The organism is Ruegeria sp. AF2 (assembly GCF_056542025.1).
The window spans coordinates 913080-970750 of sequence record NZ_JBQFZC010000001.1 but is presented as its reverse complement, the minus strand read 5'-3'; the positions used below and the strand labels follow the sequence as shown (position 1 = coordinate 970750).

The following is a 57671-nucleotide window of genomic DNA, read 5'->3' as shown; positions in this document are numbered from 1 at the left end:
CAACGAATTGCGGATCGACCCAACCTCGACGGGCGCAATCATCTATGCGGCTGGCACAGCCATTCGACAGGGTGCATTCAACGCACAGCTCGCGCGCGTAAGATCTGAAGAACTCAGCAAAAATGGCGTTATGGAGTTCACCTTCCGCGTGGATTACCCGGACTACGCCACTGCGCAGGGCACCGAACGGTCGCGGATGGTTTCAGAGGCCGTCAATGTAAGCCGGAAAGAACTGGAAGGTATTCGTTTAGTTCGGGTCAAAGGCCAACAGAACGCGTTGGAATCCCGTCGCCGCTAAAGCGAGACAACCTGCACGGCCTGTCCCTTGGCGGCCAAAGCAATCTTGCCTTCGCAAAGCTTCAGCGCGTCCTCGCCAAAAACCTCGAACCGCCAACCGGACATGGCGGGAACTTCTCGTTCGCCTGCAGCGATCTGATCCAATTCCGCGCTGGAGGCGATCAATTTTGCGGCAACGCCTGCGCTTTCGGTCTTTGATTTCAAAAGAACGCGCAGCAAATCTGCAAGTGCCGGGTTGACCTTCAGCTTGTCGCGGCTGTTGTCAATTTTCGGCAATCGGTCTTGCGGGCAACCTACGCCCCGTTTTACCGCCTCCAGAATGCCTTCTGCGATCGCCCCTTTGCGCGCTTCGCGCAGCAACAAGCGCGACCCGCCCAGATCAGAGGGCGTCTTGGGCTTGGTCGAGGCCATCTCGATCAACGCATCGTCTTTGAACACACGGCTTCGTGGCACATTGTTCTCTTGCGCATAGGCCTCACGGAACTGCGCCAGCTCTCGAACCACGGCCAGAAACTTGGCAGAGTTGGTCCGCGTTTTGACCCGCCGCCACGCCTCTTCCGGGCGAATGTCATATGTCTCGGGTCGGGTCAGTATGCGAAGCTCTTCTGCAACCCAGTGATCCCGACGTGACTTCTTAAGTTCTGCAGCCAAATGCTCGTAGATTTTCCGAAGATGGGTTACATCTGCCAATGCGTATGTTTTCTGCGCTTCCGTCAGAGGGCGCCGTGACCAGTCGGTGAAGCGAGAAGTTTTATCGACCCCTTCCTTGCAAATCTTCCGGACCAGAGTCTCATAGCCAACCTGTTCACCAAAACCACAGACCATCGCAGCGACCTGAGTATCAAACAACGGAGTCGGAAAGACTCCCGCGTCGACCCAAAAAATTTCAAGATCCTGCCGCGCGGCGTGGAAAACCTTAACCACGCTTTCGTCGCTGAACAGCTGGTACAAAGGCTCCAGCGACATGCCGTCAGCCAGTGGATCAACCAGAACGGCGCTGTCTTCATCTTCAGATGGCACCGCAAGCTGCACTAGACAGAGTTTCGAATAATAGGTCCGTTCGCGCAGAAATTCGGTATCTACAGTGACATAAGGATATTGTGCAGCAGCCGAGCAGAATGCGGCCAGCTCTTGCGTCGTCGTCAGGGTTTTCATGCGCGGTGCTGTTCTTGCTTTTGGTTATTGTGACTGCCCGTGCCGTCCTCGTCCCGAGCGATATGCGACCATAAGACGAATAACCTTTGCGTGTAAATCACCCCGCCGCGTTAGGACAGAAGAACTGGGTCTTTGTTGCCCATACAATAACGGCGAAGCACGGCAGGGTAGAGTTTGTGCTCCCACGTCAACACGCGGGCGGCGAGCTCCTCGGGCGTGTCCCCTACCCGTACACCCACGCGCGCCTGACCCAGAATCGGCCCGTCATCCAACGCGGCAGTAACTTCGTGAACGGTGCAGCCATGTTCGGCGTCGCCTGCTTCAATCGCGCGGGCATGGGTATTCAAACCCTTGTACTTAGGCAAAAGCGATGGGTGGATGTTCAGCATCCGGCCCTGGAAACGCGATACAAATTCACCCGTCAATACACGCATGAAACCGGCCAGACAGACAACATCCGGCTGGGCTGCCATAAGCGGTTTAAGCAGTTCTGCCTCAAACGCAGCGCGATCTTTGCCAAAGGGCTTGTGGTCGACGGCTGCGGTCGGAATTCCGCGCTGTGCAGCTTTCTTCAGCCCTCCGGCATTTGCATCGTTCGACAATACCAGACATGGCCGACCGGGATGATCGCCATTCATGCTGTCGACCAGCGACAGCATGTTCGATCCGCCCCCGGAGATCAGGATCGCGACGCGCTTGTGGCTCACAGCAGTTTGCCTGAATAGGCAACACCCGGCGCTGCGGTGACCGTTCCGATGCGCGCAACGGATTCGCCTGCCTCTGCAAGCAGTGTTGTAAGATCATCCGCCTGATCTGCAGCGCAGACAACAATCATGCCGATGCCGCAGTTGAAGGTCTTCAACATCTCGGATTCGGCGATCCCACCGGTCTCGGCCATCCATTTGAACACAGGCGGCAAGTCCCAAGCATTCAAATCAATCTCGGCCCCGAGCCCTTCGGGCAATACTCGTGGCAGATTTTCGGTGAGGCCTCCACCGGTTATATGGGCAATCGCGTGAACGCCGCCGGCCCGGATCGCTTGCAGCGCTGGTTTCACATAAAGCCGCGTGGGGGTCAGCAGAGCCTCACCCAATGTTCCGCCACCGAAAGGCGATTCTGCCTCCCAGCCCAACCCCGAGATCTCGACCAGCTTGCGCACTAGCGAATAGCCGTTGGAATGCACCCCGTTCGAAGCCAGCCCCAGCAGGACATCACCCTGTTCAACGCCCTCGGGCAATGAGGTCCCGCGTTCCATGGCACCAACCGAGAAACCGGCCAGATCGAAATCGCCGTCAGGGTACATACCCGGCATTTCGGCGGTTTCACCACCAATCAGGGCGCAGCCAGATTGGACACACCCCTCGGCAATTCCTTCGATAATCCGCGCGGCAGTATCAGTGTCCAGCTTACCGGTGGCAAAATAATCCAGGAAAAACAGCGGCTCAGCACCTTGGCAGATCAGATCGTTGACGCACATCGCCACCAGATCGATTCCCACGCCATCGACAACGCCGGTATCAATTGCGATCCGCAGCTTGGTGCCCACACCATCGGTTGCACCCACCAGAATCGGGTCTTGATAGCCAGCCGCTTTCAGGTCGAACAGAGCGCCAAATCCGCCTAGCCCGCTCATCACGCCCGAACGGTTGGTGCGCTTGGCGGCAGGCTTGATCCGATCGACCAGAGCGTTGCCTGCGTCGATATCTACACCTGCGTCGGCATAGGTGATTCCGTTCTTGCCCGCTGTCATGGCCAATCCCTCATGAGTTCTTTGCGCGCGGGTTATTCGATTGTGGGCCATGTTGCAACGGTCAGGCTTGACGCGGGCTGCCATCGTGATAGGCAAAGCCCTCAGGCGGGCCTGTAGCTCAATTGGTTAGAGCAGAGCGCTCATAACGCTTTGGTTGGGGGTTCGAGTCCCTCCGGGCCTACCAAAACCGCCATTTTCCATATAAATCAACGCCAAATTGCCCCAAGAACTATTGATAGTACCCTCACGTGATTCCAATGGGACAAAAAAGACAGAGCTTCAACAAAAAAATTTCGCCAGCCAATACGCCGTCACACTTGTCAGCACAAACTATCATGCCCGGACTTGACCCGCATAGTTGGGTATGATTGAACCGAGCGAGGCAGTTAGCGTCATCCTCATTCCAATCAAAACAAAACAGGCTGACAGCGTGAATTCCAAGCGTCCCAAAATTTACTGCCAATTTCTTGATCGCCCTGTCATGGAGCCTTTGTCTGGGGATCGTATAAACGAAATGCGATTCTACCGAAGTCTCTCCAGCTTTGCAGATGTTTACTACAACGACGTCCTCGTTGACTGGGAACGCGGAATCATAGGTGATCCGGGAGGCTTGAGAACACCGACGCGCGACTATGATCTGTATTATGTTCGGGCGAACCCAGAGTTGTTCAAAAGCCTTCCCCACCCTAAGATAACGCTAGCATATCCTTACGACCCGGAAGCCTTTCGTGTAGCCGATGCTCTGGTGGTCACGACAGAGGCGTGGCAGAATTTGTTGTATGAGCATTCCACCAGTGCTGCAGTACGAAAAAAACTATCCAAATGGTATCCCGACAAGATCGTGCTGCCCGATATGATCCTAAACATCCAGCAAACTATCGATCCCCTTTTTCTTCAACCAATCTCTTCCAAGTCGAAATTCATTTGGCACGCAAAGATGACTGGTTCTAAGTCTTTTGGATTCTTTGGGCGTGTCACCAAAGAGACAATTCCAATTGAGTTGATCGACAACCTCAGCATTGTCCGAGAACGGCTTGGCTCTTCAACTAATCCGTTGGCCGCATTTGCTGGAAGCATCCGCACAACATTACCCATGCCAGCATTGTCCTTGGGTCACATTCCCTATGGAGAAGTACCCGGAGCGCTTGCAGCCTGCCGCGGGACACTTGGGCAAATGTGCGCAGACAGCGATTATTTGGGGTCTGGGAAACTGCTGGATGCAATGGCAACCAAAACCCCCATTGTCACCCGGCGAAATGCGGTTCGTGACGAACAACTTGGTTCTGCGTATCCTGGAACGTACGACCACAGTGAGGAGGCTTTGGACATTCTCTGGCGACTTTGTACCGAGGATACGTTTCACAGTGATTTGCAGAATTATCTTGCAGAGCGAACGGGGTATTTTTTGCCGACATCAACCGGACAGCGAATAAGTCAGAAGCTTGAGAGAGCTGGCTTTCTCTAGAAATAGCGCTGTTTGGTTTGGTCGTGTTGACAAGTGGCGCAACCAGAGACGGATCGATTTGATGTCGATAAGACTAGGTTGCATTCCACGGTATTGTCGACACGGTGGGCATTCTTTGGCTTGCTGAAGCAACGTTCTCCCAATTTACGAACGTAATATAGCGATCTGTCGACAGCAACACACTTCTTGCGTGATTTCCGAATGGGGATGACGGCAGAACTTCGCGGTTGTCCATTATTTTGTGAGTGTGAGCCTCCCCATGATTCGTCAAACGACACGGTTTTGTTTCGGTCAGTACACGATAAGGAACCTTGATCGTTGCCAGACAACACTTTTGTAATCACGCCCCACAAAAGCTACGACATCATTGTTGGCAACGTCGTTTAAATCCTGTGGATCGCTTGTTACCTCGTCCGTATCCGGCACGAGCATGTTAAATGAGACGTCTTTGTAAATCATTGTCATGCGACATCTCTCCATAATTCGGGATGGTTGACCGGTATACGCCATGTTCTGGCTTTGGAAACTTGAGAGCGCAGGATCCTGCAACCTCGGCATCAAAACGCATTGTCGACAGATCGGAAGGAACAGCACCGCTAGCTGTCGATATTCCCATAGATGATCCGGCTACTTCAGCTATCGACCGGCCCTCGCCGGCCGCTTCAGACGAACTGCTCGACTACCCAGCTCTTTCACTTTGACGAGACCCTCACCAGTAGCCCTCGATGATCCATAAGGCGATCCATCACCTTCTCGTCCTTCGTGGAGTTACTCTATGCGAGATCATGTCCATTCACGAGCGCGCCCAGGCAAATACTGAAAGGGTTGAACGGATGAGACTGGTTGGAATGGGGGCATCAAAACAGGCCAGGATGGATTGGAAAGCTGAGCAAAGCGGTATTCCAGCCTGGGACACCCACGTTGATAATAAAGGGCAAAACCTAATTCCTGACAGACCCTCCGGGCCTACCAATTCACCGTCCAATCACGATATCCGCGCATAATCCGCCCAGCCTTTCGCTGCTGCCCAGTCGCAGGATACCACCATGTACGCGCGCGATATCGGCAACTATCGCAAGGCCCAAACCCACGCCGGTGCCCTGATTCTGGTTTCGCGCCGGATCAAGTCGCGTGAAGGGTTTGACGGCCTCGGTGCGTTGTTCGATCGGGATACCGGGGCCGTCATCTTCAACCCGAATGCGTAGTGACTTTGGCGTCATCGAAAGGCTGACATCGGCGCGTGAACCATAGCGATTCGCGTTTCCAATCAGATTCTCTACTGCCCTGCGCATGGCCGATGGGCGCAGCATTGCCGTTCCACGCCCCTCGACCGAGATTAGTTCAACGTGCTGGCCCGCGCGCTGTGCATCGTCAACGATTTGGCTCAGCCAATTTTCGGGTTCAATCTCTTCGGGTGCGCTCTCTGCAGCGCCACGCGAGAAGTCCAAGAATGCATCCAGCAGCGATTGCATCTCGTCCACGTCTTGCAACAACGGTGCGGCCTCGTCCTCGGGCAACATAGCTAATCCAAGTTTCAGACGCGTCAGAGGTGTGCGCAGATCGTGGCTGACCCCCGACAACATGAGCGTGCGCTGCTCAATCTGCCGCTCGATTCGGGCGCGCATGTCAACGAAGGCATTGCCCGCAGCGCGAACCTCGATTGCACCACCGGGTGAATAAGGCACGACCCGCCCGCGACCAAAGGCCTGCGCCGCGTCCGCAAGGCGCGTGATCGGGCGCAACTGATTGCGCATGTAGAGAAACGAGATCGTTGTCATCAGAGCCGCAAAGAACACCATCGTCACGATCAGCTGATGCGGTGCAGTCGGCGACAGGCGTCGGCGATCAAACTCTAGCTCAAGCATGCCCAGATTGGTTGCCAGAAAAAGACTCACTTCCTGTCCATTTGGCAGAGCCACATACTGGGTTTCAGGCAACAAGCTGCGCATTTCCGCATCCACCTGCGGGGCAATGAAATCGTACCATCGACGCGGACTGTTTTTCGGCTCTTCATTCGGCGGCAGAAAGCGGGCGGTCATGTTCAAGACCGACAAGTCCTGCCGCGCAGCTGCCAATGCCTGCTGCTGGGTTTCCGCACCCTCCATCACGTCCAGCACCAGTGTCACCTCGCGCGCCGCCGTGCGGGTCATCTGGGCGGTCACTTCTTCAAGATGTTTTTGCAAAAAGGCAATCGCCACCACCAAAAGCACGACAATGACCGGCAGTACCAGAATGAGTGCGGCACGCGCATATAGGCTGCGCGGCATATAGGGTTTGAGCCATTGGGTCGACATGCGCTAAACCTAGCGGGCTGCCCGGGCAAGAGGAAGAGGTCAGAATGCAAGCCCCCGACGATTTCAACCCTCTCCCTGGACAGGTTGCCTTGCTCACCCCGGGACTTAGGCGCATTCTTGCGCCCAATCCCTCGCCAATGACTTATCGTGGTACGAATACCTACCTTCTGGGCGATGAGGACATTGCTGTCATCGACCCTGGGCCATTGAGTGATGCCCATATGCAAGCCATAGTTGATGCGCTGGAACCCGGGCAGCGGATCAGCCACATATTTGTTACGCACACCCATCTGGATCACTCGCCTTTGGCCGCCCCGCTCGCATCCCGCACCGGCGCTCCGGTTCTGGCTTTTGGTGGTCCGCAAGCTGGACGCAGCGAAGTCATGACCGAGCTGGCCCAGAACGGGCTTGCCGGAGGTGGTGAGGGAATCGATGCCGATTTCCGCCCTGATATCGAGCTTGAAGACGGTGAACGCGTCGCGGCAGAAGGCTGGCAACTCGAAGTAATCCACACACCCGGCCATCTGGGCAACCATATCGCGTTGGCCTGGGGGGATGTCTGCTTTACGGCTGATCACGTCATGGGCTGGGCCAGCTCTCTGGTCTCGCCCCCGGACGGGGACCTGACGGATTTCATGGCAGCCTGTCGCCGCCTGCGCGCGCGCAAATGGTCGGTTTTTCACCCCGGGCATGGTGCCCCCATTACGGGTCCTGACAAACGCCTGGATTGGCTGATAGACCACCGATTGCAGCGAGAATCACAGATACTCGACGCCCTGGAAAATGGCCCTGAAACGGCCCAACAGCTTGCCCAGCGAATCTATATCGAAACCCCCGCCGCGCTGCTTCCCGCGGCCGAGCGTAATGTCTTCGCCCATCTGGTTGATCTGACCGGCAGATCCCGTGTAGCGCCCTTGGGGGATCTGTCAGTTGCGTCTCGTTTCAAGCGCATCGCGTGAATCGGAAAAAATTGGCGGCCCGTGCGCTTCCCCTCTGGACGCCGAAAATACGGGTTGTTATACGCCCCTCAGTTCCGGCGTAGCTCAGCGGTAGAGCAGTTGACTGTTAATCAATTGGTCGTAGGTTCGATCCCTACCGCCGGAGCCAAATTTCTCCATTTAGATCATAGACTTAATGGAAACCCTCGCATTTAGGTGAAGGAATGTAGGGCCGTGTTGTCAGTTTGTTGCCAAGAATCAGGTGGCAATGAAGTGGCAACAGCTCCCAGCAAAACCACCGTTCAGCCAGCAACCACCTGTTATTGCTTGATTTTCAGGCAGAACAGATCGGTAGTCAACTGATTCGAGATCAATCGATCATAGGCTACCTCAAAGCTGATGTTTGCGGCACCTTTCGCGAACATCTGGAAACGAGGAAGCCGGTCGTTTACTTTCGCCCGAGCGGAGGGCTACTTTGCCGACAAAGCTGCTGTCAAAGTTTTCCGGCGGAACGTCCGCTTTGTGCACTTTGCGACCGAGGCAACAAATACGGCGGACGGAAAGCTGTTATTCCCTGGAGACGCCAAAGGTAATTGGCACGGGAGTGAAAGCGGACGTTTACGGGAAGATGACACTATGAAATGAAGGCGCCTGGCTGCCAAGGTCAAACCGGAATTTCGCCGCGACCTCGCCGATTGCTCTAGCCATTTTCCTACCGTTGACCTTATATTGGTCTGCCGTTGCCTTAGTGTTCATCCCGCCAATAGTGAGGAGTGACGACGGTTTTCCACAAAGCTCGACGTACTTGACAAAGCAGAAAGACTCTCCTTGAGACCTTATTTCTTAAAATGCAGCAGTGCCGCTTAGAGGTAAATCATTTGGGACAGGTCGCTCCTCCCCAATCGAGTTGGCAATCCATCAAAGGATCGATTGCCCAGTCGAACTCCAATCATTGAGAAACTTCTCGATGCCGATATCGGTCAATGGATGCATGATCAGTTTGCGAATAACGGACGGCGGGATCGTGGCGATGTCGGAACCGGCCAATGCCACCTTTGTAATATGATTGGGGCTTCTGACGGATGCCGCAATGATTTTAGTTTCAATACTATAGTTGTCGTAAATGCTACGGATGTCACGGATCAGATTGACTCCGTCCAGATTGATGTCATCCAATCTGCCAATGAACGGAGATATATAGGTCGCGCCAGCCTTTGCCGCCAAGAGAGCCTGATTGGGTGAAAAGCACAGTGTGACGTTTGTTCTGATACCTTCACTTTTGAAATGAGCACAGGCCCTGAGGCCATCCAATGTCAGCGGCAGTTTGACAACGACGTTGTCTGCGATCGCCGCGAGGTGCACTCCCTCTGCGATCATTCCCGCAGCATCCAACGCTGCAACCTCTGCCGATACTGGCGTATCCGTCAGAGTGCAAATTTCTGCAATGACCTCTTTGAAATCGCGACCGGACTTGGCGATCAAGCTTGGATTGGTGGTCACGCCATCCAATAATCCGAAGCCCATCAGGTCTTTGATGTCGTTTACTTCTGCGGTGTCCACGAAGAATTTCATGAGGTTTCCTCATTTCGTAAGGGGTGACTTGGGTTGCACCTGAGGCTGCCTAGAGGCACTGCATCAAGGGTTGGCTGAAGCCAGTGCGCAGATTCAGAATGCGTTGCGCATCCCGAATTCAGTGTAGTTCTGGCTCAGTATAAGATCGGCTTTCCGGCTATCACGGATGACACGTTCAGCGTTTGGCAGATCGTTCGCTATTGCGCGTTGCAGCGCGGTTTGCGGGTCAAAGCCATGGCTGATCCAGCGGTTTTGCAGCCTGTTTTCAAGCTCTTCCAAAGTTGGGCTGATAAAAACCGTTGCGGCATAGACATCCGTCAGGTTTCTCCACGGGTCGCTGTCCATCAGAAGATAGTTACCCTCAACGACGACGACCGGAGTTGCCGGGTGAACCGCAATGGCGTTGGCAATAGCGAGGTCCATTGTGCGGTCGAATTTGGGATGAAAGGACTCGTGGCGCGTAAATTGAAGCTCTCTGATTGCAGCGCAAAACCCGACCCCGTCGAAAGTCTCTGGCGCGCCTTTTCTCGCCAGCAATCCACGCGTTTCCAGCACGCAGTTGTCCAAATGGTAACCATCCATTGGTACAAGTGTGGCTGACGGAACCGCCGAGCTCTGTTGTGTGTTCAGCGATTGCACAACGGCTTCCGCTAAGGTCGACTTTCCGGATGCGGGGGGGCCGGCGATTGCGATAATCGTCCGGACTCCAACTTGCCGCCGGGAGGAGATCAGGTCGCAGACGCGCTGTACGTCCTGCTCGATCACGCTGCGTCCTCTTTTGGGGGTTCCTTGGCACCGGTCATGAAGGCGACTGCATCGGACATCGTGTAATCCTTGGGATCAATTGTGCAGAGCCTTTTGCCCAACCGATGCACATGAATGCGGTCGGCAACCTCAAAAACATGAGGCATGTTGTGGCTGATCAGGATGATCGGAATGCCACGCGCACGCACGTCCTGGATCAGTTCAAGCACCTTGCGGCTTTCCTTGACGCCCAAAGCAGCCGTCGGTTCGTCCATGATGATAAACTTGGTTGCAAAGGCAGCGGCACGAGCAACGGCAACACCTTGGCGTTGGCCACCAGAGAGAGTCTCAACCGCCTGATTGATCGACTGTACAGTCATCAGCCCAAGCTCGGTCAGTTTTTCACGGGCAAACTTCTCCATCGCTGGACGGTCAAGCTTACGCATGTATTTGCCCATGAACCCCTGCTTGCGGATTTCGCGCCCCATGAACATGTTGTCCGCAATCGAAAGGGCAGGAGACATGGCGAGCTGCTGATAAACAATCTCAATCCCCATATTCCGCGCATCGATCGGAGAGGTGAAGTTAACCTTTTTGCCTTCGATCAGAATCTCGCCTTCATCCGGGATTGTGGCGCCGCAGATCGCCTTCACGATGGATGATTTGCCCGCGCCGTTATCTCCGATCACTGCCAGGATTTCCCCCTGGCGCAGTTCAAAGTCGGAATGGTCGATGGCGGTAACGTGGCCATAGCGTTTTACGATCCCGCGGCCTTGGACGACTGGAGTTGAGTCTGACATTAGCCCGATACCTTTCTAATCCACTGGTCGACGGCGACCGCTGCGATAATGAGAAGTCCGATAAGTAAGAAGGTCCATTGTGCGTCTGCGCCCAGAAGCCTTAGCCCCAAAGTGAACACGCCAACAATCAGCGCACCAAACAGCGATCCCAGGATGGATCCCCGCCCGCCGAACAAAGAGATGCCCCCGATCACAACCGCGGTGATGCTTTCGATATTGGCCAATTGACCGGATGTAGGTGAAACCGACCCGATGCGTCCGATCAAAGCCCAGCCCGCAAAGGCACAGATCAAACCGGATAACATATAAACGGACATCAGCGTTCTGTGCACGTTCACACCGGATAGTTCAGCCGCCTCAGGGTCATCCCCCACTGCATAGACATGCCGGCCCCAGGCCGTGTGTTTGAGCGCGTAAGCCAACACGAAAATCAGAACGAGCATGAATATCACGCCGACCGTAAAGGTCGCGCCACCGATGCTGAATTTGGTACCAAAGAATTGCAGGAACGGGGCGTTGGCCTCGATATCCTGACTGCGAATTGTTTCGTTTGCGGAATACAGGAAGTTTGTCGCCAGAACGATCTGCCACATGCCGAGCGTGACAATAAAGGGCGGCAGCTTTACGCGACTGACCAGCCAGCCATTGAGAGCCCCGATCAGCGTTCCCATTGCCAGCCCGCACATCACAGCAATGGGCACCGGGATACCGTAGCGGAAGGTGAACTGACCCATGATGACGGATGAAAACACCATGATCGCACCGACGCTCAAGTCGATGCCGGCGGTCAGAATGACAAGGCTTTGCGCTGCGGCCACGATGCCCACGATCTGAACTTGCTGCAAGATCAGCGTCATCGCAAAGGGGGAGAAGAACTTGGACCCCAGCAGCAGACCGAAAATTACGATGGCGCCGACCAGAACGATCAACGGCACAAAGGAAGGGTTGACATGGAGAAGATGCTGCAACTTCCCCAGAACACCACGACGGTGATCTTCAAATTCCGCTACGGTTTCTGACGCGTTGGCGGCGGTTTCGAATTCCTGGGCGTTTTGGTTTGCTTCAGACATCTCTCCCCCTTTTCGTGGCTGGCATCGCGTCCACGAAATCAGTTTACAGGAAGTTTAGGTTTGCTGGTTAAAGGATTGATGAGGCGCTACGGCGCGCCTCACCTTGTAGGGCTGCCTTTAGCCCCAGCAGAGATCCAGGCCTTCTGCGACAGACAGCGACTCGACCCCATCAACCGGCTGGTCAGTGATGAGTGCCACACCCGTGTCGTAGAAGTCCTTGCCGGGTGTGTTTTCGGGCTTCACGCCCTCTTCGGCCCATTTCTTCACGGCCTCAACACCAAGCGAAGCCATCAACAGCGGGTACTGTTGGCTTGTCGCCCCGATCACACCGGCTTCGACGTTTTGGACGCCGGGGCACCCCCCGTCGACCGAAACGATCAGTACGTCGTTTTCACGCCCGATGGATTTCAGCGCCTCATATGCGCCCGCAGCAGCCGGTTCGTTGATCGTGTGAACAACGTTGATGGATGAATCCTTGGCCAAAAGGTTTTCCATCGCGCGGCGCCCGCCTTCTTCATTGCCGTCGGTCACGTCACTGCCAACCAGACGCGCATCGGTTTCGTCACCGATGACATTCGGGTCCGCCAGGTCCACGCCGAACCCGTCGAGGAAACCCTGATTGCGCAGAACGTCTACTGTCGGCTGACTGACGTTCAGATCCAGCGTCGCGATCTTGGCATCGGCTGCGGCGTCGCCCATTTTGGCCTTGGCCCATTGACCGATCAGAAGGCCGGCCTTGTAGTTGTCCGTCGCGAATGTCGCGTCCGCTGAGTCAATCGGGCTAAGCGGAGTATCCAGCGCAATGACCAAAACCCCCGCATCCCGCGCCTGTTTGACCGCAGGAACGATTGAGCTGGTGTCGGATGCTGTCAGCAGAATGCCTTTTGCGCCATCGAGAATGCAGGTTTCAATGGCCTGAACCTGAGTTTCATGGTCGCCATCAACCTTGCCGGCAAACGCCTTGAGCGTCATGCCCAGCTCTTCTGCCTTGGCGGTTGCGCCTTCCTTCATCTTAACGAAAAAGGGGTTGGTGTCGGTCTTGGTAATCAGGCAGACGGTTTCACCAGCCGCTTGCGCGGATGCAGCGGCCAAAGTCAGCGCAGTCGCGGATGCGGCGAGCTTGAGTAGATTTCTCATGTTGTCCTCCCAGAAAATTGTTGTGGCCCCGCGCGGAATAGCGACAAGGCGGGCCTCCATCCTCCAATGAAGGTCCCGTTCAAGAAACCGTGATTCTAGCCTCTGTGTCAATAAATAAATAAAGTTTATTTATTAATTTGCCCACGTATCTTTTCATAAGAAAACAAGGTGTTTATGTTTAAGGTTATGGAAAGAGAGGCGTTGAAAATACTAACCGGCGGGGTAAGCCAAAGCGGTGTTCGTGATCATAACGAACGCCTCATTCTGACGGTTTTACAACGGCATGGACCTGCTGCCGGGGCGGACGTCGCGCGGCTGACGGGCCTGTCACCCCAGACCGTGTCGATCATTCTGCGTAAGCTCGAAAAGGACGAGATTCTCAAACGTGGGACGCCGTTGAAGGGCAAAGTTGGGAAACCTTCGATCCCCATGGAGCTCAATCCCGAAGGCATTCTGTCGGTGGGAATGAAGATCGGTCGCCGCAGCGCCGATCTTCTTTTGATCGACTTCACCGGTAAGCCACGCCAACAGCTCTCGACGACTTATGACTACCCGCTACCCGAAGCAGTGTTCGGGTTTCTGGAGGTAGGATTGGAAGAGCTTCTGGCCAATGAACCCCAGAAACTTCGGGACCGTGTATGCGGGATTGGAATCGGAACACCGTTCGAGCTGTGGAAGTGGCACGACCTTTCTGGGCTTGCGGCTCAGAAATTCAGGTCCTGGAGAAACGTGAACTTCTTTTCCGAGGTGGCCAAGTTCAGCGAACTGCCGGTCTTTGTGGTCAATGATGCTACTGCCGCGTGTCACGCGGAGCACCTCTATGGCCGCGGGGCTGAGTATCGAGACTATTTTTATTTCTTCATAGGCTCAATGATTGGCGGAGGCGTTGCATTGAATGGCACCGTATTTGAGGGCAACCAAGGCAATGCCGGTGCCTTGGGTGCCATGCGGACGACGGGTCCTTTGGGTGAAAGCCAGCAACTGATTGACACTGCATCGCTGTTCCTGCTCGAGGACAGGTTGATAGAAGCGGGTGTTGATCCGGGAATTTTGTGGAAAAAGCCGCAGGACTGGAGCGGCATTTCTCGCTATGTCGAACCATGGATCGGTACCACCGCGCAGGAACTGGCCAAAGCTGCGCTGTCTATTTGCGCGGTCATCGACTTTGAGGCAATTTTTATCGACGGCGCATTCCCATCTGAAATACGTGAGGAGCTGGTCTCACGGGTTCGTCGTTACCTAGTCAACCAAGATAAACGCGGTTTGATTCCTCCGGTTGTAGAAGCTGCGGCTGTCGGAGAAAACGCCCGCGGGATTGGGGCGGCAAGCAGCCCGATTTTCCGCCAGTTTCTATTGAACACTAATGCTGGGCTTTCTGGGATGTAGTCGAAACTCATAGGGGGCAGTCTTAATCAAGTAAGAACCGCTCCTACTCAATTTGGAGGCCTTAGAACGGCCGCTCTGACGCAGCTGCAGGTAGCCATCCAATTGGGTAACTGTGCACTGCTTTAGGCCGCCTCGAAAGCGGCCGACGTCGGCTTTCTGCGCATTGATGTCGTTGGAGCATCGCGCAGCATTGGTCGAAGCGGGCTCAAATAGGCCGTTGGCTATGCTATTAGGGAAGGTCCACACTGTGTCGCCTCCGAATTAGATGAGAGGCCGTGCATTTCACCCACAAAAAAACGTTTTTGCATCTGGACCTCCACTTTACCTGTTGATACACGCCCCTCAGTTCCGGCGTAGCTCAGCGGTAGAGCAGTTGACTGTTAATCAATTGGTCGTAGGTTCGATCCCTACCGCCGGAGCCATTCTTCCCAGACTGGCACTTATCTCATCAGCGCATCACTGAAATCCGAGCGCAACGTGCGCTTCAGGACCTTTCCGGTCGCGTTAAGGGGCAAGGCGTCGACGAACACAACCTTGTCGGGCACCTGCCATTTGGCGATTTTGCCGTCGAAGAATGCCAACAAATCCTGCTCGGTCGGTTCTTCGCCCTCGGCCTTCACTGCTACCAAGAGCGGGCGTTCGTCCCATTTCGGATGCGGCACGCCCACAACGGCAGCCGTCGCTAGCTGAGGGTGTGCGACCGCGATATTCTCCAACTCGACAGAGCTGATCCATTCACCCCCCGATTTGATGATGTCCTTCGACCGGTCGCGGATGGTCATGAACCCATCTGGGTCCAGTGTTGCAACGTCGCCAGTCGCGAACCAGCCTTCTTGCAATAAGTCCTCGTCCTGCATGTGGAAATAACTGTCCAGAACCCAATGGCCGCGCACCATCAGATCGCCCTGCGTTTCGCCGTCATGAGGAAGATCGTTGCCATCATCATCAACAATTTTCAGTTCAACCCCAAAGGGCGGGCGGCCCTGGCTTTCGCGCAGCTTGTGTTGCGCTTCGATGGGCATGTCCAGATGTTTGGCCATCGGATAATTCGTCGTGCCCAGCGGGCTCATTTCGCTCATGCCCCAGGCGTGGACGGTATCGACGCCATAGGTTTCGCGGAACGTTTCAATCATTGAGGGCGGGCATGCCGCACCACCGATTACAGTACGATTGAGGCTTTTCAACTTGGTCCCGCATGTCGCGGCATGGGCCAGCAGACCTTGCCAAATGGTCGGTACGCCCATCGCCAGCGTGACGCCATATGTGTCGATCAGATTGACCAATGCCTCGCCATGCAATCCCGGCCCCGGCATCACCATTCGCGAACCAGACATAGCGCTGGCATAGGGCGAGCCCCAAGCGTTGACGTGGAACATTGGCACCACCGGCATCACCACATCCATGGCGGAATAGCCGATTACGTCGCGCGTGTTCGACGCGAAGCTATGCAGAACTGTAGAGCGGTGGGAATAGAGAACGCCTTTGGGGTTCCCAGTGGTACCCGAAGTATAACAGAGGCTGGAGGCAGTGTTTTCATCAAAGCTGGGCCACGCGTAGTCTGTATCACCGGTTTCAATCATCTCGTCATAAAAAACCAACCCCGGCACCTGAGACAGCGCAGCCTCGTCCCGCGCACCCATCAGCACATAGTACTGCACCTCAGTCAGATGCTCTTGCAGCGCGGCGACCAAAGGCAGGAAGGTCGCATCGAAAAACAGGACCCGGTCCTGCGCGTGGTTGATGATATAGGTTAGTTGTTCGGGAAACAGACGCGGGTTGATCGTGTGGCAGACAAAGCCCGCGCCGGACACCGCATAGTAGATCTCAAGGTGGCGGCGGTTATTCCAGGCCAGCGTGCCCACGCGATCCTGCGGTTGCAGCCCCAGCTTTTCCAACGCCGAAGCCATCCGTCGGGCGTTCTGCGCGATCCCGGACCAATTGGTCTCGGTCACGGTTCCGTCCGTCTCGACCGAGATGATCTCGGTCTGCCCGTGATAACGTTCAGCATGTTCAATCAGCGACGAAATCAGCAAAGGCTGCGTCATCATCTGTCCCAGCATGGACATTCCTCCCATCGTCAGCGCTTGGCCGCGCCGTTATGTCTTGGCAACAACCCTGCCAAGAATTCAATTGTCTGACAATAAGAGAGTGCGGCAGGGTGCCGCGTCAACCGCGATGTCGCAATGCGTATCCAACCAGCGCCGAGGTCGAGCCATCTTTGCCATCGGCGCTGACCTCACCGTCCACGATCGGTCCCAGAGACGTTGCCAGTTCCTTGCCCAGCTCAACACCCCACTGATCGAACGAGTTGATTCCAAGCAGCACGCCTTCGACAAACACACGGTGTTCATAAAGCGCAATGATTTGACCCAGCACAAACGGGGTAAGCTGCGGATAGATCAGCGTGGTTGACGGGCGGTCGCCCGAAAACACACGATGGCGTGCCTGACGCTCCAACTCGTCGCCTGTCAGGCCCTTTTCGGCCATGCGTGCGCGTGCAACATCCAGCGACCGACCCCGCATTAGCGCTTCGGACTGGGCCAAGCAATTAGCCAATAGAAGGCGATGATGATGGGCCAGTTCCGGCTCATGCCCGTTTGCTGCAACCATGAATTCGCAGGGAATCACATCGGTGCCCTGATGGATCAACTGATAAAAGGCGTGCTGTCCATTGGTGCCGGGTTCGCCCCAGACGACCGGTCCTGAAGGCATGGTCAGCGCGCTGCCATCCATCGCGACGGATTTGCCGTTCGATTCCATCTCAAGCTGTTGGAAATAGGCAGGCAGGCGCAGCAGACGCTGATCATATGGCAGAACTGCGCGGCTGGCATGCCCAAGCACCTGACGATGCCAGACCCCCACAAGCGCCAGCATAACTGGCAGGTTTTCTGCCCATTCGGCGGATTGAAAGTGCAGATCCATCGCCTGACCGCCGCGTAGAAACGCGTCAAACGCGTTCGAGCCAACGGCGATCATTACCGGCAGTCCGACCGGCCCCCAGACCGAGTACCGCCCGCCGACCCAATCCGCGAAGCCAAACACCCGCGACTCGGGAATCCCGAAGGCCTGAGTCTTGTCAACAGCGCTGGAGACCGCTGCGAATTGCCGCGCCGGATCACCACCACCATCGACCATCCAAGCCCGCGCCGTGCGTGCATTGGTCATCGTCTCGATGGTCGTAAAGGTCTTCGAAGCGACAATCACCAGAGTCCGTGTCGGATCAAGCGGGCGCAGCGTATCCGCAATATGCGCACCATCCACGTTGGAGACATAATGCAGCCTTGGCCCGTCGTGATAAGGTGCCAAGGCATGCGTCGCCATCACCGGCCCAAGGTCCGAGCCACCGATGCCAATGTTGACCACATCCGTAAAGCTGCCCCCTGCCCCTTTGATCGCCCCGCCACGCACTTCTTCGGCAAAGACGCGCATTCGCTGTAAAGTGCCCAGTACGTCCGGCATTACATCCTGACCATCGACCTCGACCGGGCCTCCGTCGAGATTGCGTAGCGCGGTATGCAATACAGCCCGGCCTTCGGTTTCGTTGATCTTTTCACCGGAGAACATCGCGGCCCGACGCTCTGCCAATTCGACTTGATCGCAAAGCTGGATCAGTGCCGTGCGGATATCTTCGTCGATTTGTGTCTTCGAATAGTCAAACAGCAGATCTCCGGTCGAAGCAGAGAAACCCTGCGCCCGGTTTGGATCGGCGTCAAACAGATCGAGTATCCGACGGCCCGTCTGTGTGGCTGCGAGTGAGTTCAATTGATCCAGCTGCATCGTGATTACTCCGCCCAATGTACGGTCATGCCGCTGAGCACGGCCGCGATCGGAGCTTCCTCGGGTGGTAGTGACATGGCACGATCCAGGGCATTCCGTTTAGTTTCTCCGAATATGACGAGATGCTTGGACAAAGCGCCGTCCAGAACCGGACCCGTCAGCGTGATACGCGCTTCGGGCTGCACGTCGGTCCGCGCTACCGCCAGTGTCGGGGCGTTGTTGTTCAGAGCAGCAGACAAGCCCTGCATCCCCGGAAAGAGCGAGGCGGTATGCATGTCCTCACCCATTCCCAGCACCAGAACCGATAGCGGCAGATGCGGGTTAATCAGGCTTTCGATCTCGGGTAAAACCGCCTCAGGCTCATGTTCCGCAACATAGAGCGGAATGTATTGTGCAATGGATGCGCGACTGGTCAGCAACCGTTCCCGGATCAACCTCTCGTTCGAACGCTCGTGATCACCCGGCACGCATCTTTCATCGGTCGGCAGTATGTGCACACGATCCCATTCCAGATCAGCAGCGCACAATCCATCAAAGATCGGCCCCGGTGTGGTTCCGCCCGGAACGGCCAACGAGACAGTATCATGATGTAGCAATGCGGCCTCAAGATCTCCGGCCAATGCATTCGCGACATCAATCGCCAGCATGTCGCGATCGGCGTATTCTTTGATATTCATGGATTTATTCCTTGCCAGCGGCGGTGGTCTCGTTTCATCAGCAGCTCGGCGTCGCCCGGGCCGGTGCTGCCGTTTTCATAGGGTTTGGGAACATCACCGCGCGCCTCCCAGCCCGCGATAATCGGATCGGTCCAGGCCCATGCGGCTTCTACTTCATCGCCGCGCATGAACAGGGTTTGGTTGCCGCGAATGACATCCATCACCAGCCGCTCATAAGCGTCGGGTGGGTCCTGGTTTTCAGGCCCAAGCGCTTCGGCAAAGCTCATGTCCAGCGGAACGTCAACCAGACGCATGCCTCCCTGCCCCGGCTCTTTGATTGTCACTTTCAAAGTGATGCCTTCATTGGGCTGCAACCGGATCGACAGAGCATTCGCATGACGCCCGGCCTCTTCGCCAAAAATCGAATGCGGAGCATCCTTGAACATCACATTGATGACCGAGGACCGCGCCACCAGCTCTTTGCCCGTGCGCAGATAGAACGGTGTGCCCGCCCAACGCCAATTGCTGATATGCGCGCGCAATGCGATGTAGCTTTCCGTCGTCGACCTTTGATTGCCGACAACTTCACGATACCCCCGGCCATCGGCACCGCCTGCAAACTGACCTCGTACGATATGGTGCGGCTCAACCGAATCCAACGCGCGTATGACCTTGAGTTTCTCATCGCGCACCGCGTCCGGATCAAATTTTGCGGGTGGTTCCATCGCGATCAGACACAAAAGCTGCATCAGATGGTTCTGCATCATGTCGCGCATGGCGCCGGCGCGCTCGTAATATTCTTCACGACCGTCAATGCCGACGGTCTCGGCCACAGTGATCTGAATGTGATCGACATACTGGCTGTTCCAAAGCGGTTCGAACAGCATGTTGCCGAACCGAACGGCCATCAGATTCTGAACGGTTTCCTTACCCAGATAATGATCGATCCGATAGATTTGCCCTTCGTCAAAATGCGCCGCCAGTGTCGCATTCAACGCGCGTGCACTTTCCAGATCGTGCCCAAAAGGCTTTTCGACGACGATGCGGGTTTGCGGGGTGGCGAGATTGTGCGCCCTGATTTGTTCGGCCAGCGGGCCAAACAAACGGGGGCCTACCGAGAAATAGAAGGCCCTGATACGATCCGCATTCAGCATTTCGGCCAACTGGGCCCAACCATCTTCGGACAAAGCGTCAAGCGGGACATACTCCACGCGCTGAAGAAAACCGTTCACAGCCTCCTGATCTTTTGCCCGCTTCGGTGCGTGCTGGCGCAACGATTCGGCCACCATCTCGCGAAAGCCATCAACGCTCAGAGCGCCCCGCGCTGCGCCGATGATCCGGGTGGCCTCGGGCCACTGCCCGGCGCAGTAACGCCGAAACAGGGCCGGAACGATCTTGCGCTGTGCCAGATCGCCGGTTCCGCCGAATATGACCAGATCAAATGGGTCAACAGGTATGACACGAGAAACCATGGCTTTTCCTTACCTTGCCGCTTGGGGCATGTCCAATGTTAGCGCAACCAATCAGCAACTTTCTTCCCACATCAAAACTCTGTCAGCGAGGGGTAGATGCTCTTAACTAAACCGGCACGAACGGTTAAGTCGGTTTGGCACAAGCACAGAACCGGATGCCGGAATGAAAGACAACGCCCTACAGGCTGCGAATATCGGGAAGTTTCAGAACAGTTTGGTGACAGCAGACGGGCAAACGCGCGCGTCCGTTGCGCTGACTCATCCCGAAACCCTTTGGTTCAACACCGGAACGCTGTGCAACATCGAGTGCGTAAACTGCTATATCGCCAGCAGCCCAACCAACGATGCTCTGGTTTACATCACCGCCGACGAAGTCCGCGACTATCTGGATCAGATCGAACAGCGCCAATGGCCGATCCGCGAGATAGGCTTTACTGGTGGTGAGCCCTTCATGAACCCCGAGATGATCGAGATGACGCGCGTCGCGCTAGAGCGTGGGTACGAAGTTTTGATCCTGACCAATGCAATGCGGCCGATGATGCGCCGCAAAATGCGCGAGGGTTTGCTGGAATTACAGCGCGACTACGCAGAAAAACTGACGCTGCGTGTCTCCGTCGACCACTACCGCCCCGATCTGCATGACGAAGAACGCGGCAAAGGCAGTTTTGCCAAAACTCTGACGGGGATGGAGTGGTTGCGGGATAACGGCTTTAGGATGGCAATTGCCGGGCGCTCAGTCTGGGGGGATAGCGACGCTGAAAGCCGCGCGGGGTATGCAGCATTCTTTGCCAAGCACGGCTTTGACATTGATGCTCAAAATCCGGGCCAAACAGTTTTGTTTCCCGAGATGGACGAAACAGTTGAAGTTCCTGAAATTACAGCCGCTTGCTGGGGCATCCTGGACAAATCCCCCGATGCGGTGATGTGCGCCAGCTCGCGTATGGTCGTCAAACGCAAAGGCGCCGAGCGCCCGGTAGTGCTGGCCTGTACGCTGCTGCCTTATTCACCGGAGTTTGAATTGGGCGAAACCCTTGAAGAGGCCGAGGCCGACGTGCATCTGAACCACCCGCACTGCGCCAAATTCTGTGTATTGGGCGGCGCGAGTTGTTCGGCCTGAGGGCTAGTTCACCCGAAACTCACCCACCATGTTGCGCCATTCCCCAGGCGCGATCATTTTACGGTGCGTGAACCTGACCGAGTGCAGCGGACCTTCAATCTCTTTCTGCCAGAATTCTACGAATTCGAACAGCTTCGGATGGTCCGGAGCAAGGTCGTAATCCTGCCAAATAAACGTGTTCAGTACGTGAATATAGTCGGGCATGTGGTAGAAAAATTCCGCCGTGGTCAGCCCGTACCCCTTAAGCATGAGTTCAGTTTCACTTTGCGCCATGCAGACCTCCAATCTTGTTACAAGGTCTACTCAGAGTAACACGGAACTGTCCTAATACTTAGATAACAATATGTTACTCAGGTGTTACCGACCTAATTTGGCCGGGGAACGGTTGCTTGCTTGCACCTTATATGCCGGGTCTGATAAGGTGCATCCACAAGATATAGATCAAGAACAAGACACGGGCAGCCTACGTGAGCGATACGCCAGAAATCCCTGAAAACATGGACGAAACCCCGCCCGAGCGCCCCGTTTATGACGGCCCGACGGTATCCATCGAATCCGAAATGCGCACGTCCTATCTGGACTATGCGATGTCGGTCATTGTCAGCCGTGCGATCCCCGATCTGCGCGATGGGCTGAAACCGGTGCATCGGCGTATTCTCTACGCGATGCATGAGACCGGGAACACTCATGACAAGTCCTATCGCAAGTCGGCCCGTCCGGTTGGCGACGTGATGGGTAAGTACCACCCGCATGGTGATAGTGCGATCTATGACGCGCTGGTGCGGATGGCGCAGGATTTCTCGATGTCGCTGCCGCTGCTTGATGGTCAGGGCAACTTTGGCTCAATGGACGGCGATAACCCGGCGGCGATGCGTTACACCGAAGTACGGATGGACAAGCCCGCCGCGTCCCTATTGGCCGATATCGAAAAAGAAACCGTCGATTTTCAGGACAACTATGACGGCAAAGACAAAGAGCCGACCGTCCTACCCGCCCGTTTCCCGAACATGCTGGTCAATGGTGCCGGTGGTATTGCCGTGGGTATGGCAACCAACATCCCACCGCATAACTTGGGCGAAGTGGTCGATGCCACGCTGGCGCTGATCGACGACCCGGATCTGACATCAGAGCAACTGATCGAGTATGTGCCCGGCCCCGACTTCCCGACTGGCGGTGTGATGCTGGGCCGCTCAGGTGCGCGCAAAGCGTACCTTGAAGGCCGTGGCAGCGTTATCATCCGCGCCAAGACCCGCGTAGAAGAGCTGCGCAAGGATCGGTACGCCATCGTTGTGGACGAGATCCCCTATCAGGTGAACAAAGCCTCGATGATCGAAAAGATCGCCGAAGCCGTGCGTGAAAAACGCATCGAAGGCGTCAGCCACGTACAGGACGAATCCGACCGCAATGGTGTGCGTGTCGTGGTCGAACTGAAACGCGATGCAACGCCCGAAGTGGTGCTGAACCAGCTCTACCGCTTCTCGCCGATGCAGACCTCATTTGGTTGCAACATGCTGGCGTTGAACGGTGGTCGGCCTGAACAGCTGACCCTGCGCCGCTTCCTGACCTCGTTCATCGACTTCCGCGAAGATGTTGTTGCCCGCCGCACAGCCTATGACTTGCGCAAGGCGCGTGAGCGCAGTCACATTCTGTGTGGTCTGGCCGTGGCCGTTTCGAATGTTGACGAAGTGGTTGCCACGATCCGCTCGTCGGCAGACGCTGCTGAAGCGCGCGAGAAACTGATGACCCGCCGCTGGCCTGCATCCGAGATCGAAGGCTATCTACGCCTGATCGACGATCCGCTGTCCAAGATGAATGACGACGGCACCTATAACCTGACCGAGGTACAGGCCCGCGCCATTCTCGAACTGCGGCTGCAGCGTCTGACCCAACTGGGTGTCAAGGAAGTCACGGACGAACTGGAAGAACTGGCCGACAAGATAAAGGAATACTTGGATATTCTGTCTTCGCGTGAGCGCATCATGGGCATCATCGCCGATGAGCTACGCAGCGTGCGCGAGCAGTTCGCGGTCGACCGCCGCACCGAGATCGTTGACTGGTCCGGTGATATGGAAGACGAAGACCTGATCGAACGCGAAGATATGGTCGTGACTGTCACCTCAGGCGGCTACATCAAACGCACCCCGCTGGCCGATTTCCGGGCGCAAAAGCGTGGCGGCAAAGGCCTGTCGGGTATGCAGACCAAGGAAGAGGATGTTGTCACCAATCTCTTCGTGGCGAACACGCATACGCAACTGCTGTTCTTCACCACCGAAGGCATGGTCTACAAGCTCAAGACCTGGCGTCTGCCGCAATCCAGCCGGACCGGTAAGGGCAAGGCGATCGTCAACATCCTGCCGATCCCGACCGGTGTCTCGATCGCGGCGATCATGCCCGTGGATGTGCCGGATGAAGAGTGGGAGAACCTGCAAATCGTCTTCGCCACCAGTGCAGGTGATGTCCGCCGCAATCGTCTGTCAGATTTCACGAACGTTCGCCGCAATGGCAAGATCGCGATGAAACTGCCCGAGGATGTGGAACTGGTAAACGCCCGCATCTGTTCAGAAGATGAAGACGTGATGCTGGTCACCAATTCGGGCCGTGCGATCCGCTTCCGGACCACTGATGTGCGCGTTTTCAATTCGCGCGAATCTACCGGTGTGCGCGGCATCAGGCTGAGCAATGGCGACCGTGTCGTCTCGATGTCCGTAATTCGCCATTTCGAGGCCGACCCGGACGAGCGCGCCGCCTACCTCAAGATGCGCCGCGCAGTCGCGGGCATTGCGGATGACGGCGAAACGGACGAGGACGAAGCCGCGCCTGGCAGTATCACGCAGGAACGCTATGCCGAGATGTCGGCAGCCGAGAACCTGATCTTGACCATCACGTCGGGCGGCGCGGGCAAGCTGAGCTCCAGTCATGATTACCCGGTCCGCGGTCGCGGTGGCATGGGCGTTGCGGCGATGGACAAAGCCATGCGCGGCGGCGAACTGGTTGCCTCCTTCCCCGTAGAAATCGACGATCAGATCATGCTGGCTACCTCGAAGGGCCAATCGATCCGGGTGCCGGTCGAGGGCATCTCGTTCCGCTCCCGCAGCGCGGGTGGTGTGCGGGTATTCAACACCGGCAAAGGCGAAGAAGTCGTTAGTGTGGCCTGGATCGCCGACCAGGGTGACGAAGAAGCCGAGGAATAACAAAGCACTACAGAAGTGTAACAAAACGCCCGTATTGCGGGCGTTTTTGTTACTCAGGGTCACGTTCCTGCCAACGGCACGGGGCTGGGCTTGCCCCAGCAGACCCGGCGCGCCTAGCATTTCGATATGTGGTCATTCGCCCATATCCGACCTGCCTACAGCCGTGCTGAACGAATAAGTGACGGTGTTGTTCATGTGCTGGGTGTTTCTTCGGCGGTGATCGCAGCGCCTATGCTGATCATCATGACAGTCTTCTATCGGTCAGACCCGGCGGCGGTTTTGGGCGCCTCGATCTATGGAATAACTCTGGTTTTGATGCTGACGTTCTCGGCGCTCTACAACATGATCGAGCATGATGAGTGGGCAGAGTTTCTGCGCCGCCTTGATCACTCGGGTATCTACGTGAAGATCGCAGGAACTTATACGCCGTTCCTGCTGCTCTCGGCTTCGCAACCTCCGGGGCTTTTACTGGGGCTGTGGTCTTCTGCGACGCTGGGCTCTGTTCTGAAGATGATCGACCCGAACCGCTTCCGCTGGTTCGGGCTGGCGCTGTATCTTCTGATGGGATGGGCCGCGGTTTGGGCCGGACAATCCATGTTGGCCGAACTTTCACCCCTTACCCTTACTTTGATGATCGCCGGAGGCATCATCTATACCGCAGGCGTGGTATTCTACCTTCTGGACTGGCTGCCCTACCACAACACCATCTGGCACGTATTTGTATTGGCAGGAAGCGGCCTTTTCTTCGCCGCTGTTGCCTTGCGTATCGAAATGGTACCGTCATCAGGACCAGTGTAACGCCGGAGCGCCACGAACACGCCTCAAAGCCCGTACAACGCCCCGAACTTCTGCTCCAGATAAGCCAACAGCGGCTCCGGCCCTGGTTCCACCCCACTGGCGCGCTGGATGATTTCGCGGGGCGCGTACAGTCCTCCATGCTGCTGCACATGCTCTCGAAGCCAACCGGTGGCCCTCGAGGTATCGCCAGCAGCCAACTGCCCCTCAAGTCCGGGAATTGCTGCGCGCAGTGCTTGATACAGGCATCCCGCGTAGACATTGCCCAGCGAATAGGTCGGGAAATAGCCAAACAGACCAACCGACCAATGCACATCCTGCAAACACCCGTTCGAGGGCTTGTCGACCGCATAACCAAAATCTGTTTTGAAACGGTTGTTCCAGGCGGTTTCAAGGTCGCCGACCTGCAAGTCACCGGCCATCAGTGCGCGTTCCAAATCAAACCGCAGCATGATGTGCAGATTGTACTGCACCTCATCCGCCTCGGTCCGGATATAGCCGTTGTGGACGCGGTTGACTGTGGCATAGAACGCATCTGCATCGGCGATTCCAAAATCACCGAACGCCTCTTTCATCTGGTCAAACAGCCATCCGGTAAAGGCGCGCGAGCGGCCCAGCTGGTTTTCGTAAATCCGGCTTTGGCTTTCATGCACACCCATCGACACACCACGTCCCAGCGGGGTCAGCAGGTAATCGCGGTCGATGCCCTGCTCATAGGCGGCGTGGCCAACCTCGTGAATGGTCGAGTAAAAGCAGTTGAACGGATCGGTCTCGCTGGTGCGGGTGGTGATCCGAACGTCCAGCCCGCTGCCCGAGCTGAACGGATGCACAGCCTTGTCGACGCGGCCATTGTTCAGGTCATAGCCGAATGTCGTGGCCAGTTTCTGCGTCAGGCGCATCTGGGTCAGTTCGTCAAAGTTGCCGGTCAGCGCGACAGGTTCCGGGCGATCCAGAACGGCGGCGCGAAGAGCCACCAGACGTGGGCGCATTTCGTCAAAGATCGCGGCGATCTGAGCGCCGGTTGTGTAGGGCTCGTAATCCTCAACCATCGCATCATAAACGTCGCCACCCTGTGCCAGCGCTTCACCTTCTTGCCGTTTCAGCGAGACAACTTCTTCCAGCACCGGCAGGAAGGCTGAGACCTCTTCGTCCGCTCGCGCCTGCGCCCATGTGCCCTGCGCGGCGGATGTCACGCGTGCAATCGCCGTCGCCAGATCGGCGGGCACCTTCACCGCGCGGTCATAGGCGCGGCGTATTTCACGCAGTTGTGCCTTGCCGACCTCATCTTGCGGTGCGGCCTGCTCCAACCATTCGGCAACGCGAGGGTCAGAGCGGCGAGCATGCAATACAGCCTCGATCGCTGCCATTTCCTCGGCCCGTTGCGGCGCGGCACCGCGCGGCATCACCGTTTCCTGGTCCCAGCCGAGCCTACCGGCAATCTGGCCCAGGGCCGAGGTTTCGCGCTGAAAGGCCATCAGGTCATTGTATGCTGTCATGGGATCATGCTCCGCGCACAGATGTTGCGATAGGGTAAGCTGTCAGGAAGCGGGCGCGCAGGATCAGTGTCCAGACGACCACGGCTATGAACTGGTGGAAAATGGCGATCTGCCAAGGTGCCGCATAGACGACTGTGATGATGCCCACGACCACTTGCAGTGACAAAGCCGCGAACATGGCGTTGAAGGCAAAGCGGGTCTGTGGGTGCGCGCTGCTGCCACCGCGCCGCCAGACTATGATGGCGAAAATAAAGAGCAGATAGCCGACGCAACGGTGGATAAACTGCACCAGACCGGGACTTTCAAAGAAGTTACGCCACATCGGTTCCAGCATGGCCGCATCGGGCGGCAGCAACTGACCGCCAATCAGGGGCCAGTCAGTGTAGGACCTCCCCGCGTCGATCCCAGCCACCAGCGCACCGATGAGGATTTGCAGGAAGGTGAAGTGCAGCAGTCCGGTCGATATCGAGAAAAGCTTAGCCTCTTTCGCGCGGCGGGCCTGCATCAGGTCGCGTTCGTCACGGCCAAGTTCAAAGATGTACCAGGCAAGAAAGCCGAGGATCACGAAGGCCAAGCCAAGATGCGTTGCCAGACGATAGCTGGCAACGGCGGTCATGCCTTCACCCTGTGTGACGCCCGAGGCGACCATCCACCAGCCTACAGCACCCTGAACACCGCCAAGCAGGCCGGGGATCAGCAGCTTACCAGCCCATCCTGTCGGAATCTTGCGGGTCACAAGGAAACCGATAAATCCAACGGCCCAAACCAATCCTATCACGCGGCCCAACTGGCGATGGCCCCATTCCCACCAATAGATGGTTTTGAAATCATCCAGCTCCATCCATTGGTTCTGAATGCGCCACTGGTCAATCTGCTTGTATTTATCGAATTCGGCTTGCCAGTCGGCAGCGTTCATCGGCGGGATCGCACCCGTAATAGGTCGCCATTCGATGATCGATAGACCACTGTCGGTCAGCCGCGTGAGCCCGCCCACGGCAATCATGATCACGACCAGCGCGAACAGGATCATCAGCCAAACCCGGATCGCGGCTCGCGCACCGCCACGCCCCCGGTCGATCATACCGGGTTGGACGGCCTGTTGTTTTTCGCTGTCCGAGACCTCTTCGAAGATGCTGCGCTTACCGCTCATGCTGTCCTCATGTCCTGATTTCGTCGCAAGCTATGGTTTGGCGGAAGATAGGTCCAGCCTCAGCTTTTGTCTTTCCAGCGGACCATCTGCCGCATGATCCCGTGAAGCATCTGTACATCGGCCCGTGTCAACCGCATCCGCGACCACAGATTGCGCAGGTTCACCTTCATTCCTTCGGCTTTTTCCGGCGGATAAAAGAACCCGGCCTGTTCCAGACGGTCCTCATAATGCTCAACCAACTTTTCAACCTCGATCCCGGTCGCCCAATCGCCCTTGCCCAGATCAGTTGCCTCATGCACGACATCCCCGGTCTGGCGCATCCATTCGTAGGCGGTCAGCAGAACGCACTGCCCGAGGTTCAACGACGCATATTCCGGATTCACTGGCACCGAGATAATCGCATTGGCCTTGGCGATATCCTCATTCTCAAGCCCTGCCCGTTCCGGGCCAAACAGAACAGCGACCTTTTCGCCCACCGCCACTTTCTGCGATGCAAGCTGCATTGCGCGCTCCGGGCTATAGACAGGCTTGGTCAACCCACGTTGCCGCGCTGTGGTGGCGAAGACAAAGGTGGTGTCCTCCAGCGCGCCCGCCAGATCGTCAAATAACTGCGCCTCATCCAAAAGCCGCCCGGCCCCGCTGGACATCGCCACCGCCTTGGGGTTGGGCCAGCCGTCGCGCGGTGCCACGATCCGCATCCGATCCAGCCCAAAGTTCCACATCGCCCGCGCGGCAGCACCGATGTTCTCACCCATCTGAGGGCGCACCAGAACAAAAGACGGCTGTGATGTATCGCTGGGCATGGCTAACTCCGAAAAACTCCGCTTGCTCTAATGGCCGCATGGGTCGAGGGCAAGTCGGCCCGGCGTCTTCTGTTCGCAAAAGGGTACGTAGCCGGCATAAAAGTTTGCTTCCCCCGCGCAATCCGCTAAACCGCGCGAAAGATGACAAACCCGAAGGACGCGCCATGGACACCCCCGAGCAGCCGCAGATTTACCTGATCACGCCTCCTACCATCGCGCTGAGTACATTCCCTGATCAATTGGGCCACGTATTGGACGGGTCTGAAATTGCATGTATCCGCCTCGCCTTGGCTGGAAGCGACGAAGATACCATCGCGCGCGCCGCCGATGCTTGCCGCGAAGTTGCGCATGCGCGCGATGTAGCCATCGTGATTTCCAACCATGTATTGCTGGCGCAGCGGTTGGGTCTGGACGGGGTGCATCTGGATGACGGCGCGCGGTCTGTCAGGGCAGCCCGCAAGGAGCTGGGCGCGGATGCGATTGTCGGCAGTTTTTGCGGGTCTTCCAGTCATGACGGGATGACTGCTGGTGAAAGTGGCGCGGATTACGTGGCCTTTGGCCCGGTTGGTTCCGCCACGCTGGGCGATGGCACTCAGGCCGAAAAGGACCTGTTCCAATGGTGGTCCGAAATGATCGAGGTTCCCGTCGTGGCCGAGGGCGGCCTGACGTCCGATCTGATCCGAGACCTCACCCCCTGCACCGATTTCTTCGGCATCGGAGAGGAAATCTGGTCGCAAGATAACCCGTTGGAGGCGCTGAACTCTCTGATTGCCGCAATGCGCTGAGGGATGCGAGCGTTAACCCTTGCACCCGCGTCGGGGCTGCGGCATGACACAAGGCATGAACAAGAACAGAGAAATTTTGTGCATCGGCTCGGTCCTTTGGGACGTGATCGGACGCTCGGCCAGCGCCATGCGACAGGGCTCGGATGTACCCGGCCGCATTACTCGCCTGCCGGGTGGCGTCGCCATGAACATCGCCATGACGCTGGTGCGGTTCGGAATGACCCCAACTCTACTGACCGCAATTGGCCGCGACGCTGAAGGGGATGAACTGGTCCGGTCCTGCGCGCGTTTGGGGATGGTCACCGATCACATCTATCGCTCGCAAGACCTGCCGACCGACAGATATATGGCGGTTGAAGGAGCCAACGGGCTGATCGCCGCCATAGCCGACGCCCATTCGCTAGAAGCTGCCGGAGCCAAAATCCTGCGTCCCTTGATGCATGGTCCGCTGGGCTATGAAAATACGCCATTCGAAGGGCCCATCGCGCTGGATGGTAACCTGACGCTTACCTTGCTTGAAGAGATCGCCCAAAGCCCCGCCTTTGCCAAAGCCGACCTGCGCGTCGCCCCGGCCTCGCCCGGCAAGGCAGAACGGCTGCTGCCCTTCCTCAAACACGCCCGTGCAACGCTCTATGTGAATCTCGAAGAGGCCGGACTGCTTTGCCAGCGCGAGTTCACCGATTCCGAGAGCGCCGCCAAAGGCCTGCTGGACCGTGGCGCGTTGCGGGTTCTTGTGACCGATGGCGGCAACTCGGCCACCGTCGGGGATGCTGACGCCGTCTTGACCCAAACACCCCCTTCCGTTCTGGTCACCCGCGTGACCGGCGCGGGCGACACTTTCATGGCCGCCCATATCGCGGCCGAGGCGAATGGCGCTGAGAACGACGCGGCCCTCACCCGCGCCCTGCACGCCGCTGCAACCTATGTTTCCGGAGAAACCCCACTGTGATCACCATTCATTATTCTGCAGAGGTCCGCGCCGCCAAGGATGCGGGCCAACCGATCGTGGCATTGGAAAGCACCATCATAACCCATGGCATGCCCTACCCCCAGAACATCGAGGTCGCGGCACAGGTTGAACAAGACATCCGCGATGCGGGCGCCGTTCCAGCAACGATTGCCGTTATTGACGGAGTTTTGCACGTCGGCCTCGAAGCCGACCAGCTGAGCGCATTGGGTCAGGCGCAAGGCGTCGCCAAACTGTCACGCGCTGACATGGCCGCCTGCCTCGCCACAGGCGGCACCGGGGCCACCACCGTCGCCGCAACAATGATCGCCGCACATTATGCAGGCATTGAGGTCTTCGCCACCGGAGGCATTGGTGGGGTGCATCAGGGGGCCGAAACCTCCTTCGACATCTCCGCCGACCTGCACGAGCTCGCGCAGACCCCGGTGACTGTGGTCGCGGCCGGGGCTAAAGCCATCCTCGACCTCGCCAAAACGCTTGAAGTTCTGGAAACGCTCGGCGTCCCCGTCATCGCCCACGGACAGGACGAGTTCCCGGCCTTCTGGTCCGCAAAATCACCCTTGGCAGCCCCGCTGCGCATGGATGATGCCGCTGACATAGCAAAAGCCCACGCAACACGGCGTGCGTTGGGGCTGCCGGGTGGTCAGTTGGTCGCTAACCCGATCCCGCAAGCCGACCAAATCCCGTCCGAGGAATTGGCCCCGATCATCGCCTCTGCCCAGGCAGACGCCGAGGCGCACCGCATCACCGGCAAAGGCGTCACGCCTTATCTGCTGCAGCGTATCTATGAACAGACCGAGGGCCGTTCGCTTACCGCCAACATCGCATTGGTACGCAACAACGCCCGACTGGCAGCGGCCATCGCGCGTGCGCTGATGGAATCAGCCCACTGACCCCAGCTATTGCACCAAGCGCCCGGACTGCTTACCTAATTCCGCAAACCACTCAGGACCGCAATGAACACTCCGTTTGACGAAGAACCCCACCGACGCCCCGGCCTGTTCTCCCGGCTACGCGCGTCCTTTCTGACTGGTATCGTCGTCATTGCTCCGGTGTGGCTGACCATCTGGTTGATCTGGTCTGTGGTTGGCTGGATCGACAGCGCCGTCCTGCCCCTGATCCCGCAACGGTTCCAACCCTCGGAATATGTCGGCATCAACCTGCGCGGCGTTGGCGTGGTCATATTCCTGCTGTTCACGATTATCGTCGGCTGGATCGCAAAGGGCATTCTGGGCCGTTCTCTGATCCATTTCGCCGAGAGTGTCGTCGACCGCATGCCCGTGGTCCGTTCGGTTTATTCCGGGATCAAGCAAATCTCGGAAACTGTGTTCGCCCAGACCGAGCGGTCTTTCGAAAAAGCCTGCCTGATCCAGTATCCGCGCCGGGGCATCTGGGCAATCGGCTTCGTCTCGACAACAGCGCGCGGTGAAGTGAGCGATCGCGCCGAAACCGGGGGCGAGTTGCTAAGCGTGTTTGTCCCGACAACTCCAAACCCCACATCCGGGTTCCTGTTGTTTTTCCCCGCAGAGGATGTGATCCTGCTGGATATGTCCATCGAGGATGCAGCCAAGCTGGTGATCTCAGCAGGTCTGGTTTACCCGAATGACAAAGACCCAACCCAGCCGCCTGAATAATCAACCAAACATTGCCGGCAAATCGACCGTGCTCCGCTGACCCAGATCGTCCTTATGCACGCTCAGAAACTGCTCCGCCGCATCGCGGCCGGACTGTTTCAACCGGTTCAGCACAACCGGGTTTGGCACGATCTTGGTGGCCGCTGAAAGGTCGTTCATCAAGGCGTCATCAGCGATCATATGCACCAGCACCCGGCTCATCTCACCAGCCTTCAGCTTGCCTTCGGCCAGAAGCCGTTGAACGAAATTGATCGCACGCAGCTCGCGAAACAACGATGAGTTAAAACTGATCTCATTGATCCGGTTCTGAATCTGCTGCGGCGTTTTAGGCACCTCATCGCGTTCCAGCGGGTTGATGTTCACAATCACCACATCATCTGGCAATTCCCCACCGAACAACGGATAAAGCGCCGGGTTTCCGGTATAGCCGCCATCCCAATACGCTTCGGTCCGCTCGGATTTCGGGTCATAGATCTCAACCGCCTGAAACAGGTTCGGCAAGCAGGCCGAGGCCAGAATCGCATCGGTCGAAATCTCCTCGCCTGTGAAAACGCGAATCTTGCCGCTGCGCACACAGGTCGCGCAGACAAACAGCGCGGGCCCTTCGTCTGCACAAATCTCATCAAAGTTGAACCGATCCACAACCGGGGTGAGCGGATTGCGATAAAACGGCCCATAAGCGTAAGGCGATACCAGCCGCGACCATGCTTCGGCCATCGAGAACGGAACGGAGTACTCCAACGCTTGTGCAACATGAGCAGGCTCAATGCCCCGCATCCAATGGGCAATTCGCATATCGCCGACGGCACCCATGCGTTTCCAAAGCCCATCCAGACACGCCCGCGCGCCCTCGCGCCCTGCATGCACCATCCCAGATTTGAACGCTGCCCCGTTCAGCGCGCCGGCCGAAGTCCCAGTGATCGCGGCAACCTCGATATCCTCTTCATCCAGCAATCGATCCAGTACACCCCAGGTAAACGCGCCATGCGCCCCACCGCCCTGCAATGCCAGATTGATCCGTTTCATGGTTCCGCCTCTTCATCTGGCCAGAAATACCTCGGGGGTATGGGGGCAGAGCCCCCATGGTCCCTCACAATGCCGTCCATCCCCCATCCACGGATATCGTCGTTCCTGTGATCTGTGCCGCTGCATCCGAGCACAAGAAGATCGTAGTTCCGCCCAGCTGCTCGACCGTGGCAAACTCCTTCGATGGCTGCCGCTCCAGCAGGATGTTCTTCACCACATCCTCGCGGCTCATATTGTACTCTTTCATCGTGTTGGGAATTTGCGCCTCAACCAATGGAGTCAGTACGTATCCCGGACAAATAGCATTGCAGGTGATCGGCTCCTGCGCAGTCTCCAGCGCCACGGTCTTGCTCATCCCGACGACACCATGCTTTGCCGCGATGTAAGCCGCCTTGTAGGGCGAGGCCGTCAGACCGTGAGCCGAGGCAATATTCACGATCCGCCCCCAACCCGCCGCGCGCATCTTCGGAAGCGCTGCCGCCATCGTATGAAAGACCGAATTCATGTTGATCGCGATGATCGCATCCCATTTGTCCGACGGAAACTGATCGATCGGAGCCACATGCTGAATGCCGGCGTTGTTCACCAGAATGTCACAAGCACCTGCCTGTTCGATCAGTGCACGGCATTCATCGCCCTTGGACATATCTGCCTTGATGTAGCGCGCGTTGGTTCCCGTCTCTTTGCCAATCTCGGTGGCCAGCGCATGATCTTCATCCCGGTCGGTGAACGAATTCAGCACCACATCCGCCCCGGCCTTCGCCAGCTCACGCGCGATGCCCAGCCCAATCCCCGAATTCGACCCCGTGACGACGGCTGTTTTGCCCGACAGACTCATGGCACTCTCCTTATGAGTTTTTGTTTCTCAAACACAGTGCCATGCTGCACCTGCAAAGAAAACGGGGAATGATCTGATCCGCGCGCCCGCACGAGTTTTGCCAAAAAAAACGCCCGCACGAAGCGGGCGTTAAGTTATTGAGGCAGGTTTCATACAGGCAAGAAACCTATCGAGCAGTAGAACCTTTATAAGCAATTCCACGCCCTCGTCCAAGCTAAAAGTTTGATAATAAGAAAAATCATGGCTACGGTGAATCCCAAACAAAATAAGGCCAGAGCAGGATTGTTTCCAAAATGAGCCCCGATTATCTCCGCCCCCTTCGTCCCGCGATTGTGGGAATCACCTGTATTTTCGCCGCCTCAATGGCGTCAGCAGAATCGGCCCATGGCATAGCTATGTATGGTGACCCGGCCCTACCACCGGATTTTGTGTCGCTACCCTACGCAAATCCTGACGCGCCCAAGGGCGGCAAGGTCGTATTTGGCAATACCGGCGGCTATAACAGTCTGAACCCGTTTGTGCAAAAAGGCACCGCGCCGTGGCAGTTGCGATTTTGGACGCATGAAAGCCTGATGGGCCGCTCCTGGGACGAACCTTTCACTCTTTACGGGTTGTTAGCCGAATCAGTTGAGACGGATTCGGACCGAACCTGGGTCGAATTCACGCTGCGCGAAAATGCTGAATTCTCGGATGGATCGCCGGTCACTGTCGATGACGTGATCTGGTCGTATGAGACACTGGGCACCGAAGGCCACCTGCGATATCGCGGGCTGTGGGGCAAGATTGATAGCATTGAACAGACTGGACCGCGCAGCGTACGGATCACCTTTAACGAACCGGATCGCGAACTGGCCCTGATCGCCGGAATGCGCCCGATCCTGCAAAAAGCGCAGTGGGAGGGAAAGTCGTTCGCTGACGCTCAACTACACGATATACCCATCGGTTCCGGACCATACGTAATCGATGACTATGAGGCTGGCCGCTATGTGAACCTGCGTCGCAATCCTGACTATTGGGGTGCCGATATCCCCTACCGCAAGGGCACGATGAATCTGGATGACATGCGGATTGAGTTCTACGGCGACGGCACAGTCGCGTTTGAAGCGTTCAAAGCTGGCGAGCTTTCGGCCGTTCGTGAATTCAACGCGGATAAATGGAACACGCAGTACAACTTCCCAGCGGTTCAGCGCGGTGATGTTGTGAAGACGGAAATTCCCCATCAAAAACCATCGGGCATGACCGGCTTTGTCATGAACACACGCAAGGCGCCATTCGATGACTGGCGCGTACGCGAGGCGCTGACGCTGGCCTTCAACTTCGAGTTCATCAACGACACCATTACAGGCGGGGCGCAGCCCAGGATCACCTCCTATTTCTCGGGTTCGGAATTGGGGATGCAACCCGGACCGGCCACTGGTCGTGTCGAGGAATTGCTTCAACCTTACGCCGCCGAGTTGGCACCGGGCACGCTGGATGGATATGAATTGCCTCAAAGCGATGGAACCGAACGCAACCGCCGAAATATCCGCAAAGCGCTTAAACTGCTGGAAGAGGCCGGATGGACCATTCAGGACGGCCAGCTTCGCAACGCCAGCGGTGAGCCGTTTGTGATTGATCTGGTCATCAGCCAGGGCAGCCTGAATGTGGTGCAGGATGTCGGCGTGATCGCGGAAATCTACGCCCGCGCCCTCGAACGCCTGGGTATCCAGTTGACAGTCGAGAAAGTAGATGACGCGCAATATACTTCACGCATCGATGCGCAAGATTTTGACATGACCCCGTTCCGTCGTGCGCTGTCGCTCTCGCCAGGCAACGAACAACGTCTGTATTGGGGCAGCGAAAACGCAAATGCTCCCGGGACGCGGAATGTTATGGGCCTGACCTCGCCCGCCGTGGACGGGCTGATCGACGCGATGCTGGCCTCGGAAAGCCACGAGGATTTTGTTGCAGCAACGCGCGCGCTGGATCGTGTTCTGACAGCGGGTCGCTATGTTATTCCTATCTGGAGCTTTGATGTCGGCCGTATCGCCCATGTCAAAGAGCTGAAACAACCCGACACTCTGCCAATTTATGGCGATGGGCCAGAATATATGCCACAGGTCTGGTGGTTTCAGGATTGACGAGTCCTTTCTATTTCCATATTTCATGAATTATGGAAATAGAGATTCATGACAGGCTGAACGCACTCGCACATCCCAAGCGGCTGGATCTGTTCCGGCTGTTGATGCGTCGCTATCCAGATTCCGTTGCTGCGGGTCAGATTGCCGAGGCTTTAGCGCTGAAACCCAATACTGCGTCAACCTACCTGAATGCATTGAAATCCGCCGGGCTGATCCAGCAGTCGCGCAGCGGGACATCATTGCAATATGCCGCCAACTTACCAGCGGTGCGCGGGCTGTTTGATGAGTTGCTGGGCGGTTGCTGTCAAAATCGTCCTGATTTGTGCATGCAACCCTCGGATGACCCCGTTATGGCGTCCCCTGACCGCGTAATGAATGCGCTTTTCCTCTGCACCGGAAACTCGGCCCGTTCGATCATGGCGGAAGCCATCCTGAACAATGAAGGTAACGGCTTGTTTCGCGCTTATTCGGCAGGAACGGCACCATCGGACGGACCAAATTCAATCGTTTTGGAACTCTTGAAGCAAAAAGACTACGACACGACCTCGCTCCGCTCAAAATCACTGGAAGAATTTGCCGCTGCTGATGCCCCAAAGATGGATTTTGTCTTTACCGTCTGCGACCACGCGGCGAACGAGGCCTGCCCCGCTTGGCCAGGACAACCGATAAGCGCGCATTGGGGTCTGCCCGATCCGGTCAAAGTTGAAGGAACCGACGCGCAAAAGCAGCTGGCATTCCAGCAGGCCTACGGATTGCTGCGCAACCGTATCACCGCCTTTGCAAGCCTCCCGTTCGAAACGCTCGACCGCATCTCACTACAGCACAAGGTGGATGATATCGGTCGAATGGCCGAATAGTCCTCGATCAATCCAAGGATACCCCCATGAACATACTGGTTCTATGCACCGGCAACTCGGCTCGGTCGATTCTGCTGGAGTCGCTCTTCAATCACACCGGCGAAGGGCGTGTACGCGCCTATTCAGCAGGCTCCAACCCGACCGGGAAGGTGCATCCGCAATCCTTGACGCTGCTTGGTGCCGAAGGCCATGACGTCCGCGATTCCCGCTCTAAAAGCTGGGATGAGTTTGCAGCAGAAAATGCTCCGGAAATGGACATAGTGATCACGGTTTGCGGCTCAGCCGCCGAAGAGACATGCCCCGTCTGGCCCGGCGCCCCTGTACGCGCGCATTGGGGTGTCGAGGACCCGGCTGCCGCGTCTCAGTCAGACTGGGAAACCGCCTTTAGGACCGCATATGACATTCTTGGGCGCCGCGCCGAAGCACTTCTGGAGCTGCCCATTGAAACCATGGACAGCGTTGAACTCTCGGCCCATCTCAAACGTATAGGAGCCCTGCTGTGAGCGCCCGCCAATACTTTGCCGAATTCCTCGGAACCGCCTTCCTGCTGATCGGCGTTGTCGGATCAGGCATCATGGCGCAAACCTTGTCCGACGGGAACATCGCGCTGGCGTTGCTGGCCAATGCAATTGCGACCGGCTGCATCCTTTACGCTATCATCACTACGCTCGGCCCTGTCTCGGGCGCTCACTTCAACCCTGCAGTGACATTGGCCTTTGCGCTGCGCGGTGAACATCCCTGGCGTGCGGTCACCCCTTACATGCTTGTTCAGATTGCCGGCGGTATCGCGGGGGTCTGGGCCAGCCATTACATGTTTGACCTGCCGATTCTGCAAACTTCGGAAACGATGCATCGTACCGGGGCACATCAGTGGTTTTCGGAGATTGTCGCCACTTTGGGTTTGCTCTTTGTGATTTTCGGCGGAATTCGGCACAAGCCGGACACGGTACCAGCCCTTGTGGGCCTCTATATTACCGGCGCCTACTGGTATACGTCTTCCACAAGTTTTGCTAATCCGGCCGTTACCATCGCAAGGGGCTTTACGGATACCTTTGCGGGGATATACCCTGCGCACATTCCGATGTTCATAATTATGCAGTTAATTGCTGTATTTATCGGACACAAAATACTGAACTGGTTATTCGAACAAGCAGAATAACGGACCGGCCGCCACTCACTTTACAGCAGGTCCGTGGGCCCGTTGCGGTATCTCCGCAGCGGGTTTTTTGCATCTTATCTCCCGACTCCGGCTGCGACATTTTGTCATGTCTGCAGCAACGCACGGCGCTCCGTAGGCTGTCTTGGGGGAGAGCAATCCTGAAACACCAACTAAGGAAGGCTCGCAGATGCTAAACTGGGCTGATCTGACGCAAGACTGGGACGCGTCATATGCGCGTGCAAAACGTAGGTTTCCGAACCTGCGGGATAGGGATATGGCGCGCGTTGGCGAAGATCGCAAACAGTTCGAAGCTTACCTGGCCGAGCGTCACCACCTGACCGTAAACGAGGCGCGCGAAGAGCTTGAGGATTTCCTGTTCACCGAAGCATTGAACCGCGAAGCGGCCCAAGCCCTAAGCAAGTGACGTCACCCACAGGATCGTCGCATCCTCATCACTGACCGAAATGACGTTATGCCCCATGCTGCCGTCGTAATAAGCGCTGTCGCCGCGGCGCATTTCGACCGGCTCATAGAACTCGGTAAACAACCGCACCACTCCGGTCAGAACATACAGAAATTCCTCACCATCGTGACGCACCCAGCCGTCAAATTCTTCCATCGAGCGTGCACGTACACGGGCGCGATAGGGCAGCATCTGCTTTTTGGTCAGCGTTTCTGCCAGCAACTCATGTTCGTAGGTGGTGGTCGCATGGGCCGCACCCCCGCCCATCTTGGTCACTGCCATTCGACCGATCACCTGATCGCGTTGTGGCGGCGTAAAAAGCTGAGGCACCGAAATCTCCAATCCGGTCGCCAGCTTTTTCAAAGCATCATAGGTCGGAGACATCTGACCATTTTCGATCTTGCTGAGTGTCGACCGAGCCAGACCCGCCTGACTCGCCGCCTGTTCCAGCGTCCAGTTGCGGGCTTTACGCAGTTCGCGCACGCGCGCGCCCAAATCGACCGGCTCCAACTCGGTGTTGACACCATTGTCGCGGGCAATTCTGACGATAGATTTATGATCATTGGTGGCCATGGGTCTTTCTATAGGGCGAGCATGCCCTGCTTGCAACGCGCCTCGCACGGGGATAGCCAGTTCTCATGTTGTCGATCTTTGATCAGGGGCCGCCTACGCCCTGCCCGCGCCCATTCAATCTTGCCGCGCATGTGCTGCGCCATGCGAAAAGTTCAGCTGAGAAGACCGCGCTTTCGGTGCTGAGATCGGATGGTGCAACAGACTGGACCTATGGCGATCTGCATTCGGCGATAATGGGCACCGGTTCAGGATTGCTGCAGAGCGGCCTTCGCGCCCAAGACATTGTTCTCATGCGATTGGGCAATACCGTCGATTTTCCGATCGCCTATCTGGGCGCAATCGCCGTGGGACTGGTCCCCGTGCCCACCTCATCACAACTCACCGAGCAAGAGACCGCAAAGATCATCGACGATCTGAAACCCGCCGCCATTTTGCGAGATCCCCAGGTCGCCTGCGCGCCGCACCCGGATCAGATCATGCTGCCTGAACTGGCCCGGATGCGATCACTGCCGCCTGCAAGTTTTGCCATGGGAGATCCCGAGCGGCTGGCCTACGTGGTCTACACTTCGGGCACTTCGGGCAAACCCCGTGCGGTTGCGCATGCACACCGCGCCATCTGGGCTCGGCAGATGATGGTCGACGGCTGGTATGGCCTGAAATCCTCGGACCGGCTGTGCCATGCGGGGGCATTCAATTGGACCTACACGCTGGGCACCGGCTTGATGGACCCTTGGGCCATTGGTGCAACGGCTCTGATCCCTGAACCCGGGACAGACATACGCGATCTGCCTGCCCTGTTGAAACAACATCGCGCCACCATCTTTGCAGCCGCACCGGGGGTCTTTCGGAAGATGATGCAAAGTGACACGCAGCCCGGCCTTCCCAATCTGCGCCACGGCCTTTGCGCCGGGGAAAAGCTGTCGCGACACCTGCATGAACAATGGGTGCAGTCCACCGGCACCGAGCTTTATGAGGCTTACGGCATGTCCGAATGCTCGACCTTCATCTCATCCAGCCCAAGCCACCCGGCACGCGGCACAGCGTTGGGGCAGCCGCAGCCCGGGCGTCGGATTGCCATCCTTGGGCCGGATGGCCCTTTGCCACAAGGTCAGGAAGGTACAATAGCCGTACATCGCGAAGATCCGGGCCTGATGCTGACCTATCTGAATGCCCCGGACGAGGCCGCTGCTCGGATGCAGGGGGATTGGTTCCTGACCGGTGATCAAGGCGCGATGGCCGTTGATGGGCAAATCACCTATCTGGGTCGAGATGACGACATGATGAATGCGGGCGGATATCGCGTTTCCCCGGTCGAAGTGGAGGCGGCCTTATCCACCCATCCCGAGATCACCCAGGTCGGGGCAGCTGCAGTTGAGGTAAAACAGGACAGTTCGATCATCGTTGCCTTCTACACTGGCCCCGAAGAACTGGACGCGGCGGACCTGCACGCCTATGTGTCTGACAAGTTGGCGCGCTACAAACAGCCGCGTGCCTTTGTCCATCTGCCCGCCTTACCCACCGGAGGCAACGGCAAACTTCTGCGCCGCGCCCTGCCGGCCTATTTCAAGGCGACGTCCGAATGACACACACTGTAAAGCTCGACATCATGTCCGATCCGATTTGCCCCTGGTGCTATATCGGCAAGACCCATCTGGACAAAGCGCTCGCCGAAGTGCCAGACCACCCCTTTGTGATCGAGTGGCACCCCTTTCAGCTGAACCCCGATATGCCCGACGAGGGCATGGATCGGCGCGAATACCTTGAACGGAAGTTCGGCGGCAAGGACGGAGCAGTTAGTGCATACGCGCCCGTTGTTGAACATGCCGAAAACGCAGGTTTGAATATCGATTTCGAAGGCATGAAACGCACGCCCAACACGCTGGATGCCCACCGCCTGATCCACTGGGCGGGGATTGAGGGCAAGCAGGATGCCGTGGTCGATGCACTCTTTAATGCTTACTTCGTCGAGGCGCGTGATATTGGTGATCATGAGGTGTTGGCTGATGTCGCCGACAGCGTAGGCATGGACGCAGCGGTCGTACTGAAACTGCTGCAGTCAGACGCCGACCGAGAAGATATCCGTAACCGCGACAGCCATTCACGCGAAATGGGCGTAAATTCGGTTCCCACATATATCGTTGCAAACCAGCACGCCGTTCCGGGCGCGCAACCTCCTGAATTGTGGGCAAAAGTGATCGCTGAGATCATGTCTCAGATTGAGGCTTCCCCTGCAGAATAGCACATACCCCTGTGCATTTCTGATCTAGTCCAACCCGAAACGCCGTGATAGCGCATTCGGGAAGGAGTTCCCCATGGCCGACCGCATGTCCCGGGGCGAATTCATTGCGTTGATCGCGATGATGTTCGCCACGATAGCCTTTTCGATCGATTCAATGCTGCCAGCCCTGCCCGAGATCGGCGCAGAGCTCAGCCCCTACGATCTGAACAAAGCACAGTTGATCCTGACCTCTTTTGTGCTGGGCATGGGGATCGGCACATTCTTTACTGGGCCAATTTCCGATGCGGTCGGGCGCAAGCCGGTGATTTATGGCGGTGCCGCTCTCTATATACTGGCCTGCGCTGTTGCGTGGTCGAGCTCATCGCTTGAACTGGTGCTGGCTGCACGCATCGCGCAGGGCCTCGGGGCGGCCGGGCCGCGCGTTGTGGCTATGGCGATCATTCGCGACTTGTTTTCAGGGCGCGAGATGGCGCGCATCATCTCGATTGCGATGATGATCTTTACTCTGGTCCCCGCCGTGGCACCGCTGCTAGGCGCAGGCGTTATTGCACTGGTCGGCTGGCGCGGCATCTTTGTGTCCTTCATCATATTCGCCACGATCATCGTGATCTGGATGGCCACGCGCCTGCCTGAATCTTTGGCGCCCGAAAACCGGCGCCCCTTCCGCCTGCCCCTGATGATTGCGGCAGTGCATGAGATGTTCGCACACCCCACCGTGCGCCTCTCGATCCTGGTGCAGACGCTGTGCATGGGGTTGCTGTTCACCATGCTAACGATGGTTCAGCCGGTTTTTGACGTCATCCATGATCGGGCAGACAGCTTTCCCTTCTGGTTCGCCTTCGTGGCGCTGATCTCGGGTTCGGCCAGCCTTTTGAACGCTGCCGTGGTCGTACGCGTCGGGATGCGCCGTATGGTGACCTGGGCCTTGGGCGCGCAGATTCTGATAACAAGCGCCGTCATCATCCTGAACATGACACCACTTTCACCGGGCGCGTCATTTGCTGTTTTTGTGGCGTGGCAGACCTCGATCTTCTTTATGGCCGGTGTAACCATGGGCAACCTGAACGCCATTGCCATGGAACCTATGGGTCATATCGCGGGAATGGCTGCCTCGGTCATTGGCTCGATCGCCACAATTCTGGCGGCTGCCATCGCGGCCCCTATTGGGCTGTTATTTGACGGGTCGATCACACCGCTGACGACCGGCGTGCTGACGATGTGCATCCTTGGCTTCGGCCTGATGCTACATATGGGCCGGATTGAAAACAGACTGCCCGCCTGATCTGTGCAGAGCCGCTGAAACACGCTAACATTCCCGCAAATCGTGGGGAGGGGGCGCCATGAGCGACTATTATGATCTGGGCACGTATTCCTGTGCCGTCACCACAGCATCTCCCGAAGCACAGCTTTGGTTCGATCGCGGATTGGTCTGGACGTATGGCTATAACCACGACGAAGCGGTCACGTGCTTTCAGAAAGCTGCCGAGATTGACCCGGATTGCGCCATGGCCCATTGGGGCATCGCCTATGCGGCAGGCCCAAACTATAACCTGCCTTGGGAATTGCGGGACGATCAGGGCCGGGCCAAATCACTGGCCATCGCCTATGATGCAACACTGAAGGCACTGTCGCTGCTCGACGGGTGCACAGCGGTTGAGCAAGCGTTGATCCGCGCCCTACCCGCCCGATACCCTCAGCGCGACCCCACCGAAAACATGCACCAATGGGACTATGACTATGCGGACGCCATGCGCGCCGCATTTGCCGAACAGCCTGATGATCTGGACCTGCGCACGATCCATGTTGAGGCGCTGATGAACCTCACCCCGTGGCAGATGTGGGACCTGAAAACGGGCCAACCGGCCGAGGGTGCCGCGACCCTTGAAGCGCAAGACGCTTTGGAGAGCGCTATGGTCAATGACCCGGCGTCGATGTCTCATCCCGGTCTACTTCACCTATATGTGCACCTGATGGAGATGTCGCCGACGCCAGAAAAGGCGCTGCAGGCCGGAGACATCCTGCGCACACTTGTGCCCGATGCCGGGCATCTGGTGCATATGCCAACCCATATCGATGTGCTGTGCGGCCATTACCACAATGTTGCCTACTGGAACGAAAAGGCTACCGAGGCCGATCTGAAATATTATGAGCGTGAAGGCGCGTTCAACATTTATACCGGCTATCGTCAGCACAACTATCACTTCACCATCTATGGCGCTCTGTTTCTCGGTCAGATGGAACCAGCCCTGCGTGCCAATCAGGGCCTGTGGGATACCACCCCCGAAGATATGCTTCGGATCGAAAGCCCGCCCATGGCGGATTATTTTGAAAGCTACATGTCCATGGGCCCGCATATCCTGATCCGCTTTGGCCGCTGGGAAGAGGCCAAGGCACTGAATTTGCCAGACGACCCTGACCTTTATCGCACTTTGACAGCAACAACACATTATGCTCGCGCCATCGCCCATGCGGCCACTGATGAGGTGGCGCAAGCCGAGGCCGAAGAGCAGTTGTTCCTTGCCGCAAAAACCTGCGTGCCCGAGACCCGCCGCCTGCACAACAATCGGGTCATCGACCTTCTGGAGATCGCAGCGGAAATGCTGCGCGGAGAAATCGAGTATCGCAAAGGCAACTACGAGATTGCCTATGCACATCTACGCCGCTCGGTCGAGTTGGATGACACGCTGCCCTATGACGAGCCATGGGGTTGGATGCAACCAACACGCCATGCGCTTGGTGCGTTGTTGTGCGAACAAGGGCATGTGAACGAGGCCGAGGCAGTCTATCGTGAAGATCTAGGCTTGGGTGGCACGCTCAGCCGCGCCTCGATCCACCCTGACAATGTCTGGAGTTTGAAGGGTTTGCATGATTGCCTGAAAGCACGCGGCGAGACAGTAGAAATCCGCCAAATCAAGCAACGCCTTGATCTTGCCTTGGCGCGCGCGGACCGCACCGTCGGCGCGTCGTGCTTCTGTGCCCAAGCCGCCATGAGGGCTGCGGAATGAAGCTATTCCTTTTGGTGGCAGGCTTGCTGCTTGCCAGTCCAGCGCTGGCACAGCGCCAGACCTTTCCACCTATCGACGAGGCAGGTCAAAATCCATCACTGGTCGCATTCCGAGCTGACTTGCTGGCGAAAATCGAGGCACGCGATACCGATGCAGTTGTCGCCGCCGCTTGTCCCGACATCTATCTCAGTCACGGCACAGCAGGTGGACCGGAAGAGTTTCGCACCAACTTGACTGTGCCTCCGGAAACGCTTGGTGAAGAATTTCAGGACGAGGCTGCGGAGCTACGTGATTTTTATTGGTCGCAATTGCAGCAAACAGTTTCCCAACCGGGATATTTTGACGATCAGGGTGAATTCTGGATGCCGCACTATTGGCGGATCATTCTTCCCGCTACAGTAGACCCTTTCACCGCCTTCTATGTTTCGGGCGAAAGCATCACACTGCGTCAGGCACCGTCTCGTGGCGCGCCCATCCTCGCGCTGATCAGTCATGAAATCGTGATCGTCCCTGACTATCAACCTGATGGGGAATACCAGAAAATCAGACTAACCGATGGGACATCGGGCTACTTACTCAGCGATTTTCTGACATCGATGGTTGGCTACCGCGCTGCGTTTGTTAAATCCGATACGGGCGACTGGCAAATCTGCACTTTTGTGACGGGGGACTAGGCTTTCGCCTTTTTCTTCACAGCCACGACCTTTTCGGCCAGATCACGGGCGATGGCAAACGCACCTTTGATCTTGTCGCTGTCCTTCTTCCAGTCGCGCCGCACAACGATCTTGTTGTCCTTGACCTTGGCCAGCCCGCGTTGGTTCTGAATGAACTCGACCAACCCCTCGGGTGAGGCGAATTTATCATTGTGGAACTGTATCGTTGCGCCCTTTGGCCCGCCGTCCAGCTTGGCGATCCCGGCACGTTTGCACATCGCCTTAATGCGCACGACAAGCATCAGGGTATTCACCTCTTTCGGCAGGCTGCCGAAGCGGTCGATCAACTCGGCAGCGAATCCTTCCAGTTCCACTTTCGTCGACAGTGACGACAGGCGGCGGTAGAGGCCCAGACGCACGTCCAGATCGGGCACATAATCCTCGGGGATCAGAACCGGGACACCCAGATTGATCTGCGGCGCCCATTGGTCATCGGCATCCGATAGCCCCTCCATCTCGCCGGCTTTGATCTTGGCAATCGCCTCTTCCAGCATCGATTGGTAGAGTTCGTAGCCCACATCACGCATCTGGCCGGACTGTTCCTCACCCAGCAGGTTGCCCGCACCACGAATGTCGAGATCTTGCGATGCCAGTGTGAACCCGGCCCCGAGCGTATCCAGCGAGCCCAGAACCCGCAGCCGTTTCTCAGCCGTCGCCGTCAGGCGCTGGCGCGGTTTGGTGGTCAGATAGGCATAGGCGCGGGTTTTTGAGCGCCCCACCCGCCCCCGGATCTGATAGAGCTGCGCTAGGCCAAACATATCCGCCCGATGCACGACCATCGTGTTGGCAGTCGGGATATCCAGCCCGCTTTCTACGATCGTCGTGGCCAGCAGAACGTCGTATTTACCGTCGTAAAACGCGTTCATGCGGTCATCAAGCTCACCCGCAGCCATCTGCCCGTGTGCGACCACGTAGGACAACTCAGGCAACTGCTCTTTCAGGAATTCCTCGATCTCAGGCAGGTCAGAGATGCGCGGCACCACATAGAAGCTCTGCCCGCCACGATAATGCTCGCGCAGCAGCGCCTCACGGATTGTTACCGCGTCGAATTCGCTAACATAGGTGCGGATCGCAAGCCGGTCGATGGGGGGCGTGCCTATGATCGACAGATCACGCACGCCTGTTAGGGACAGTTGCAGAGTTCGTGGGATCGGTGTCGCTGTCAGGGTCAGGACGTGCACGTCCGAGCGCAGCTGTTTCAGCCGTTCCTTGTGGCCCACGCCGAAATGCTGTTCCTCGTCGATGATCAGCAGGCCTAGATTATTGAACCGTATCCCTTTCGCCAGCAACGCATGGGTGCCGATCACGATATCCACCGTGCCCCGCGCCAGCCCGTCTCGGGTTTGCTGCGCCTCTTTGGCCGAGACAAAGCGCGATAATTGCCGGACCTCCAGCGGGAACCCCCGGAAGCGTTCCTTGAAGGACGCCGCGTGTTGCCGTGCGAGCAACGTGGTCGGTGCCACAATGGCAACCTGTACGCCCGACATCGCGGCGACAAAGGCTGCGCGCATGGCGACCTCGGTCTTGCCAAAGCCTACATCCCCACAGATCAGGCGATCCATCGGCGCGCCGGAATGCATATCCTCCATCACTTCGGAGATGGCGCGCAACTGATCGTCGGTCTCCTGATAGGGGAAACGAGCGCTGAACTCTTCCCACGCATGGGGTGGTGGGTCCATGACCGGAGCCTTGCGCAAGGCACGCTCAGCGGCGATGCGGATCAATTTATCCGCCATCTCGCGGATGCGCTCTTTCAGCTTGGCCTTCTTGGCCTGCCATGCGCCGCCACCCAGACGGTCCAACAGCCCCTCGTCATGGCCATATTTCGACAGCAGCTCGATGTTTTCGACCGGCAGGTAGAGTTTGGACTGTTCGGCATATTCCAGCAGCAGGCATTCATGGGCGGCGCCAGCAGCCGTAACGACCTCCATCCCCTGATACCGCCCGATCCCGTGGTCAACATGCACCACCAGATCACCGGGCGACAGCGACTGCGTTTCAGTCAGGAAGTTCTCGGCCTTGCGGCGTTTCTTGGGTTGGCGGATCAGACGGTCGCCCAGAACGTCCTGTTCCGAGATCACGGTCAGATTGGGCGCTTCAAACCCGTGTTCCAACGCCCAAACCGCAAGATGCAGGCCGCGCTTTCCAACCCGGGTCCCGTCGGTCACCGGGATTGCCTCGGCCAGGCCTTCATCTTCGATCAAGCCGGTCAGTCGTTCACGAGCGCCTTCGGAGTAAGAGGCAATGAGGACCGGCCCCTTGTCCATCTTTTCGGTGATATGCGCCGCCAGAGCGCCAAACAGGCTGATGCTTTCCTGCTGACGTTCGGGTGCAAAGTTGCGCCCGATCCGTCCGCCTGCATCAATCACGCCCGGACCACTCGCCTGCGGCAGCGGGCTGAACTGCAAAACGCGACGATCGCCCACTGCATCTTCCCATGCAGCATCGTCCATATAGAGCAGACCGGGAGGCGTCGGTTTATAAACCGTATCCATACGCGAGCGGTTTTCCAAAGCCAGCTTTCGCGTCTCATACTGATCCGCAATCGTATCCCAGCGCGCCAGCCGAGCAGGCGTGACCTGATCGTCAAGCGAGATTGAGGCCCCTGGAAGATAATCGAACAGCGTTTCCAGCTTTTCATGGAAAAACGGCAGCCAATGCTCAATCCCCTGGTGCTTGCGACCTGCGCTGACAGCTTCGTATAAGGGATCATCCGTACCCGCCGCGCCGAATTCGATGCGATAGTTCTGACGGAATCGGGTGATGGCGGCTTCGTCCAGTATGACCTCGGACACCGGGGCAAGCTCGACCACATCAAGTTTTTCAGTCGTTCGCTGCGAGACAGGATCAAACCGGCGTGCACCATCCAGAACATCCCCGAACAAGTCCAGCCGCACGGGACCGCTCTCACCGGGTGGGAAGATGTCGATGATACCGCCTCGGATAGCGTAGTCTCCGGGCTCCATCACCGTGGGGCTTTGGGTAAAGCCCATGCGCACCAGAAAGTTGCGTAGGGCATCTTCGTCGATGCGCTGATCTACGCGAGCGGTGAATGCGGCCTCTCGCAACACTGCACGCGCGGGTACCCGTTGGGTCGCGGCATTGAGCGTGGTCAGCAGCACGAACCGCTGCGGCATCTGATGCACCAAAGCAGCCAATGTTGCCACGCGGGCAGCAGAAATGTCGGCGTTGGGCGACACCCGATCATAGGGCAAGCAGTCCCATCCGGGGAATACAAATATGGGCATGTCCGGCGCAAAGAATGCCAACGCTGCCCGCATCGCCTCCATCCGTTTGTCATCGCGGGCGATATGACAGACTGGACCGCCCGAGCGCGCGATCTCATTCAGCACAAGCTGTGCATCAAACCCCTCGGGGCCGCCGCCGACTGTTACGTGGTTCGGAGCCGTCATTACCTCGCCTTTCAGGGACTACTAACCCAGGACACCAATCGAAATGTTCTGATACATTCCCCAGAACGCAGTGATCAAGATCGAGAACATACCGATGATCTGAGTAAAGGTCCGACTGCGCGTCAGCGTTTTGGAAACATTTTCTACGGTCGCTTCTTGAGTCTGCAATCGACGCGCTGCCGCAATACTGATCATCATGACAAAACACATCGGGAGCAGAAGAAGGAATACGGCCTGTGCAAATTCCACGTCGTAGAAGAACCCCAACGTCGCAAGGCCAGTCAAAACAAAACAGCAAATTGCCATCAATACCAGACCCGAGGTTTCGACGATGTACAATACTCTGTTCGAGTTGATCCGCGCGACATCCAGAAGGTCTTGTTCTGATTGACCACCTACACGACGGGCGCGCATCACCAGATCATAGGGCACCCCCATCGTCCAGTGGCTGGCAGATGACCAAAGAACGGCCAGACCGATCCAGTACCACAGATTCGAAAAGCTCCGCATGTCGATGAGTTCGAAAATCGAAGAGTATATGTCCAAGCGTCTGCCCTTTGTTCAACGTCCGCAGGGACCGTCATCGCAGCGATGCGTCCATTGTCACCCTTGAGACCACCGGGAATTCATGCCACCCAATGCGCAATTGTTCAAGGAGAGTGCGCCATGAAACCGACTATCGCCCCATATCCCCGGACCCGTTTCCGCCGGGCCCGCCAATCTGAGGCGATCCGGGGTCTGGTACGCGAGAACACCTTGACCGTGAATGACTTTATCTGGCCTGTTTTTGTGCGCGACGGTGAAAATATCGAAGAACCCGTCCCGTCGATTCCCGGGGTCGTGCGACGCTCGGTCGACCTGATCGCCAAAGCCGCGGTTGAAGCGCAAGCCCTTGGTATTCCTGCAATATGTATTTTCCCATACACCGATCCGAGCCTGAAAACCGAGGATTGTGCCGAGGCCTGGAACCCCGACAACCTGTCCAACCGCGCCATTCGTGCGATCAAGACCGCTGCGCCCGAAATCGCGGTGATGACGGATGTGGCCCTGGACCCCTACAACATCAACGGCCATGACGGCTATGTGGTCGATGGCGAGATTGTGAATGACCAGACTGTTGAGGCGCTGGTGAAAATGACGCTGGCGCAGGCCGAAGCCGGAGCTGACATCATCGGCCCGTCCGACATGATGGATGGCCGTATCGGCGCCATGCGCAGCGCACTTGAGTCGGCTGGTCACCACAATGTCATGATCCTGAGTTATGCCGCCAAATATGCCAGCGCTTTCTACGGCCCTTTCCGCGACGCCGTTGGGGCATCGGGCGCTCTGACCGGTGACAAGAAGACCTATCAGATGGACCCTGCCAACTCGAACGAAGCCCTCCGTCTGATCGAGCGTGATCTGACCGAGGGTGCAGATATGGTCATGATCAAGCCGGGGATGCCATACTTGGACATCTGCCGACGGGTCAAAGACAGCTTCGGTGCACCGACCTATGCCTATCAGGTGTCTGGCGAATACGCGATGATCCAAGCCGCTGCACAAAACGGTTGGATCGACGGCGAAAAGGTGATGCTGGAAAGCCTGCTGGCCTTTAAGCGCGCAGGGTGTGACGGCATTCTGACCTATTTTGCACCCGAAGCCGCGCGCATCCTGCAGGGCTAACACTTCAGATTGTCGCAATTTTTCGCCGATTTGCTGCGTGCGCAGCACAGCTTTCCCGTGACAGGCCGGTGCAATCGGCGTATTCTTGCAGACAAGATCGGGAACACCCGACATATCAGGCACATACACAGAGACAGAGAAACATGAGCAGTTCAAACTCCCCCCGACTTAGCCGTCGCGGTTTTGCTTTTGGCATGGCCGGACTGACGCTGACCGCCGCCTGCGGCAACGGCGTTGGCAACTCCAACGCAGTCACACTCGACGCGCGCGTCGACGCGACGCTGAACGAGATGTACAGCAAGTATCCCAACACCGTTGAGATTGCCAACAAGGCCAACGGAATGTTGGTCATGCCACTGATTACAGATGCTGGATTTATCTTTGGTGGCGCCTATGGTCAGGGTGCACTGCGTATTCAGGGCGCGACGGTCGACTATTATTCCGCCATCTCCGGTACTGCGGGTCTGCAGATCGGCGCACAGCAATATGCGCATGTTCTGTTCTTTATGACCGAAGAGGCCTTGAACGATTTCCGCCGCTCCAGCGGTTGGACGGCCGGTGCAGATATCGGATACGTCGTCGACGCGACCGGAGAATCCTTGTCGACCGACACCACTCAGTTGCGCAAACCCGTGCTGGCCGCAGTCTTTGGACAGGCGGGTCTGAAGTTCGGCGCGACGGTCGAAGGCACCAAATATACGCGCATCATCCCCTAAGACCCCAGATACCACCCTCCCCCCTCTGACGAGCCCCGCTACATCTTGTGGCGGGGCTCCGTGTTTTCGCGGTTTTCCACAAATTCCAGTGGCATTTCCCTTTCGGTCGGGCGGAGGTTCCAGTAACCTTGGCGCAAATGACCGCATAGAATTCTCGGGGGACAGATGGGCCTGGTTTTTCGCTGGCTGGTGAGACTTACGACAGGCCTGATCCTGCTGGCAATCGCTGCTGTGGGGTTGGTCTACTTTCTGGCCAGCCAATCCCTGCCTGAATACAATCAAACCCTTGAAGTTGAAGGAATAACTGCCCCTGTCGAGATCGTTCGCGACACTGCAAATGTGCCGCATATACTGGGCCAGTCTGACCCGGACGTGTTCTTTGGTCTGGGCTATGCCCATGCACAAGACAGGCTGTGGCAGATGACCATTCTGCGTCGGACTGCACAGGGCCGCTTGTCCGAAGTGTTCGGCCAGCGCACGGTAGCCATCGACAAATTATTGCGTCGTTTCGATCTTTACGGGCTCGCTCATCGCTCAGTCGAGTTTCAGGACGACTATACCAAGGCCGCGCTTCGCGCTTATTCCGCAGGGATCAACGCCCGGCTTACCGAGATCAACGAACAGGCGCTTGGACGTGGCGCCCCCGAGATGTTCCTGTTCAACGCCCCCGTTCCCCCATGGCAACCGGGCGACAGCGTAGCGATTATCAAGCTGATGAGCCTGCAGCTTTCCGGCCATCTTGCTGATGAAGTGTTGCGCGCACGCACATCGCTGATGCTGGATAATCCCGCACGGCTGGCCGACATTCTGCCCGACGTCCCCGGCCCCGGTATTGCCGCGCTGCCCGAGTATGCTGATCTGTTTCCAGACCTTCCGCGCTATGCCCAAGGCACCCCGATGCCCGACACGCCGCTGTCGCCTTTCCCGCAGCGCGGGCTGGCAGGTGCGTCAAATGCGTGGACCGCCTCGCCGTCCCGCTCGGCCAGCGGTGGCACGTTGCTGGCAAACGATCCGCATCTGGGCCTCACCGCCCCGGGTATCTGGTATCTGGCGCGGCTGGAACTGGCCAAAGGCGGCGTTATCGGTGCAACCATTCCAGGCGTACCGGCAATCTCAGCCGGACGGAGTGAGCGCTTGGGCTGGGGCCTTACCTCCTCCTATCTAGACGATCAGGACGTTCACATCGAACAACTGAACCCCGACAATCCCGAAGAATACCTTACTCCAGACGGCTACAAACGCTTTCAGACCCGCCCTTCGATTATCGAGATCAAAGACGCCGCCCCAATAACCCTGACCCTGCGCTGGACCGAGAATGGCCCGGTTCTGCCGGGCACGCATTATGATCTGGAAACCATCACACCACCGGGCCATGTCGCGTCTCTGTCGTGGAGCGCGCTAAGCCCCCGCGATACATCCATGAGCGCCTCTTTGGCGCTGATGAATGCCGATTCAGTTCGAGACGCCATTGACGCGGCCGAGGACTATATTGCCCCTTCGCAAAACTTGTCGCTTGTCGATAAAGACACGATCGGCATGAAACTGGTCGGCGCAATGCCCCGGCGCGATCTGAACAATCAAAGCCGAGGCCGCATTCCCACCCCCGGCTGGCTGGAACGGAACCGTTGGCAGGGCCGCCTGCCCTATTCAGACAATCCTGAATTCGTGGCCCCGGTCGGCGGAGTTCTGGGTAACACCAACAACAAGATTATCGACCGGCCCTTCCCGCGCCATGTGTCGTACGAGTGGGGCGACACCCAGCGGGTCAATCGCTGGGAACGCCTGATGCAATCGCGCGAGGTACATACGCGTGACAGTTTTATCGAAGCGCAGTTGGACACGGTTAGCTTTACAGCGCGATCACTGCTTCCTCTGATCGGCGCCGACCTCTGGTTTACCGGTGAGTCGGCACCCGAAGGCACGCCCGAACGGCAGCGTCAGATCGCGCTGGATCTGCTGGCCAACTGGAACGGTGAGATGAACGAGCATCTGCCGGAACCCCTGATCTACGCCGCATGGTTGCGCGCGCTGCAAATCCGCCTGATCTCGGACGAACTTGGCCCGCTGGCTGCCGAATACAAGCATGTCGAGCCGCTGTTTATCGAACGGGTGTATCGCGATATCGACGGTGCCTCGGTCTGGTGCGACGTGGTTCAGAGCGCTCCCGTTGAAAATTGCACCGACATGGCACGACTGGCCCTGGATGACGCGATCATTTGGATTTCCGAGCGCTATGGCCCCGCACTCGAATCTTTACGCTGGGGCGATGCGCATCAGGCCACCCAGGACCACCCTGCGCTGGGCCAGGTTCCGGTGCTGCGGTTTTTCGTCAACATCCGCCAATCCACCAGCGGTGGCGATAACACCTTGCTGCGCGGGCGCACGTCAGGCGAAGGACCGGACCCGTTCCAGAATGTGCATGGCGCTGGTTATCGTGGCGTCTACGATTTTGCGGACCCCGATAGTTCGGTTTTCATCACCGCAACTGGCCAGTCAGGCCATTTCCTATCCCGCTATTATGACGATCAGGCCCAACTATGGCGGCGCGGAGAATACATCCCTATGTCTCTGGATATCGGGCTTGCCCGTGCAGCGGCAGTTGGTGTGACTGTCCTGAACCCGCGCTGATCTGATCGGCAAATCCCCGCCCCTTTTTGAACCTCGCGTGGCGCACCCCTTCGTTATCGCCTAAACTCGTCTGGCCGTCGCATTGCACGAAGGGGGAAAATGCATGGGCAGCTTTCGAGACACCTTAAACAATCTCGCACGCGATTATGCCATCGCCTGGAGCTCGGGCGATCCCGACTTGGTCGCCAGTTTTTTCGCCCCCGAAGGTCAGATCAGCATTAATCGCGGTGAGCCCCTGCGCGGCCATGCCGAAATCGCTGAAATGGCCCGCGGGTTCTATGCAGAATTCCCCGATCTTGAGGTGCGTTGCGATATGATGCGTTGGGCCGGAGGGCATGCCATTTTTGTCTGGACCCTCGAAGGCCATCACGTCGAGACCGGCAACCGTGTCGTTACACGCGGCTGGGAAGAGTGGGAGCTTTCAAAGGACAACAAGGTGCTATCGTCGCTTGGGTGGTTCGATGCAGAGGATTACCAGCGCCAGATAGACGGTACCTAGAACGCCGCGAAGCGGGACGCCTGCTTGTCAGTCCAGAGCACCGTGATCTCGAACCCCTCTTCGGTTTGATCTTCAGACCTGACCACATCCTGACGATAGAGCCACGCGCGTTTGTCACCATCGGCAAAGCCCAGTTTCAGGATAGTCTCATACCGCGTGCCCTGCAGGATCGTGGCGATTTCAGACAGCAGCGGATCAACACCCTCGCCCGTTACGGCCGATATGGCAAAGATCGCCGGATCACGCTCTGCCCGGGCAAGCGCGGCTTCGCGGTCTTCCGGGCTCAGCAGATCGATCTTGTTCCAAACCTCCAACCGTGGGCGACTGTCCTCAACACCCAGAGAGTTCAGGATCGCCTCAACATCCCGTGCCTGTGCTTCGGTTTCTTCGTGGCTGATATCGCGGACATGCACGACCAGATCAGCCCCCAGAACCTCTTCCAGCGTGGCGCGGAAGGCCGCAACCAGTTCCGTGGGCAAGTTCGAGATGAAACCCACGGTATCGGACAGGATCACCTCGGGGCCATCCGGCAGCTCAACCCGTCGCATGGTTGGGTCCAACGTGGCGAACAGCATGTCTTTTGCCATCACCTCGGCCCCGGTTAGGCTGTTGAACAGCGTGGATTTCCCGGCGTTTGTATAGCCAACAAGTGCAACAATCGGGTATGGAACCTTCGCGCGCGCTGCGCGGTGTAAGGTGCGGGTCTTCACCACTTTTTGCAATTGTCGGCGCAGGCGGACCAGTTGTTCATCAATAGCACGCCGGTCGGCCTCGATCTGAGTTTCACCGGGACCACCCACAAACCCAAGTCCACCGCGCTGACGTTCCAGGTGGGTCCAGGCCCGAACCAGTCGCGTACGCTGATAGCTAAGCGCGGCCATCTCAACTTGCAGCACACCTTCACGGGTACGCGCACGGTCGCTGAATATTTCCAGAATCAAACCGGTCCGGTCGAGGATTTTGACCTTCCACGCCTTTTCCAGATTGCGCTGCTGAACCGGAGTCACTGGCCCGTCGATCAGAACCAGCTCGATCTCATTGTCGTGGAGGCGTTCGGCCAGTTCCTCGATCTTGCCGCTGCCGAACAGAAAACCAGCCTGCGCGCGCGGTAGGCGCACTATTTCGGAACCGACCACATCCAGATCGGGCAAAGCGGCAGCTAGTGCCACCGCCTCTTCCAGCGCTGGTTCGGGGACACGGCGCTGTTCATCTGATTTGATTTCGGGATGCAGCACCCAAGCCCGGGTGCGCGCCCTCTCATGTTCCATCAAGAGGCGTCTTCGCCCTCATACAGGTTGATCGGCTGTGACGGCATGATGGTCGAAATCGCATGCTTGTACACCAACTGCGACTGTCCGTCGCGGCGCAGCAGCACGCAGAAGTTATCGAACCAGGTGATTACACCCTGCAATTTCACACCGTTGATCAGGAATATTGTGACCGGGACCTTTGCTTTCCGTACATTGTTCAGGAACGCGTCCTGCAGATTCTGTCTGTCCGAAGCCATATTTTGTTATCTCGCCATTGTTCTTGCTACGCGCTGCGGACCAACGCGCTCCCTCCGGCAGAGTATGGAGTGCCGCGCACAGATATTCCAGATGAAAAATCAGGCAGTAACACCAGGTGCCTGACGCAGGGTCAATCGCGCCACAGCGTTGGCGTAATCAGTGCCACGATCGCCAGAGTTTCCAACCGCCCGATCACCATCGCCGCGCAGACCGTCAACTTGGCCCCGCTGGAAAGATCAATCAGACGTATGGGCACATCCGTTGCCAATTCAATCAACGGCCCCGTGGTGCTGAGTGCGGCAACGCTGAGCAGCATGGCCTGTTCAAAACCTACGCCCATGACGGCCAGCAACAAATCGAACAAGGCCAACGTCAGGGCGAACATCATCAGGAAGATCCAGGCGATGAAGGCACCGTCGCTTTGAATGCGGCGGTTGCCGCCACCCTCTCCGCTGACCGAAGAAGGATAGATCAGTCGGTCAATCTCGCGCTTGCCATTCAGATAGAGCGCAAAAACCCGCAACAGCTTTACCCCACCCGCAGTCGTCGCCACGCCTCCTCCGACCAGGGCTAACCCCATCAGAATCAGGCCCGGTGTGCTCAAGCCCGACAATTGCTGCGCGTCGTTCCAGTTGGCGCTTTCAAATCCGGCCGTGGTCAGAAACGACATCGCCGTAAACATGAACCCCCAAAAAACGCCAAGTGCTTGCCGCACTTCGACGGCAATGTTCAGTTCGGCCGTTCCAGCCAAAAACCGGATGAACAGCAGCACAGCGACCGCCAGCACGATGAAGATGCCAATCCTAAATTCTGGGTCTTTGTCCAGCCGCGAATACCCTGAGGTCGCTGTATCGGTCGAAAAGGTCAGCCGCGACAGGGCAAAGAACAGGAACAGGAACAGGATCGCCTCGCCAGTGATTCCTGCGGTCGATCCTTCCAATCCACCGACGGGTGATATGCCGGAAGTCGCAATCACTGACATCGCGTGGCTCACGGCAGTAAGCCCTTGCTCACCTGCGATCAACAGCAGGATCCAGATCACAGCTGTCAAACCCGCATAGACGGGTGCCAATGTGCGCGACACGCGGATCAGATGGCCGCGTGGATCGGACTTCTCGCTCTGTGCCACGCCCGAGACGGGACGCCCTGGTTGCCCCCGGGCTGTGACTTCGAAACCGCCCAACGACAAGGGTGCCAGAATCGCGGCCGCCGAGATCCACATCAGCAATCCGCCCATCCAACCGACCAACGCGCGCCATAAGTGCAACGGCGCCGAAAGGCGTGCGGGATCGGGGAACAGATCAGCGCCGGTTGTGGTCAGCGCGCTGACCATATCGAAATAGGCGTTCAGGAAGCTGGTTGTCCCCAGCGCATCATGAAACGGAATAGCAAGAAATATCGGCAGTACGGTAAAGGCGGCCAGCAGAACCGCCAATTGACCAAGCGTTCCCCGCCGTGGTCGTCGGTTCGACATGGCCAGAGCTATGATCGACACCGCAAAAACACCCAGCAATCCGGAATAGAAGAATGACCGTGAGGTGGCGTGATCATCCAGCGCCAGCGCATAAACTGCGGGTATCCACATTGCCAGCGACACGATACCCCAGATCATCAGCAGCAGCGGCAATCGCCGCAATACTCCGATCCGTTGCTGTCCGCGTGCTTGCAACATCAGAAGAAATCGATTGAAACCTGCATCAGACGCTCAACCTCGGACACGTCTTTGGCCATTGCAAAGATCGCCACCACGTCTTTCTCGTCGATGCGCAAGCTGCCGGTCGGGCGCAGAACCTCGTCA

General features: G+C 57.4%; 51 protein-coding genes, 3 tRNA genes and 1 pseudogene (2 of these 55 cut by a window edge). 28 read left to right on the top strand and 27 right to left on the bottom strand.

The features are described from left to right. Positions 1–298: the 3' portion of a hypothetical protein gene (locus ACR0NM_RS04770; RefSeq protein WP_480561439.1), read on the top strand. Its footprint begins 191 nt before the window's first position; the window shows 298 of its 489 coding nt (coding positions 192–489); its start codon lies off the left edge, out of view; it ends in the stop codon at positions 296–298. On the opposite strand, the gene rnd is transcribed toward ACR0NM_RS04770, so the two are convergent. The 3 genes from rnd to purM form a co-directional block, all read right to left on the bottom strand. After that, entirely contained in the window at positions 295–1452 is a 1158-nt protein-coding gene (rnd, locus tag ACR0NM_RS04765) for a ribonuclease D (RefSeq protein ID WP_170392960.1), read from the bottom strand. The genes ACR0NM_RS04770 and rnd overlap by 4 nt on opposite strands. A 110-nt stretch (positions 1453–1562) precedes the next feature. Continuing rightward, complete coding sequence (gene purN / locus ACR0NM_RS04760; protein WP_170800695.1) at positions 1563–2159, bottom strand: phosphoribosylglycinamide formyltransferase; 597 nt, start codon at positions 2157–2159, stop codon at positions 1563–1565. After that, positions 2156–3202 (bottom strand): phosphoribosylformylglycinamidine cyclo-ligase, encoded by a 1047-nt coding sequence (gene purM / locus ACR0NM_RS04755; protein ID WP_480613455.1) that lies wholly within the window; start codon positions 3200–3202, stop codon positions 2156–2158. The genes purN and purM overlap by 4 nt, the downstream gene beginning before the upstream one ends. 107 nt (positions 3203–3309) lie before the next feature. Here purM and ACR0NM_RS04750 point away from each other — a divergent pair. Continuing rightward, a tRNA-Ile gene (locus ACR0NM_RS04750) sits at positions 3310–3386 on the top strand. A 180-nt stretch (positions 3387–3566) separates the two neighbouring features. Then, positions 3567–4667: a glycosyltransferase family protein gene (locus ACR0NM_RS04745; protein WP_480613452.1), complete on the top strand. Its 1101-nt coding sequence runs from the start codon at positions 3567–3569 to the stop codon at positions 4665–4667. A 24-nt stretch (positions 4668–4691) separates the two neighbouring features. Here ACR0NM_RS04745 and ACR0NM_RS04740 read toward each other — a convergent pair. Next, positions 4692–4879: pseudogene (locus ACR0NM_RS04740) on the bottom strand (IS5/IS1182 family transposase); the annotation flags it as partial. Positions 4880–5641: 762 nt separating this feature from the next. Continuing rightward, positions 5642–6961: an ATP-binding protein gene (locus ACR0NM_RS04735; protein ID WP_480613450.1), complete on the bottom strand. Its 1320-nt coding sequence runs from the start codon at positions 6959–6961 to the stop codon at positions 5642–5644. Between the two features lie 44 nt (positions 6962–7005). Between ACR0NM_RS04735 and ACR0NM_RS04730 the strand changes: the two genes are divergently transcribed. Next, on the top strand, positions 7006–7920 hold the full coding sequence (locus ACR0NM_RS04730; RefSeq protein WP_480613448.1) for an MBL fold metallo-hydrolase: 915 nt from the start codon (positions 7006–7008) through the stop codon (positions 7918–7920). 73 nt (positions 7921–7993) lie between these two features. Continuing rightward, positions 7994–8068 (top strand) — tRNA-Asn (locus ACR0NM_RS04725). Positions 8069–8817: 749 nt separating this feature from the next. Here the strand turns inward: ACR0NM_RS04725 and fsa are convergent. The 5 genes from fsa to ACR0NM_RS04700 form a co-directional block, all read right to left on the bottom strand. Next, on the bottom strand, positions 8818–9471 hold the full coding sequence (gene fsa / locus ACR0NM_RS04720; RefSeq protein WP_480613446.1) for a fructose-6-phosphate aldolase: 654 nt from the start codon (positions 9469–9471) through the stop codon (positions 8818–8820). Between the two features lie 93 nt (positions 9472–9564). Beyond that, entirely contained in the window at positions 9565–10110 is a 546-nt protein-coding gene (locus ACR0NM_RS04715) for a nucleoside/nucleotide kinase family protein (RefSeq protein WP_480613444.1), read from the bottom strand. 122 nt (positions 10111–10232) lie between these two features. Beyond that, a complete protein-coding gene (locus ACR0NM_RS04710; protein WP_170402609.1) occupies positions 10233–11015 on the bottom strand; it encodes an ATP-binding cassette domain-containing protein in 783 nt (260 codons plus the stop codon). Then, positions 11015–12085 (bottom strand): ABC transporter permease, encoded by a 1071-nt coding sequence (locus ACR0NM_RS04705; protein WP_170392953.1) that lies wholly within the window; start codon positions 12083–12085, stop codon positions 11015–11017. The genes ACR0NM_RS04710 and ACR0NM_RS04705 overlap by 1 nt, the downstream gene beginning before the upstream one ends. 117 nt (positions 12086–12202) lie before the next feature. Next, positions 12203–13222, bottom strand: a complete 1020-nt coding sequence (locus tag ACR0NM_RS04700; RefSeq protein ID WP_170392952.1) for a sugar ABC transporter substrate-binding protein — start codon at positions 13220–13222, stop codon at positions 12203–12205. Between the two features lie 186 nt (positions 13223–13408). On the opposite strand from ACR0NM_RS04700, the gene ACR0NM_RS04695 reads away from it, so the two are divergent. Both ACR0NM_RS04695 and ACR0NM_RS04690 read left to right on the top strand, forming a co-directional pair. Further along, positions 13409–14608 (top strand): ROK family transcriptional regulator, encoded by a 1200-nt coding sequence (locus ACR0NM_RS04695; RefSeq protein ID WP_170393677.1) that lies wholly within the window; start codon positions 13409–13411, stop codon positions 14606–14608. Between the two features lie 347 nt (positions 14609–14955). Continuing rightward, positions 14956–15030, top strand: a tRNA-Asn gene (locus tag ACR0NM_RS04690). An 18-nt stretch (positions 15031–15048) separates the two neighbouring features. Here ACR0NM_RS04690 and ACR0NM_RS04685 read toward each other — a convergent pair. From ACR0NM_RS04685 to zwf, 4 genes are all read right to left on the bottom strand, one after another. Beyond that, a complete protein-coding gene (locus tag ACR0NM_RS04685) occupies positions 15049–16668 on the bottom strand; it encodes a long-chain-fatty-acid--CoA ligase (RefSeq protein ID WP_480613442.1) in 1620 nt (539 codons plus the stop codon). A gap of 106 nt (positions 16669–16774) precedes the next feature. Next, positions 16775–18385, bottom strand: a complete 1611-nt coding sequence (gene pgi, locus ACR0NM_RS04680) for a glucose-6-phosphate isomerase (RefSeq protein ID WP_480561434.1) — start codon at positions 18383–18385, stop codon at positions 16775–16777. 5 nt (positions 18386–18390) lie between these two features. Next, positions 18391–19062 carry a 6-phosphogluconolactonase gene (gene pgl / locus ACR0NM_RS04675; RefSeq protein WP_480613440.1) on the bottom strand — a complete coding sequence of 224 codons (672 nt, stop codon included), beginning with the start codon at positions 19060–19062 and terminating at the stop codon, positions 18391–18393. Continuing rightward, a complete protein-coding gene (gene zwf / locus ACR0NM_RS04670; protein WP_480613438.1) occupies positions 19059–20513 on the bottom strand; it encodes a glucose-6-phosphate dehydrogenase in 1455 nt (484 codons plus the stop codon). The genes pgl and zwf overlap by 4 nt, the downstream gene beginning before the upstream one ends. Positions 20514–20676: 163 nt before the next feature. On the opposite strand from zwf, the gene ACR0NM_RS04665 reads away from it, so the two are divergent. Further along, positions 20677–21630 carry a radical SAM family protein gene (locus ACR0NM_RS04665; RefSeq protein WP_170396933.1) on the top strand — a complete coding sequence of 318 codons (954 nt, stop codon included), beginning with the start codon at positions 20677–20679 and terminating at the stop codon, positions 21628–21630. A gap of 3 nt (positions 21631–21633) precedes the next feature. On the opposite strand, the gene ACR0NM_RS04660 is transcribed toward ACR0NM_RS04665, so the two are convergent. After that, positions 21634–21903, bottom strand: a complete 270-nt coding sequence (locus ACR0NM_RS04660; protein WP_039535770.1) for an usg protein — start codon at positions 21901–21903, stop codon at positions 21634–21636. Between the two features lie 194 nt (positions 21904–22097). Between ACR0NM_RS04660 and gyrA the strand changes: the two genes are divergently transcribed. Next, a complete protein-coding gene (gene gyrA, locus ACR0NM_RS04655; RefSeq protein WP_170396932.1) occupies positions 22098–24821 on the top strand; it encodes a DNA gyrase subunit A in 2724 nt (907 codons plus the stop codon). Between the two features lie 126 nt (positions 24822–24947). Continuing rightward, on the top strand, positions 24948–25619 hold the full coding sequence (gene trhA / locus ACR0NM_RS04650) for a PAQR family membrane homeostasis protein TrhA (protein ID WP_480613435.1): 672 nt from the start codon (positions 24948–24950) through the stop codon (positions 25617–25619). A gap of 23 nt (positions 25620–25642) precedes the next feature. On the opposite strand, the gene ACR0NM_RS04645 is transcribed toward trhA, so the two are convergent. Genes ACR0NM_RS04645 through ACR0NM_RS04635 form a run of 3 tightly spaced genes read right to left on the bottom strand, consistent with a single transcriptional unit; the run spans position 25643 to position 29065 of the window. Then, positions 25643–27112 (bottom strand): carboxypeptidase M32, encoded by a 1470-nt coding sequence (locus ACR0NM_RS04645; RefSeq protein ID WP_480613433.1) that lies wholly within the window; start codon positions 27110–27112, stop codon positions 25643–25645. A gap of 4 nt (positions 27113–27116) precedes the next feature. Next, the gene (ctaA, locus tag ACR0NM_RS04640; protein ID WP_480613431.1) at positions 27117–28262 is read right to left on the bottom strand and encodes a heme A synthase; all 1146 of its coding nucleotides are present in this window, start codon (positions 28260–28262) and stop codon (positions 27117–27119) included. Positions 28263–28321: 59 nt separating this feature from the next. Beyond that, entirely contained in the window at positions 28322–29065 is a 744-nt protein-coding gene (locus ACR0NM_RS04635; RefSeq protein ID WP_480613429.1) for an RNA methyltransferase, read from the bottom strand. Positions 29066–29229: 164 nt separating this feature from the next. Here ACR0NM_RS04635 and ACR0NM_RS04630 point away from each other — a divergent pair, with 164 nt between their 5' ends. The 4 genes from ACR0NM_RS04630 to ACR0NM_RS04615 all read left to right on the top strand — a co-directional run bounded on the left by ACR0NM_RS04630 (position 29230) and on the right by ACR0NM_RS04615 (position 32451). Continuing rightward, the gene (locus tag ACR0NM_RS04630) at positions 29230–29850 is read left to right on the top strand and encodes a thiamine phosphate synthase (protein WP_170626905.1); all 621 of its coding nucleotides are present in this window, start codon (positions 29230–29232) and stop codon (positions 29848–29850) included. 55 nt (positions 29851–29905) lie between these two features. Next, positions 29906–30799 carry a PfkB family carbohydrate kinase gene (locus ACR0NM_RS04625; protein WP_480613427.1) on the top strand — a complete coding sequence of 298 codons (894 nt, stop codon included), beginning with the start codon at positions 29906–29908 and terminating at the stop codon, positions 30797–30799. Beyond that, entirely contained in the window at positions 30796–31710 is a 915-nt protein-coding gene (locus ACR0NM_RS04620) for a pseudouridine-5'-phosphate glycosidase (protein WP_170610888.1), read from the top strand. Before ACR0NM_RS04625 ends, ACR0NM_RS04620 begins: the two co-directional genes overlap by 4 nt. 63 nt (positions 31711–31773) lie before the next feature. Then, positions 31774–32451 (top strand): DUF502 domain-containing protein, encoded by a 678-nt coding sequence (locus ACR0NM_RS04615; RefSeq protein ID WP_170396909.1) that lies wholly within the window; start codon positions 31774–31776, stop codon positions 32449–32451. Here ACR0NM_RS04615 and ACR0NM_RS04610 read toward each other — a convergent pair whose 3' ends face one another. Both ACR0NM_RS04610 and ACR0NM_RS04605 read right to left on the bottom strand, forming a co-directional pair. Next, entirely contained in the window at positions 32452–33477 is a 1026-nt protein-coding gene (locus ACR0NM_RS04610) for a patatin-like phospholipase family protein (protein WP_480613425.1), read from the bottom strand. Positions 33478–33541: 64 nt separating this feature from the next. Further along, positions 33542–34315 (bottom strand): 3-hydroxybutyrate dehydrogenase, encoded by a 774-nt coding sequence (locus ACR0NM_RS04605; RefSeq protein WP_170396905.1) that lies wholly within the window; start codon positions 34313–34315, stop codon positions 33542–33544. A gap of 293 nt (positions 34316–34608) precedes the next feature. Between ACR0NM_RS04605 and ACR0NM_RS04600 the strand changes: the two genes are divergently transcribed. From ACR0NM_RS04600 to ACR0NM_RS04580, 5 genes are all read left to right on the top strand, one after another. Then, positions 34609–36435, top strand: coding sequence for an extracellular solute-binding protein (locus ACR0NM_RS04600; protein WP_170626898.1), 1827 nt, complete (start codon positions 34609–34611; stop codon positions 36433–36435). A 32-nt stretch (positions 36436–36467) separates the two neighbouring features. Further along, positions 36468–37292 carry an arsenate reductase/protein-tyrosine-phosphatase family protein gene (locus ACR0NM_RS04595; protein ID WP_170421885.1) on the top strand — a complete coding sequence of 275 codons (825 nt, stop codon included), beginning with the start codon at positions 36468–36470 and terminating at the stop codon, positions 37290–37292. A 26-nt stretch (positions 37293–37318) separates the two neighbouring features. Continuing rightward, complete coding sequence (locus tag ACR0NM_RS04590; RefSeq protein WP_170421889.1) at positions 37319–37795, top strand: arsenate reductase ArsC; 477 nt, start codon at positions 37319–37321, stop codon at positions 37793–37795. Next, entirely contained in the window at positions 37792–38451 is a 660-nt protein-coding gene (locus ACR0NM_RS04585) for an MIP/aquaporin family protein (protein ID WP_170421892.1), read from the top strand. The genes ACR0NM_RS04590 and ACR0NM_RS04585 overlap by 4 nt, the downstream gene beginning before the upstream one ends. A gap of 187 nt (positions 38452–38638) precedes the next feature. Beyond that, positions 38639–38875: a hypothetical protein gene (locus ACR0NM_RS04580; protein WP_170396893.1), complete on the top strand. Its 237-nt coding sequence runs from the start codon at positions 38639–38641 to the stop codon at positions 38873–38875. On the opposite strand, the gene ACR0NM_RS04575 is transcribed toward ACR0NM_RS04580, so the two are convergent. Continuing rightward, positions 38864–39487: an XRE family transcriptional regulator gene (locus ACR0NM_RS04575; protein WP_170396891.1), complete on the bottom strand. Its 624-nt coding sequence runs from the start codon at positions 39485–39487 to the stop codon at positions 38864–38866. The genes ACR0NM_RS04580 and ACR0NM_RS04575 overlap by 12 nt on opposite strands. Positions 39488–39552: 65 nt before the next feature. On the opposite strand from ACR0NM_RS04575, the gene ACR0NM_RS04570 reads away from it, so the two are divergent. The 5 genes from ACR0NM_RS04570 (at position 39553) to ACR0NM_RS04550 (ending at position 45405) form a co-directional block, all read left to right on the top strand. Then, positions 39553–41070, top strand: coding sequence for a class I adenylate-forming enzyme family protein (locus ACR0NM_RS04570; RefSeq protein WP_480613423.1), 1518 nt, complete (start codon positions 39553–39555; stop codon positions 41068–41070). Next, complete coding sequence (locus tag ACR0NM_RS04565) at positions 41067–41726, top strand: DsbA family oxidoreductase (protein ID WP_480613421.1); 660 nt, start codon at positions 41067–41069, stop codon at positions 41724–41726. The genes ACR0NM_RS04570 and ACR0NM_RS04565 overlap by 4 nt, the downstream gene beginning before the upstream one ends. A 73-nt stretch (positions 41727–41799) precedes the next feature. Then, on the top strand, positions 41800–43008 hold the full coding sequence (locus ACR0NM_RS04560; RefSeq protein ID WP_170406074.1) for a multidrug effflux MFS transporter: 1209 nt from the start codon (positions 41800–41802) through the stop codon (positions 43006–43008). A 58-nt stretch (positions 43009–43066) separates the two neighbouring features. Further along, positions 43067–44731: a hypothetical protein gene (locus ACR0NM_RS04555; RefSeq protein WP_480613419.1), complete on the top strand. Its 1665-nt coding sequence runs from the start codon at positions 43067–43069 to the stop codon at positions 44729–44731. Then, complete coding sequence (locus ACR0NM_RS04550; RefSeq protein WP_170406081.1) at positions 44728–45405, top strand: SH3 domain-containing protein; 678 nt, start codon at positions 44728–44730, stop codon at positions 45403–45405. The genes ACR0NM_RS04555 and ACR0NM_RS04550 overlap by 4 nt, the downstream gene beginning before the upstream one ends. Here ACR0NM_RS04550 and mfd read toward each other — a convergent pair. Continuing rightward, positions 45402–48857, bottom strand: a complete 3456-nt coding sequence (gene mfd / locus ACR0NM_RS04545; protein WP_480613417.1) for a transcription-repair coupling factor — start codon at positions 48855–48857, stop codon at positions 45402–45404. The genes ACR0NM_RS04550 and mfd overlap by 4 nt on opposite strands. 21 nt (positions 48858–48878) lie before the next feature. Next, on the bottom strand, positions 48879–49403 hold the full coding sequence (locus ACR0NM_RS04540) for a component of SufBCD complex (protein ID WP_170396878.1): 525 nt from the start codon (positions 49401–49403) through the stop codon (positions 48879–48881). Positions 49404–49523: 120 nt separating this feature from the next. On the opposite strand from ACR0NM_RS04540, the gene hemB reads away from it, so the two are divergent. The 4 genes from hemB (at position 49524) to ACR0NM_RS04520 (ending at position 54365) form a co-directional block, all read left to right on the top strand. Continuing rightward, complete coding sequence (hemB, locus tag ACR0NM_RS04535; RefSeq protein ID WP_480613415.1) at positions 49524–50522, top strand: porphobilinogen synthase; 999 nt, start codon at positions 49524–49526, stop codon at positions 50520–50522. Positions 50523–50665: 143 nt separating this feature from the next. Then, complete coding sequence (locus ACR0NM_RS04530; protein WP_170396874.1) at positions 50666–51238, top strand: lipid-binding SYLF domain-containing protein; 573 nt, start codon at positions 50666–50668, stop codon at positions 51236–51238. A gap of 165 nt (positions 51239–51403) precedes the next feature. Next, positions 51404–53866, top strand: a complete 2463-nt coding sequence (locus tag ACR0NM_RS04525) for a penicillin acylase family protein (protein ID WP_480613413.1) — start codon at positions 51404–51406, stop codon at positions 53864–53866. A 103-nt stretch (positions 53867–53969) separates the two neighbouring features. After that, the gene (locus ACR0NM_RS04520; protein WP_170421920.1) at positions 53970–54365 is read left to right on the top strand and encodes a nuclear transport factor 2 family protein; all 396 of its coding nucleotides are present in this window, start codon (positions 53970–53972) and stop codon (positions 54363–54365) included. Here ACR0NM_RS04520 and hflX read toward each other — a convergent pair. The 4 genes from hflX to trkA all read right to left on the bottom strand — a co-directional run. Continuing rightward, complete coding sequence (hflX, locus tag ACR0NM_RS04515; protein ID WP_170817832.1) at positions 54362–55633, bottom strand: GTPase HflX; 1272 nt, start codon at positions 55631–55633, stop codon at positions 54362–54364. The two genes, ACR0NM_RS04520 and hflX, sit on opposite strands and share 4 nt — an antisense overlap. Then, a complete protein-coding gene (gene hfq, locus ACR0NM_RS04510) occupies positions 55633–55872 on the bottom strand; it encodes an RNA chaperone Hfq (RefSeq protein WP_005982826.1) in 240 nt (79 codons plus the stop codon). The genes hflX and hfq overlap by 1 nt, the downstream gene beginning before the upstream one ends. 131 nt (positions 55873–56003) lie before the next feature. After that, the gene (locus tag ACR0NM_RS04505) at positions 56004–57545 is read right to left on the bottom strand and encodes a TrkH family potassium uptake protein (protein ID WP_170396867.1); all 1542 of its coding nucleotides are present in this window, start codon (positions 57543–57545) and stop codon (positions 56004–56006) included. After that, positions 57545–57671, bottom strand: partial view of a Trk system potassium transporter TrkA gene (gene trkA, locus ACR0NM_RS04500; protein ID WP_480613411.1) — the final stretch only. Its footprint extends 1250 nt past the window's final position; the window shows 127 of its 1377 coding nt (coding positions 1251–1377); its start codon lies off the right edge, out of view; its stop codon occupies positions 57545–57547. Before trkA ends, ACR0NM_RS04505 begins: the two co-directional genes overlap by 1 nt.

What these genes read in the sequence shown, in the direction of transcription:
- rnd (WP_170392960.1), bottom strand. Translation starts at nt 1,452, where the DNA reads ATGAAAACCCTGACGACGACGCAAGAGCTGGCCGCATTCTGCTCGGCT.
- purM (WP_480613455.1), bottom strand. Translation starts at nt 3,202, where the DNA reads ATGACAGCGGGCAAGAACGGAATCACCTATGCCGACGCAGGTGTAGAT.
- ACR0NM_RS04745 (WP_480613452.1), top strand. Translation starts at nt 3,567, where the DNA reads ATGATTGAACCGAGCGAGGCAGTTAGCGTCATCCTCATTCCAATCAAA.
- ACR0NM_RS04735 (WP_480613450.1), bottom strand. Translation starts at nt 6,961, where the DNA reads ATGTCGACCCAATGGCTCAAACCCTATATGCCGCGCAGCCTATATGCG.
- ACR0NM_RS04730 (WP_480613448.1), top strand. Translation starts at nt 7,006, where the DNA reads ATGCAAGCCCCCGACGATTTCAACCCTCTCCCTGGACAGGTTGCCTTG.
- fsa (WP_480613446.1), bottom strand. Translation starts at nt 9,471, where the DNA reads ATGAAATTCTTCGTGGACACCGCAGAAGTAAACGACATCAAAGACCTG.
- ACR0NM_RS04710 (WP_170402609.1), bottom strand. Translation starts at nt 11,015, where the DNA reads ATGTCAGACTCAACTCCAGTCGTCCAAGGCCGCGGGATCGTAAAACGC.
- ACR0NM_RS04705 (WP_170392953.1), bottom strand. Translation starts at nt 12,085, where the DNA reads ATGTCTGAAGCAAACCAAAACGCCCAGGAATTCGAAACCGCCGCCAAC.
- ACR0NM_RS04700 (WP_170392952.1), bottom strand. Translation starts at nt 13,222, where the DNA reads ATGAGAAATCTACTCAAGCTCGCCGCATCCGCGACTGCGCTGACTTTG.
- ACR0NM_RS04695 (WP_170393677.1), top strand. Translation starts at nt 13,409, where the DNA reads ATGGAAAGAGAGGCGTTGAAAATACTAACCGGCGGGGTAAGCCAAAGC.
- ACR0NM_RS04685 (WP_480613442.1), bottom strand. Translation starts at nt 16,668, where the DNA reads ATGCTGGGACAGATGATGACGCAGCCTTTGCTGATTTCGTCGCTGATT.
- pgi (WP_480561434.1), bottom strand. Translation starts at nt 18,385, where the DNA reads ATGCAGCTGGATCAATTGAACTCACTCGCAGCCACACAGACGGGCCGT.
- pgl (WP_480613440.1), bottom strand. Translation starts at nt 19,062, where the DNA reads ATGAATATCAAAGAATACGCCGATCGCGACATGCTGGCGATTGATGTC.
- zwf (WP_480613438.1), bottom strand. Translation starts at nt 20,513, where the DNA reads ATGGTTTCTCGTGTCATACCTGTTGACCCATTTGATCTGGTCATATTC.
- ACR0NM_RS04665 (WP_170396933.1), top strand. Translation starts at nt 20,677, where the DNA reads ATGAAAGACAACGCCCTACAGGCTGCGAATATCGGGAAGTTTCAGAAC.
- ACR0NM_RS04660 (WP_039535770.1), bottom strand. Translation starts at nt 21,903, where the DNA reads ATGGCGCAAAGTGAAACTGAACTCATGCTTAAGGGGTACGGGCTGACC.
- trhA (WP_480613435.1), top strand. Translation starts at nt 24,948, where the DNA reads ATGTGGTCATTCGCCCATATCCGACCTGCCTACAGCCGTGCTGAACGA.
- ACR0NM_RS04645 (WP_480613433.1), bottom strand. Translation starts at nt 27,112, where the DNA reads ATGACAGCATACAATGACCTGATGGCCTTTCAGCGCGAAACCTCGGCC.
- ctaA (WP_480613431.1), bottom strand. Translation starts at nt 28,262, where the DNA reads ATGAGCGGTAAGCGCAGCATCTTCGAAGAGGTCTCGGACAGCGAAAAA.
- ACR0NM_RS04635 (WP_480613429.1), bottom strand. Translation starts at nt 29,065, where the DNA reads ATGCCCAGCGATACATCACAGCCGTCTTTTGTTCTGGTGCGCCCTCAG.
- ACR0NM_RS04630 (WP_170626905.1), top strand. Translation starts at nt 29,230, where the DNA reads ATGGACACCCCCGAGCAGCCGCAGATTTACCTGATCACGCCTCCTACC.
- ACR0NM_RS04625 (WP_480613427.1), top strand. Translation starts at nt 29,906, where the DNA reads ATGAACAAGAACAGAGAAATTTTGTGCATCGGCTCGGTCCTTTGGGAC.
- ACR0NM_RS04615 (WP_170396909.1), top strand. Translation starts at nt 31,774, where the DNA reads ATGAACACTCCGTTTGACGAAGAACCCCACCGACGCCCCGGCCTGTTC.
- ACR0NM_RS04610 (WP_480613425.1), bottom strand. Translation starts at nt 33,477, where the DNA reads ATGAAACGGATCAATCTGGCATTGCAGGGCGGTGGGGCGCATGGCGCG.
- ACR0NM_RS04605 (WP_170396905.1), bottom strand. Translation starts at nt 34,315, where the DNA reads ATGAGTCTGTCGGGCAAAACAGCCGTCGTCACGGGGTCGAATTCGGGG.
- ACR0NM_RS04600 (WP_170626898.1), top strand. Translation starts at nt 34,609, where the DNA reads ATGAGCCCCGATTATCTCCGCCCCCTTCGTCCCGCGATTGTGGGAATC.
- ACR0NM_RS04595 (WP_170421885.1), top strand. Translation starts at nt 36,468, where the DNA reads ATGGAAATAGAGATTCATGACAGGCTGAACGCACTCGCACATCCCAAG.
- ACR0NM_RS04590 (WP_170421889.1), top strand. Translation starts at nt 37,319, where the DNA reads ATGAACATACTGGTTCTATGCACCGGCAACTCGGCTCGGTCGATTCTG.
- ACR0NM_RS04580 (WP_170396893.1), top strand. Translation starts at nt 38,639, where the DNA reads ATGCTAAACTGGGCTGATCTGACGCAAGACTGGGACGCGTCATATGCG.
- ACR0NM_RS04575 (WP_170396891.1), bottom strand. Translation starts at nt 39,487, where the DNA reads ATGGCCACCAATGATCATAAATCTATCGTCAGAATTGCCCGCGACAAT.
- ACR0NM_RS04570 (WP_480613423.1), top strand. Translation starts at nt 39,553, where the DNA reads ATGTTGTCGATCTTTGATCAGGGGCCGCCTACGCCCTGCCCGCGCCCA.
- ACR0NM_RS04565 (WP_480613421.1), top strand. Translation starts at nt 41,067, where the DNA reads ATGACACACACTGTAAAGCTCGACATCATGTCCGATCCGATTTGCCCC.
- ACR0NM_RS04560 (WP_170406074.1), top strand. Translation starts at nt 41,800, where the DNA reads ATGGCCGACCGCATGTCCCGGGGCGAATTCATTGCGTTGATCGCGATG.
- ACR0NM_RS04555 (WP_480613419.1), top strand. Translation starts at nt 43,067, where the DNA reads ATGAGCGACTATTATGATCTGGGCACGTATTCCTGTGCCGTCACCACA.
- ACR0NM_RS04550 (WP_170406081.1), top strand. Translation starts at nt 44,728, where the DNA reads ATGAAGCTATTCCTTTTGGTGGCAGGCTTGCTGCTTGCCAGTCCAGCG.
- mfd (WP_480613417.1), bottom strand. Translation starts at nt 48,857, where the DNA reads ATGACGGCTCCGAACCACGTAACAGTCGGCGGCGGCCCCGAGGGGTTT.
- hemB (WP_480613415.1), top strand. Translation starts at nt 49,524, where the DNA reads ATGAAACCGACTATCGCCCCATATCCCCGGACCCGTTTCCGCCGGGCC.
- ACR0NM_RS04530 (WP_170396874.1), top strand. Translation starts at nt 50,666, where the DNA reads ATGAGCAGTTCAAACTCCCCCCGACTTAGCCGTCGCGGTTTTGCTTTT.
- ACR0NM_RS04525 (WP_480613413.1), top strand. Translation starts at nt 51,404, where the DNA reads ATGGGCCTGGTTTTTCGCTGGCTGGTGAGACTTACGACAGGCCTGATC.
- ACR0NM_RS04520 (WP_170421920.1), top strand. Translation starts at nt 53,970, where the DNA reads ATGGGCAGCTTTCGAGACACCTTAAACAATCTCGCACGCGATTATGCC.
- hflX (WP_170817832.1), bottom strand. Translation starts at nt 55,633, where the DNA reads ATGGAACATGAGAGGGCGCGCACCCGGGCTTGGGTGCTGCATCCCGAA.
- hfq (WP_005982826.1), bottom strand. Translation starts at nt 55,872, where the DNA reads ATGGCTTCGGACAGACAGAATCTGCAGGACGCGTTCCTGAACAATGTA.
- ACR0NM_RS04505 (WP_170396867.1), bottom strand. Translation starts at nt 57,545, where the DNA reads ATGTTGCAAGCACGCGGACAGCAACGGATCGGAGTATTGCGGCGATTG.